Annotated in this window: 51 protein-coding genes and 1 pseudogene (1 of these 52 cut by a window edge); 13 read left to right on the top strand and 39 right to left on the bottom strand. The window is 46.1% G+C overall.

Features of this window, described 5'->3' with window-relative positions; genetic code table 11:
* Both PSHG_RS00985 and PSHG_RS00980 read left to right on the top strand, forming a co-directional pair.
* Positions 1-1,500, top strand: partial view of an efflux RND transporter permease subunit gene (locus tag PSHG_RS00985; RefSeq protein WP_010268150.1) — the 3' portion only. 561 nt of this gene lie to the left of the window's left edge; the window shows 1,500 of its 2,061 coding nt (coding positions 562-2,061); its start codon lies beyond the left edge, outside the window; its stop codon occupies positions 1,498-1,500.
* 3 nt (positions 1,501-1,503) lie between these two features.
* The gene (locus PSHG_RS00980) at positions 1,504-3,348 is read left to right on the top strand and encodes a coiled-coil domain-containing protein (protein ID WP_010268148.1); all 1,845 of its coding nucleotides are present in this window, start codon (positions 1,504-1,506) and stop codon (positions 3,346-3,348) included.
* A 137-nt stretch (positions 3,349-3,485) separates the two neighbouring features.
* On the opposite strand, the gene PSHG_RS26240 is transcribed toward PSHG_RS00980, so the two are convergent.
* The 3 genes and pseudogenes from PSHG_RS26240 to PSHG_RS00965 form a co-directional block, all read right to left on the bottom strand.
* A complete protein-coding gene (locus PSHG_RS26240) occupies positions 3,486-4,445 on the bottom strand; it encodes a DUF4179 domain-containing protein (protein WP_010268144.1) in 960 nt (319 codons plus the stop codon).
* Positions 4,442-4,980, bottom strand: a pseudogene (locus PSHG_RS31925) (sigma-70 family RNA polymerase sigma factor). Before PSHG_RS31925 ends, PSHG_RS26240 begins: the two are co-directional and overlap by 4 nt.
* A 384-nt stretch (positions 4,981-5,364) precedes the next feature.
* Entirely contained in the window at positions 5,365-6,357 is a 993-nt protein-coding gene (locus PSHG_RS00965) for a helveticin J family class III bacteriocin (RefSeq protein WP_010268140.1), read from the bottom strand.
* 286 nt (positions 6,358-6,643) lie between these two features.
* Here PSHG_RS00965 and PSHG_RS00960 point away from each other — a divergent pair, with 286 nt between their 5' ends.
* Positions 6,644-7,558: a phosphotransferase enzyme family protein gene (locus PSHG_RS00960; protein WP_010268135.1), complete on the top strand. Its 915-nt coding sequence runs from the start codon at positions 6,644-6,646 to the stop codon at positions 7,556-7,558.
* 193 nt (positions 7,559-7,751) lie between these two features.
* On the opposite strand, the gene PSHG_RS00955 is transcribed toward PSHG_RS00960, so the two are convergent.
* Entirely contained in the window at positions 7,752-9,077 is a 1,326-nt protein-coding gene (locus tag PSHG_RS00955) for a sensor histidine kinase (protein WP_010268131.1), read from the bottom strand.
* A gap of 1 nt (position 9,078) precedes the next feature.
* On the bottom strand, positions 9,079-9,765 hold the full coding sequence (locus PSHG_RS00950) for a response regulator transcription factor (RefSeq protein WP_010268127.1): 687 nt from the start codon (positions 9,763-9,765) through the stop codon (positions 9,079-9,081).
* A gap of 512 nt (positions 9,766-10,277) precedes the next feature.
* Between PSHG_RS00950 and PSHG_RS00945 the strand changes: the two genes are divergently transcribed.
* The 3 genes from PSHG_RS00945 to PSHG_RS00935 all read left to right on the top strand — a co-directional run bounded on the left by PSHG_RS00945 (position 10,278) and on the right by PSHG_RS00935 (position 12,331).
* Entirely contained in the window at positions 10,278-10,499 is a 222-nt protein-coding gene (locus tag PSHG_RS00945; protein ID WP_010268126.1) for an SHOCT domain-containing protein, read from the top strand.
* 17 nt (positions 10,500-10,516) lie between these two features.
* The gene (locus PSHG_RS00940) at positions 10,517-11,575 is read left to right on the top strand and encodes a DJ-1/PfpI family protein (protein ID WP_010268122.1); all 1,059 of its coding nucleotides are present in this window, start codon (positions 10,517-10,519) and stop codon (positions 11,573-11,575) included.
* A gap of 102 nt (positions 11,576-11,677) precedes the next feature.
* On the top strand, positions 11,678-12,331 hold the full coding sequence (locus tag PSHG_RS00935) for a DUF2306 domain-containing protein (RefSeq protein ID WP_010268119.1): 654 nt from the start codon (positions 11,678-11,680) through the stop codon (positions 12,329-12,331).
* Positions 12,332-12,402: 71 nt separating this feature from the next.
* Here PSHG_RS00935 and PSHG_RS00930 read toward each other — a convergent pair whose 3' ends face one another.
* The 11 genes from PSHG_RS00930 to PSHG_RS00875 all read right to left on the bottom strand — a co-directional run bounded on the left by PSHG_RS00930 (position 12,403) and on the right by PSHG_RS00875 (position 29,286).
* The gene (locus PSHG_RS00930) at positions 12,403-14,016 is read right to left on the bottom strand and encodes a Na/Pi cotransporter family protein (protein ID WP_010268115.1); all 1,614 of its coding nucleotides are present in this window, start codon (positions 14,014-14,016) and stop codon (positions 12,403-12,405) included.
* A gap of 684 nt (positions 14,017-14,700) precedes the next feature.
* Positions 14,701-16,983: an LPXTG cell wall anchor domain-containing protein gene (locus tag PSHG_RS00925; protein WP_026021113.1), complete on the bottom strand. Its 2,283-nt coding sequence runs from the start codon at positions 16,981-16,983 to the stop codon at positions 14,701-14,703.
* A complete protein-coding gene (locus PSHG_RS00920) occupies positions 16,961-18,412 on the bottom strand; it encodes a collagen binding domain-containing protein (protein ID WP_026021112.1) in 1,452 nt (483 codons plus the stop codon). Before PSHG_RS00920 ends, PSHG_RS00925 begins: the two co-directional genes overlap by 23 nt.
* A 240-nt stretch (positions 18,413-18,652) precedes the next feature.
* A complete protein-coding gene (locus PSHG_RS00915) occupies positions 18,653-19,306 on the bottom strand; it encodes a class D sortase (RefSeq protein WP_010268112.1) in 654 nt (217 codons plus the stop codon).
* A gap of 768 nt (positions 19,307-20,074) precedes the next feature.
* Positions 20,075-22,363, bottom strand: a complete 2,289-nt coding sequence (locus tag PSHG_RS00905; RefSeq protein WP_010268107.1) for an FIMAH domain-containing protein — start codon at positions 22,361-22,363, stop codon at positions 20,075-20,077.
* 206 nt (positions 22,364-22,569) lie between these two features.
* Positions 22,570-24,567: a ligand-binding sensor domain-containing protein gene (locus PSHG_RS00900; protein WP_010268103.1), complete on the bottom strand. Its 1,998-nt coding sequence runs from the start codon at positions 24,565-24,567 to the stop codon at positions 22,570-22,572.
* A 115-nt stretch (positions 24,568-24,682) separates the two neighbouring features.
* The gene (locus tag PSHG_RS00895) at positions 24,683-25,588 is read right to left on the bottom strand and encodes a carbohydrate ABC transporter permease (RefSeq protein ID WP_010268101.1); all 906 of its coding nucleotides are present in this window, start codon (positions 25,586-25,588) and stop codon (positions 24,683-24,685) included.
* A complete protein-coding gene (locus PSHG_RS00890) occupies positions 25,588-26,544 on the bottom strand; it encodes an ABC transporter permease (protein ID WP_010268099.1) in 957 nt (318 codons plus the stop codon). The genes PSHG_RS00895 and PSHG_RS00890 overlap by 1 nt, the downstream gene beginning before the upstream one ends.
* 35 nt (positions 26,545-26,579) lie before the next feature.
* The gene (locus PSHG_RS00885; protein ID WP_010268097.1) at positions 26,580-28,025 is read right to left on the bottom strand and encodes an extracellular solute-binding protein; all 1,446 of its coding nucleotides are present in this window, start codon (positions 28,023-28,025) and stop codon (positions 26,580-26,582) included.
* Positions 28,022-28,177 (bottom strand): hypothetical protein, encoded by a 156-nt coding sequence (locus PSHG_RS30350; protein ID WP_157213418.1) that lies wholly within the window; start codon positions 28,175-28,177, stop codon positions 28,022-28,024. The genes PSHG_RS00885 and PSHG_RS30350 overlap by 4 nt, the downstream gene beginning before the upstream one ends.
* Positions 28,178-28,281: 104 nt before the next feature.
* Positions 28,282-29,286, bottom strand: coding sequence for a zinc-dependent alcohol dehydrogenase (locus PSHG_RS00875; RefSeq protein WP_010268094.1), 1,005 nt, complete (start codon positions 29,284-29,286; stop codon positions 28,282-28,284).
* 531 nt (positions 29,287-29,817) lie between these two features.
* Between PSHG_RS00875 and PSHG_RS00870 the strand changes: the two genes are divergently transcribed.
* Entirely contained in the window at positions 29,818-31,230 is a 1,413-nt protein-coding gene (locus tag PSHG_RS00870; RefSeq protein ID WP_010268091.1) for an extracellular solute-binding protein, read from the top strand.
* Positions 31,231-31,313: 83 nt separating this feature from the next.
* Here PSHG_RS00870 and PSHG_RS00865 read toward each other — a convergent pair whose 3' ends face one another.
* From PSHG_RS00865 to PSHG_RS00815, 12 genes are all read right to left on the bottom strand, one after another.
* Entirely contained in the window at positions 31,314-32,201 is an 888-nt protein-coding gene (locus PSHG_RS00865; protein ID WP_148497590.1) for a hypothetical protein, read from the bottom strand.
* Between the two features lie 123 nt (positions 32,202-32,324).
* Positions 32,325-33,257 carry a helix-turn-helix transcriptional regulator gene (locus PSHG_RS00860; protein WP_010268087.1) on the bottom strand — a complete coding sequence of 311 codons (933 nt, stop codon included), beginning with the start codon at positions 33,255-33,257 and terminating at the stop codon, positions 32,325-32,327.
* A gap of 142 nt (positions 33,258-33,399) precedes the next feature.
* Positions 33,400-34,086 (bottom strand): class I SAM-dependent methyltransferase, encoded by a 687-nt coding sequence (locus PSHG_RS00855; RefSeq protein ID WP_010268083.1) that lies wholly within the window; start codon positions 34,084-34,086, stop codon positions 33,400-33,402.
* A 69-nt stretch (positions 34,087-34,155) separates the two neighbouring features.
* Positions 34,156-35,220, bottom strand: a complete 1,065-nt coding sequence (locus PSHG_RS00850) for a MerR family transcriptional regulator (RefSeq protein WP_010268080.1) — start codon at positions 35,218-35,220, stop codon at positions 34,156-34,158.
* 242 nt (positions 35,221-35,462) lie between these two features.
* Positions 35,463-36,569 carry a GerAB/ArcD/ProY family transporter gene (locus tag PSHG_RS00845; RefSeq protein ID WP_010268078.1) on the bottom strand — a complete coding sequence of 369 codons (1,107 nt, stop codon included), beginning with the start codon at positions 36,567-36,569 and terminating at the stop codon, positions 35,463-35,465.
* 17 nt (positions 36,570-36,586) lie between these two features.
* Positions 36,587-36,808 carry a hypothetical protein gene (locus tag PSHG_RS00840; RefSeq protein ID WP_010268076.1) on the bottom strand — a complete coding sequence of 74 codons (222 nt, stop codon included), beginning with the start codon at positions 36,806-36,808 and terminating at the stop codon, positions 36,587-36,589.
* A complete protein-coding gene (locus PSHG_RS31350) occupies positions 36,808-37,305 on the bottom strand; it encodes a Ger(x)C family spore germination C-terminal domain-containing protein (protein WP_235782001.1) in 498 nt (165 codons plus the stop codon). The genes PSHG_RS00840 and PSHG_RS31350 overlap by 1 nt, the downstream gene beginning before the upstream one ends.
* Positions 37,302-38,015, bottom strand: a complete 714-nt coding sequence (locus PSHG_RS31345) for a Ger(x)C family spore germination protein (RefSeq protein ID WP_235782000.1) — start codon at positions 38,013-38,015, stop codon at positions 37,302-37,304. The genes PSHG_RS31350 and PSHG_RS31345 overlap by 4 nt, the downstream gene beginning before the upstream one ends.
* A 47-nt stretch (positions 38,016-38,062) precedes the next feature.
* Positions 38,063-39,529, bottom strand: a complete 1,467-nt coding sequence (locus tag PSHG_RS00830) for a spore germination protein (RefSeq protein ID WP_010268074.1) — start codon at positions 39,527-39,529, stop codon at positions 38,063-38,065.
* 129 nt (positions 39,530-39,658) lie between these two features.
* Positions 39,659-40,162 (bottom strand): pyridoxamine 5'-phosphate oxidase family protein, encoded by a 504-nt coding sequence (locus tag PSHG_RS00825; RefSeq protein ID WP_010268069.1) that lies wholly within the window; start codon positions 40,160-40,162, stop codon positions 39,659-39,661.
* A gap of 174 nt (positions 40,163-40,336) precedes the next feature.
* Complete coding sequence (locus tag PSHG_RS00820) at positions 40,337-41,356, bottom strand: Gfo/Idh/MocA family protein (RefSeq protein WP_010268064.1); 1,020 nt, start codon at positions 41,354-41,356, stop codon at positions 40,337-40,339.
* A 34-nt stretch (positions 41,357-41,390) separates the two neighbouring features.
* Entirely contained in the window at positions 41,391-42,164 is a 774-nt protein-coding gene (locus PSHG_RS00815) for a sugar phosphate isomerase/epimerase family protein (RefSeq protein WP_010268059.1), read from the bottom strand.
* Between the two features lie 135 nt (positions 42,165-42,299).
* Between PSHG_RS00815 and PSHG_RS00810 the strand changes: the two genes are divergently transcribed.
* Complete coding sequence (locus tag PSHG_RS00810) at positions 42,300-43,103, top strand: AraC family transcriptional regulator (protein WP_010268055.1); 804 nt, start codon at positions 42,300-42,302, stop codon at positions 43,101-43,103.
* Between the two features lie 119 nt (positions 43,104-43,222).
* Here the strand turns inward: PSHG_RS00810 and PSHG_RS00805 are convergent, their stop codons facing one another.
* The 8 genes from PSHG_RS00805 to PSHG_RS26225 all read right to left on the bottom strand — a co-directional run bounded on the left by PSHG_RS00805 (position 43,223) and on the right by PSHG_RS26225 (position 47,734).
* Positions 43,223-43,519: a hypothetical protein gene (locus tag PSHG_RS00805; protein WP_010268052.1), complete on the bottom strand. Its 297-nt coding sequence runs from the start codon at positions 43,517-43,519 to the stop codon at positions 43,223-43,225.
* 335 nt (positions 43,520-43,854) lie between these two features.
* A complete protein-coding gene (locus PSHG_RS00800; protein WP_026021108.1) occupies positions 43,855-44,775 on the bottom strand; it encodes an MBL fold metallo-hydrolase in 921 nt (306 codons plus the stop codon).
* Between the two features lie 42 nt (positions 44,776-44,817).
* Positions 44,818-45,366 carry a hypothetical protein gene (locus PSHG_RS00795; protein WP_010268050.1) on the bottom strand — a complete coding sequence of 183 codons (549 nt, stop codon included), beginning with the start codon at positions 45,364-45,366 and terminating at the stop codon, positions 44,818-44,820.
* A 23-nt stretch (positions 45,367-45,389) separates the two neighbouring features.
* Positions 45,390-45,755, bottom strand: coding sequence for a hypothetical protein (locus tag PSHG_RS00790; protein WP_235781999.1), 366 nt, complete (start codon positions 45,753-45,755; stop codon positions 45,390-45,392).
* 59 nt (positions 45,756-45,814) lie between these two features.
* Positions 45,815-46,147, bottom strand: coding sequence for a hypothetical protein (locus PSHG_RS00785; protein WP_010268048.1), 333 nt, complete (start codon positions 46,145-46,147; stop codon positions 45,815-45,817).
* Between the two features lie 22 nt (positions 46,148-46,169).
* Positions 46,170-46,460, bottom strand: a complete 291-nt coding sequence (locus PSHG_RS00780) for a hypothetical protein (RefSeq protein ID WP_010268047.1) — start codon at positions 46,458-46,460, stop codon at positions 46,170-46,172.
* 172 nt (positions 46,461-46,632) lie between these two features.
* A complete protein-coding gene (locus tag PSHG_RS29785; RefSeq protein WP_010268046.1) occupies positions 46,633-46,878 on the bottom strand; it encodes a tetratricopeptide repeat protein in 246 nt (81 codons plus the stop codon).
* A 31-nt stretch (positions 46,879-46,909) separates the two neighbouring features.
* Positions 46,910-47,734: a glycosyltransferase family 2 protein gene (locus PSHG_RS26225; protein WP_010268045.1), complete on the bottom strand. Its 825-nt coding sequence runs from the start codon at positions 47,732-47,734 to the stop codon at positions 46,910-46,912.
* 175 nt (positions 47,735-47,909) lie between these two features.
* Between PSHG_RS26225 and PSHG_RS00770 the strand changes: the two genes are divergently transcribed.
* The 4 genes from PSHG_RS00770 (at position 47,910) to PSHG_RS00755 (ending at position 51,259) form a co-directional block, all read left to right on the top strand.
* The gene (locus tag PSHG_RS00770) at positions 47,910-48,215 is read left to right on the top strand and encodes a hypothetical protein (RefSeq protein WP_010268044.1); all 306 of its coding nucleotides are present in this window, start codon (positions 47,910-47,912) and stop codon (positions 48,213-48,215) included.
* A gap of 110 nt (positions 48,216-48,325) precedes the next feature.
* Complete coding sequence (locus PSHG_RS00765) at positions 48,326-49,420, top strand: polysaccharide pyruvyl transferase family protein (protein ID WP_010268042.1); 1,095 nt, start codon at positions 48,326-48,328, stop codon at positions 49,418-49,420.
* A 17-nt stretch (positions 49,421-49,437) separates the two neighbouring features.
* Entirely contained in the window at positions 49,438-50,388 is a 951-nt protein-coding gene (locus PSHG_RS00760; protein ID WP_010268039.1) for a glycosyltransferase, read from the top strand.
* Entirely contained in the window at positions 50,381-51,259 is an 879-nt protein-coding gene (locus PSHG_RS00755) for a CgeB family protein (protein WP_010268037.1), read from the top strand. Before PSHG_RS00760 ends, PSHG_RS00755 begins: the two co-directional genes overlap by 8 nt.
* 288 nt (positions 51,260-51,547) lie before the next feature.
* Here the strand turns inward: PSHG_RS00755 and PSHG_RS00750 are convergent, their stop codons facing one another.
* Entirely contained in the window at positions 51,548-53,122 is a 1,575-nt protein-coding gene (locus PSHG_RS00750) for a glycosyltransferase family 2 protein (RefSeq protein WP_010268035.1), read from the bottom strand.
* Positions 53,123-53,752: 630 nt separating this feature from the next.
* Here PSHG_RS00750 and PSHG_RS26220 point away from each other — a divergent pair.
* Entirely contained in the window at positions 53,753-55,072 is a 1,320-nt protein-coding gene (locus PSHG_RS26220) for a pyocin knob domain-containing protein (protein WP_010268032.1), read from the top strand.
* 713 nt (positions 55,073-55,785) lie between these two features.
* Here the strand turns inward: PSHG_RS26220 and PSHG_RS00740 are convergent.
* Positions 55,786-55,974 carry a hypothetical protein gene (locus PSHG_RS00740; RefSeq protein ID WP_010268029.1) on the bottom strand — a complete coding sequence of 63 codons (189 nt, stop codon included), beginning with the start codon at positions 55,972-55,974 and terminating at the stop codon, positions 55,786-55,788.
* Between the two features lie 289 nt (positions 55,975-56,263).
* Positions 56,264-57,379: a glycosyltransferase gene (locus PSHG_RS00735; RefSeq protein WP_026021107.1), complete on the bottom strand. Its 1,116-nt coding sequence runs from the start codon at positions 57,377-57,379 to the stop codon at positions 56,264-56,266.
* Positions 57,380-57,671: the final 292 nt, after the last annotated feature.

The following is a 57,671-nucleotide window of genomic DNA, read 5'->3' as shown; positions in this document are numbered from 1 at the left end:
ATTTTCTCAACGACCTCATGGATGGAGCCCGTTTTCTTCTTAACAGCGATTGGGATTTCCATACTTATCAATATGGGAACGAACATTTTCCTCGGTGAAGTCTCATTTATTACACAATCGGTTGCCCCGATATTGCAATTGGCGGTCTCGCTTGATTACGCGATTTTCCTCCTGCATAGCTTCTCGGACCATCGCAAGAAAATAGCAGACCCTCATACTGCCATGCAGCATGCGATTAAGGATTCGTTTCCTACTATTGCAGCCAGTGCGTCTACCACCTTTTTTGGATTTATGGCCTTATCGTTTATGCAATTTGAAATCGGATCGGACCTAGGGATTAATCTCGTCAAAGGAATTTTATTCAGCTTCGTTAGTGTTATGGTTTTTTTGCCTGCCCTAACGCTTCTGTTCTACAAATGGATCGATAAGACACAGCATAAGCCTTTGCTGCCAAGCTTTAAAGGAATAGGCCTAGGCGTTGTGAAGTTGAAAACACCCGTTCTGATCGCTGTCCTTCTTCTAATAATTCCTGCCTTTCTCGCGCAAAGTCAGACGAATTTTATTTACGGCATTGGAGAACAGCCGGAGACGACAAGAGCAGGCGGCGATATCGTGAAAATTAAAGAGCATTTTGGGGAAAGCACCCCGATCGTGTTGATGGTACCCAAAGGAGATATCGCCAAGGAGACAGAGCTGGTGCGAGATATAGAACAGATTAACCACGTTTCGAGCGTGCTTGCTTATGTCAATACCGTCAGTCCCGCCATACCTCCGGAGTACCTGGACCCTTCCATTACAGAACAATTTTATTCTGATAATTACAGCCGGGTTATTCTGCAAACCACTACTTCCAAAGAAGGAGAACAGGCATTTCAATTAATTGAACAGGTACAGCAAACTGCAGGGCATTATTATGGCGAAGAGATCTACCTCGTTGGGGAAAGCGTAACCTTGTACGATATTAAAAATACGGTTGAGAAGGATAACAAATGGGTCAATCTGTTGACGATCGCCACTATTGCGCTCGTTATTGCCCTCGCGTTTAAGTCTCTTCTGCTTCCTATTATTCTGCTTCTTGCCATCCAAGCTGCCGTTTGGATTAATCTGTCTATCCCCTATTTCACCGAGTCTTCGATGGTGTATGTTGGATACTTGTTAATCAGCATCATACAGCTTGCAGCGACCATTGATTACGCTATCCTTTTGACTGACACCTATAAAGACTACCGCAAGGAAATGTCGGCACTTGAAGCCATCAAGCGAACCTTGGACGAGAAGATTTTCGCGATTTTGATCTCGGCTTCGATTTTATCCAGTGTCGGATTTATTTTATGGATTACCTCATCCAACCCTATTGTATCTTCAGTCGGCTTGCTCCTTGGTCGCGGCGCACTGCTGGCATTAATTATGGTTGTTGTTTTCCTGCCCGCCCTTCTTATAGTATTGGATAAATGGATTCGAAAAACTACCTGGAAAGCCAATTTTTTTAAGGAGAATTAATATATGAGGATGATGAGAACCGTTTCACTTGTCTTGTTGACCTTGTTTTTGCTTCTGCCTTCATGGCTAGTTGTAGCCGAGCCAAATAGCAGCAGCGGAACCGGAACGTCTGAAGCCATCCCTGCAGACAGCGGGGAAATCTCGTCGAAAGACGAAGTGGTCTATGCCAGGTTAAGTGCAGCAGGCGAGAAGAAAGAAATGTATGTAGTGAACATCCTGGATATAGTCAAAGCTGGAACCATCACCGATCACGGCCTCTATTCTAATCTGAAGAACTTGACTGACCTATCCTCTATAGTGCAGCAAAGTGATAACACTGTAGTATTCACAGCTTCGGAGGGGAAATTTTATTATCAGGGAACTTTGGAGGAGCAATCCCTGCCTTGGGATATCTCCATTTCCTACTGGCTGAATGACAAAGAAGTCACCTCCGAAGAGCTGGCCGGTAAGAGCGGCCAGGTGCAGATTCGAATAGCGACTTCCGCTAATGAGACTGTGGATCCGGTCTTCTTCGAGAACTACCTGCTGCAAATTTCTCTTTCTCTAGATCAGGACAAATTTACAAATATTCAGGTATCTGACGGAATGATTGCCAATGCGGGAAAAAATCAACAAATTACGTTTACCGTACTGCCGGAACAGGAGAAGGAACTCATTGTTGAAGCGGAAGCTGCCGAGTTTGAGCTGGAAGGTATTGATATTGCCGGGATCCCTTCAACAATGCCGATCGATGCACCGGATATCGATGATATGGTTGAAGATATGGATACCCTTACGAATGCAATCGCAGAGATCCATGGCGGTCTCGGGGATTTATTGGATGGAATCAATCAGTTGAACAGCGGAGCCAGGGAGCTTCGCAATGGTTCAAAACAGTATGAAGACGGAATCGCCGCCCTTCATACGTCCTCTGCTGAACTGCTTAGCGGTTCCGCCAGTATTAGAGATGCGCTTACCAGGCTGAATCAATCTCTAAGCGGGGGATTAGACGAGGTCAATCCCGGTGATTTGCAGCAGCTTGAAGATGGCCTCAGACAAATAGCATACGGTTTACAAGAGATTCCTAAGGGAATAGGGACACTGGATGGACAGTATGGTTCAGCATACACTACGTTAAATAACGCCATTCATAACATTCCAGAGCATAATATCTCGGAAGCCCAAATTCAACAGTTGTACAGCAGCGGTGCAGATCGCTCCACTATCGATCAATTGCTTGAAACGTACTCGGCTGCCCGCGAAGCAAAAAGCACATACACAGCTGTAAAACCAGGGTTGGAGGCTGTTTCAGGAACGTTAGCGCAAATAAGTGCATCTCTTACGGATATGGCAGATCAACTAATCTTCATGGCTGATGGAATTTCGTCTTCACAGGCAGACATGGATGCTGCCGGGTCTTTGGCAGAATTGCAGCAAGGCATCTCTGCTATATCCCTTCACTATCAGCAGTTTCAAGCCGGATTGGAGCAATATACTGCGGGAGTGGCTCAGCTGGATGATTCTTATCACCAATTGCATCAAGGAATTGAAGAGCTGACAACCGGAACGGGGCAATTGAGGGAAGGTGCCGCGCAGCTGCATGACGGAACTGGCGAGCTTTCCTCATCTACTCGTAATTTGCCTGATCAAATGCGAGCGGAAGCCAGCCAGATGATCGCGGATTACGATAAATCGGATTTTGAAGCCGTCTCCTTCGTTTCCCCGCACAACGCAAACATTAATTCGGTTCAATTTGTTCTCAGAACTGAAAGCATTAAACAAGAAGTGCCCGAAGCGGCGGATAGCCCGATAGAGCAGAAGGAAGGCTTCTGGGCCAGGTTTGTGAATTTGTTTCGGTTTAACGAATAAGTATCAAGGAAGGATGAAAAGCCATGCCGATTTTACGATATCGTCATGGCTTTTTTGAAGTTATTGAAAGAAGCAATTTGTTGCCTTAAAAAAGCGTGCTCTCGCTCCTTAATTTAAAAGGGCTCGCTTCATGATTTTTATTTGACCGGTATCTGCACCGTTTCACCCGTATTCTTTAGGATAAGCTGCAAAGATTGAAGATTTTCCGGGAGGGCATCGTATTCCATTGAAAAAGCTCCGGTGTCGGAGTTCCAAGAGTTTCCAAATATAGATACCGATTCTCCATTGGCGATCACATCTATTCCGTTCAGTACGGTTTGCTTCAGTTGATCATTCCCCACATCAAGAGTGCCTTTAATTAATGTTATCGTCGGCGTTGCGGTAATCGTGCCGATGTTTATCGTTTGACCATTAACGGTAACATTTATGGATTGTTTAAGCTTGGTAGGCAATGCTTCATCCGGTTGGTAAGGGAATGTAACTTGTCCCTCCAGTCGTTGATCGCTTTCCGGCAGCGTATATCTATATGATAGTGTTAATTCCTTGGCTTGCGGGCTGACAGGGTCGAATGCCACGTATCCTTTAGTCTCTGTAACCCCTCCGGTCGGCCCAGCTGTTGCTCCACGTAGTATATATTGGGAATCCGTTTGAAAACCACTAATCCCAGTTGGATCAAAACCATCGTAGCTCCGAAGCCCGTTCGGATTGCTCAAGGTATAGTACAAGATAAACTGATTTTCGTCTGACATTATGCCGTCGATGGTAAGTAGAGTGCCGTCCTCAAGTTGGAACCGCTCATTAAGAGCCTGTCCCATCCCCTTCTTGTCCAATTCGCTAAGGGTGTTGTATACGGCTTTGTCAAAGCCGAGCAGCATCTTGCTGTAATAGGCTAACACATGGTACTGGTTGCCTGCGATCAGCATAACCGCAAGGACAGCTGCCGCGATTGTCCAACTTCTTTTCATTTTCCACTTCGCTTTTCTTCTAGGGGCTGCGGTGTCTAACGCCTTTCTTAATCTTGCTTCCAACTCTTCAGGCGCCGAAGATTCACTTAACCGTACTTTCTCTTCCAACAATCGATCCTCAATATTGTTCAATTTGTATTCCTCCCGTATAACGCTCTCAGCTTCTGAAGCCCTTGATAAATTCTCGATTTGACCGTTCCCGTTGGAACTTTGGTCATTGCAGCAATCGAATCATAATCCAGATCATGGTAATATTTGAGTTGAATGGCTTCTCGTTGGTCAGCGTTCAGAAGGTTCAGTAACGCTTGCAGATCCATTTGCTCTTCCACTTGGCGGTAATCTGATATGCCGGTAGAACTGATATCCCCCTTATTCACATATGGCGGATCTCCTAATGGGATTATCTTGTTGTTTTTTTCAACGAGCGTTTGCATTGATTGACCAAAATGGTCTTGCTCCAGGTGTAAAAGGATTCTTCCTTTTTCAAATGGCCGATCCGCTCATAAAGCCTCACGATCATCTCCTCCAGGACATCCATGGCATCCGCTTCATTCCTCATGTAGGAATAAGCAAGCCGATAATATGCTTCTTTTTGTGCTAATATCAATTGAAGTAAAGCTTCTTTGTCCCCCTTTTTGGCTTTCTTCACTGCATTAACTACATTCATGTCTTCACCTCTATTACTAAGAGCCTCTAGAAGCTCAAAAAGTTCATTCTATTGCAAAATAAAAAAACCGCGATGCTCGCGGTTTCACTCAAGGTTGGGGGTTCATAAAAAATGACTCCGAACATATTGCATGATTTTTTTCCGCAATATTATCCTATGCCTCGCCTTCGCACGACACTAGTGTCCGTATTCTCGTGCTGAGTTGGCAGATTCCCTATTCCTTCATAGTTTATCAGCAGTGCGTCTAGGATTCCACAAGTAAGTCTTGGTCTTGTTTCTGTGGTATAAGCTACAAACAAACTCCCCTCCCGCAACCAGACTATTCTTAATCTGTCTACGCAGAGGGGAGCCTATCATGTTTTCAGAAGTTTTTATTTTAGCAGGTCAATTAAAAATACTATCCGGGACGTAATAAATCTTTTGGGTATCCCTTTTATTTACCGGATCAGGCACAATGGTAAAATAAACATTGCTATTCTTCGTTTGCACGCCCTCAATCTCGTAATTTCCTACATTCGTTATCCTGACAAGCGATTTATAGGCCCCTGTGTTAGATATCATAGCTATCTGAGGGATATCGCCATGCGCCCCGCCAGACGTAAAAATTCTTGTACTGCCAAGCATATCTACTCCCTGGAAAGAACCATTAGGTCTGATGATCCCGCTACCCGTTTGCGTAAAGCTGCTGATGTTCGCGTTCTTCGCTCCTGCGCTGTCCAGTCTCACCTGCACATTATTGTCCAGCAACTGATTTAATTTGACGGTATCATAAATCGACCAGGTTACGCTTCCTTCTTTAGTTTGCACCCGAAAAACAGTATAGTTGCTATTTCCCCCGCCATCCACACGATAGGTCGTGCCTAAGCGGGAACCGGATTTGTTGGCGTAATTCATATAGGTGAACCGGCGGAGATCCGTGTAATTGACCGTCGTATTAGGCGAGTATTGAAGTCTAGCTACCTGAAGAGACCAGTAGTATGTGGTTGAGGGATCCGATTTCGAGCTGACATAAAAGTAGTTAACCCCGTTATAAGTATACATATCCAGGGTTTGGCAGTGACCTGAATTAGTGATCGTCATATGATCAACATAATTAGCATTATTGCCGCTGATCCGTAATCTTGAAAGATGACAGTTTCCACCTTGTCTCTGAGTTACATAGATATACGTGCTGGCAATATAGGCTTTCTGTACAACCACATTGAACGGAAGCCCTTTGAGGTTATAAGCAAGCGTTGCCGATGCGTTAACCGTTTTTTCGGGAGTTGCTGCAAAAACTGGCAGGACGGTCATTCCAGAGAGAATTATCGCAAGAACAAAAGCGGTGAGCAATCTTTTTCGTCTTTCTATAAAACCCGACACTTGAACTCGAATCATGCACTTACCTCCACCAATAGGATAATAACGTGAATCTGCATGGGTTTAAGAAAAATTTGCTGCGCTGTGTTATTTGAACACTATTGTTGACCTGCCTTTTCCCCCCTTTTTGTCATTTTGGAATCACTCGGAAAATTACGTTATAAACAATATCTACCCCTCACCGAACGATTAACAATGTATAATATTAATGAGATGAATAAAGTAGAACGATTTCAATTGTTGATTTGTAATAATATTTCATGCCGAAGTGGCAGCTATAGGCGTTTTTGAGAGGAGAATAGGGATGAATGCCTGCGAAGAGGTATTATCGAATTGGCTGGACACAATGAAATGGACGATTCATGACGTGGATACGCCATCCGCAAACGTTAAACAGGTAACAATTGAGGATGGGACAAGGTATTTCTTAAAGAGTAAAAAGTCATTGGAAGAAGTAAAACGGGAATTATATCTGGAGCCGGTGCTTAAGCAGTACAATGTTCCTGTAGCTGCACCTATCATCAGCAAAAAACAGTTATTCTATGCTATTCATGGAGATACTATCTACTGCCTGTATGAAGCACTGTCCGGCAATACGGCATCAGAAACTTTTCGTACTTTAGAGCAGCCTTACGCCTTTGGCGAAGCGATTTCCCGATTACATACCGGCTTGGCCAATGCGGATCCCCTCCAAGCCTTTGTCAAGGATATGGAATTATTCAAGCAGTTGAAAGAGTGGGCCATTCCGGAAAGCTTACAGCTCGATGAACGGGTCATGCCTATCGATAACTATATGCGCAATCATTTTTTTCCGATTCTTAACGAGCTTCCTCGGCAAATCATTCATCGGGACGCTCATCCCGCCAATTTCTTATTTGATGGTGATCGTTTATCCGGTTTTTTGGATTTTGATCTTGCCACCTTAGGGCCTCGCATTTTTGACCCGCTATATTGTTCAACGGCTATCTTGATGAATCATTTTCATCATTGGAAAGAGAGCATGGTCTGGTTCGACTTATTGCGCGAGATTGTTAAGGGATATGAGGACAATATTAGGTTAACGCTCTTAGAGAAGAAAGCCCTCTTCCCTATGCTGCTGGCCATCCAGCTTATTTTTGCGGCTTATTTCAAGAAAAATGATGCCGGCATTTCCAGATTAAATCTGGAGGGGGCGCTCTGGCTGTGGGACCATCAGGAAACGATAATGAGCATCATTTAACCCGTTTTTTTAAGCTTACAGAATTATAATTTTCCGGGGTCCGCAACTGATTAAACTTCGAGCACAAATGGAATTGTTTCTATCATATAAAAGCCAGGCTGAACGCTAGCAGCGGTCACCTGGCTCTTCTATTTATGTCCAGAAAGTCGGTGAAAACTGGCTTCTGGCGCCCCGTTTTATTGCTGCGCAGCTGTCAGATTGTTCTTGGAATCCAGCCCTCCAGCAGCGCTCCTCCCTCTGGATGGCTGGTTGCGGTCAACTCCCCTCCGTGCCGTCTTACAATTCTTTGTGAAATAGTTAATCCTAAACCGCTCCCCCCCGTTGAACGATTTCTGGAGCTTTCCCCTCGATATAGCGGCTCAAAGACCCGTTGTAATTCTTCCGCTGAAAAACCCGGTCCGGTATCGCGAATGTTAAACTTTACCTTATGGTTATCCGCACAGCATTCTACGACAATGTCGCCATCATTAGGGGTATACCTTACGGCATTATCCAAAAGATTGTTCATCGCTCTCTCCAGAAGAAGCGAGTTACCGGCAAGGATGCAATCGTTTGTAAAATGGTGCGAAATTGAGATGTTTTTTTGCTTAGCCAACGGACGCAAGCTGTCTATAGACTGCTTAAGGATGCGGTTCAGATCAACCTTCGTCAAGGCTAGTTCCGCTTCCAAATACTCTACCTTGGTAAATGTGAACAGCTCCTCGACAAGCCGGTCTAACTGGGTAGATTTTTCCTTACATACCGCTATATACTTGGCCATTTTCTCCGGGGATTGAGCGATTCCCTGCTCCAGGCCTTCCAAATATCCTCGTAAGGCAAACAATGGTGTGCGTAAATCATGAGCTAAAGCAGCTATCACGAAGCGGCGTTCTTCTTCCAAGGCTGCTTGTTTCTGATGGGATTGCTGCAGCCCTTGTACCATCACCTCAAAACCGTCCCGTACATCGGCAACTTCAGAAATTCTGGACACAGGTAAGCGCACCTCCCAATTTCCGGAAGCAAGTTGTCTTGCTGCATCACCCATCTTTTCGAGAGGTTTAAGAAGATAGCTTCTCATCACCACCCCTACAACAAATAAAGCAAATAGAAATCCGGCAAACGCGGAAACCATCTGAACGGTATGAGTTCTAGGCAAATAAAGAACGACCCTGCCCAGCACTTCACCATCCTCAAGGATAGAAAACCGTTCAATGGATGACGAAGAGCCGCGGCGCTCCGGATTGGAGCGATAAATGTGCTCGTCTGTTCCAGATAGAATAGCTGCATCCATATTCGCTTCCTGTAATCGGGTATACAGCTGCTTTTGCCATTCTGGCTCCGTCCAATGGGTTGTATTAGTTTCGATCAGATGAATGATCTCGGCCTTGTTTGTTTGCAAAACCTCATTTTGCTGCCGATGATTAATGATGTTAAAGGTTTTCGTTTCCATATAGTGGGTGGTGACAAAAAAAATCCACGGCATAGACAGAATGAAAATAAAACAAACGAGAGTAAAAGTACGAATGCGAAACGTTCTCATGTTATCCTCCCTCGAAACGGTACCCTACTCCCCATACGTTGATCAGATGCTGTGGATGGTTCGGATCAGCTTCGATTTTCTCGCGAAGCCGGCTGAGATGAACTCTAATCGTATGCTTATCCCCTATTCCATCCCAAAATTTAGCAAGTAATTGATCATAGGTAAAAACCTGCTTGGGGTGTTCGAGAAATAATTGCAGCAGCTCATATTCCCTTGGAGTAAGCATTACATGTTCCCCTTCCACCAGGACTTCTCTCGAAGAAAGAATCAACCGGATCCGTCCATATTCCAATATTTTATCGGTCTTTTGCTGCTGGGAAGCGGTTCGCCGCAGGACTGCTTTCACTCTGGCTACAATCTCCCCTGGTGATGCGGTTTTGACGATATAATCATCCCCGCCAAGAGTCAGTCCGCGGATCTTGTCCACATCATCACTGCGGGCGCTTAAGAACAGAATAGGGACATCGCTCTTTGTGCGAATTCGCCGGCATAGCTCAAAGCCATTTTGCCCCGGCATCATAATATCGAGAACTATGCAATGAATGGAATTGTGCTGGAATGCTGTCCATGCCTGGTCGGCATCAGAAGCAGTAATCACCCGGAAATGGTCATTTTCCAAAAAGTCTCTCAAGAGTTCTACGATGCTTAAGTCATCATCGACGACGAGTATCGTATGTAAGGCGTGCATCGCAATCCCCCCATGTTTTACAACGCAGATTAGAGTTGGGCTCTTATCGAGCAATTTATACAGCTAGTACCGAGCACTGGGAAGTGAGCATCGAATATCTGGAGCTTCTGCTCCCAGTGGTCGTTTGCGCTGTTCCGATTTCTAACGCTCGCAGCGGTCCTTATTTGAGCAAAATTAGGACTTAAAAATTGTAATGCTTGTTATCGTCCTTATTTTGCTTCAGATCGCGGTTTTCGGCCCTTTTGTCACACATAAGAGCGAGGGCGAGCGTTAGCGCTCGAAACTCCGTTCGCTACCTCCCAGGATGCCTTGCAAGTCATCAATTCTTTTTCTATAGTTTATCATTTTTGCGGTAAGAACAAACAAACTCTATCGTTTTATGATGGAATGTTTATAGTTTTGTGACTCTTTTTCAGCTTTATTTGAGATATTCCTTCGCTATAATTTGTTGGTGAGAAGGGGTGGCAAAGGCAAATACTACAGTTGCTGCCATTAATTTAAGGAGGAGTTTTATGGACTTGGAAACCAGCAACTTTTCGTTTTTTCCATTTGGTGCTTTGTTTTGTCTTACACTTTTTTGCCTGGTGGCCGTACGCATTTATACAATCCGTCATCGAGAGCGGACTAGCGCACACAATGACAGCGGGTTTACTTCAATTCTGAAGAGCCGGGTGGCCAAAGGAGAAATTGACGAGAGAGAGTATCACCGGCTGAAGGAATTTCTAAGCAAATAAGAAAGGTGGCTTTGACTATGCGTACGGTTCAAATCGTGTTATTTGATGGTTTTGATCTTCTGGATGCCATTGCTCCATACGAGGTTTTTTGCGCCGCTGCTTTGTATACAGACAATATGCTAACCGTAGAATTCGTCACGGCCGAAGGCCCAAGATCCGTAACTAGCGGGATCAACGGGGTGAAGCTGGAGGCAACTGGCAGACTGAACCCGGGAGCGTCGGCTATCATCCTCGTGCCTGGCGCCTCCGGTAACGTACATGGAGATGGGCCCGATTCAGTCCCTTCTATTCTGAGCCAGGCTATGAAGACGGAATTAACAGGGCTGATTAAACAAGCGCTGGGGCAAAAAAGCACCGTTATCGCTACGGTATGCGGCGGCTCTCTCGTACTCGCTCTTGGAGGATTGCTGGAAGGCAGACCAGCGGTAACGAATCGCTTGGGAATGAGCTTGCTGGAGTCGACTGGGGCAATTCCCGTGCAAGCGCGTATCGTGGATGATGGTAACCTCGTAACCAGCGGAGGTGTAACGTCAGGACTTGACATAGCTCTGTATCTCGTAGAACGCGAGCTTGGGCCTCGTATCGCTCATGCGGTAGAACTATTATTTGAATTTGAACGAAGAGGAACCGTTTGGCGGGACATAGGTTTGCCCCCCGATGTTTTTCCGGCAGTAAAAGAGAATGATAAACCGAGGAACGAAACAGACTCAACGGCGGAGTATGAGGAAACAGAGAAAAGCCAGACCACTCAGGCGTCTGTGTTCGATGGGGTTTGGGATACAACCATCGCTACACCTGTTGGAAAACTGGAAGTAAAGCTTTCGATAACAGCTAGCAACGGTGTCGTTCAAGGTACGGCAGCACAAGGAAATGAAATATCCGAGTTCATAAATCCGGTGTTAATGGACAATAAATTGACTTGGTCACTCCGCATAACTAAACCTATGCGTATAAATTTGAAATTCGAAGTCGAAGTAGATGGAGAGCGGATGACTGGAAGCGCTAGAGCCGGTATTCTGCCGGCCTCCCAGTTAACAGGCATTCGGAGCCCTCACTCTCGGTCCGCCCATCCTTAAGCGCGATTATAGGGTCAGCTTTGAACAGGCCTGCTCTGTTTCCTGGCCAAAAATAGCGCCGTGAGCAATCAGTATAGAACACAACGAAGGGTTGGGTCCTGCGTGGTCAAACAAAAAACATTGTACAAGCTTTTAGCCAGCGTCAGCATTCTCTTCATTCTTTATGCCTTGATTAAAAATTATATAGTTGATCCCGAAGCGGCTGGTTTTTTAAATAATAAAACCGGACTGAAGCGCGAGCTCAATCTTCCGGTCTGGTTGAACGTAATGTACATTCATGTGGCATTCGCCTGTATATCCATGGCTGCAGGTCTGGCCAATTTTTCCACACGCCTCATGGAGAAGAGCCGTATCCTGCATCGCTGGAACGGTTATATTTATTTAATCTCCGTGCTCATCGTTGTGCTTACCTCAGGATATATGGCCCCTTACGCCACCGGCGGAAAAATAAGCAGTATGGGGTTCAATGCTCTTAATATGATCTGGCCTTTCATAACGATTGTGGCACTGGTTCAAATTAAAAAGAAGCGGATCAGCAAGCATCGAAACTGGATGATCCGAAGCTATGCGTTTTGCTTTACGAACCTGCTGATCCATCTTATCACCGCTCTATTTCATTATGGTTTTGGTTTCGTTTATGCTACAAGCTATACAATCGGCGTTTACGGCTCACTTGTTCTGCTGCTAATCATCCCTACCATCATTATTAGAGCGTTCCTTGATCAATCCGGAAAGAAAGCCGCGGTAAGCTCATAAACGGCGGGCTCATGCTGAAACGATAAAAGTCGCCCAATTGGCGACTTTTATCGTTTCTTTACTTTTCAACTCTATTCAACACTCATTACGTACTGGGCTATGTTCTTACTGTGGTCTCCCACACGTTCCAGATTGCTTAACACATCCAGGAAAATGGCGCCGGAATCACCTGAGCACAGGTTTTTATTAAGCCGCTGGATATGCGCTTTTCTGTATTCCTGCTCCATCCTGTCCAGCTCCGCTTCGTAACGAAGCACTTCCTCGGATGCCTGCATATCTTGGTGCTCAAGGGCATATATCGCTCTTCCCACTGCCAGGTCAGCCATCTCGATCATCTTTTTCAGCTCCTGTTCCGCCTCATCAGAAAAATCAACCTTATGCTCCGTGCAGTACTGTGACAACTCGACAATGTTCTCAGCATGATCTCCGATCCGTTCTATGTCATTCACAGCATGCATTAATCCGGTAGCTTTCTCAGATTCGGCTTCCGGCATGCCCTTCTGATGAATTTTCACCATATATTCCGTAATTTTTCGCTCCAATTCGTTGATCAGCTGCTCCTTTTGTAACGCCGCCGCCGCCGATTTCTGATCTCTCTGGAAAAAATAACTGGCTGCATCAGCTAACGCTTCTTTCGCATAGCTGCCCATACGAACTATTTCATGCTGGGCCTGACCGAGTGCCATCGAAGGAGTGGCAAGCAGCCGAGCATCCAAAAACTTGGGTCTAAACTCAAGCTCATCCATTTTGCCGGGAACCATCTTCGTGACGATCCACGCCAAGAATGGAATTAGCGGGAAGAAAATAACCGTGTTTGTTACATTGAAAAATCCGTGTGCGTAGGCAATTTGCATCCGCACATTGACGTCCTGCCCCATCCACAATACAACTTGATAAACGAGCGGAAGCATCATCATAAAAATAATAATTCCCAGAACATTAAATACAACGTGCACTAATGCCGCTCTTCTGGCTGCAATTGATGAGCCGATAGCAGCCAGCAATGCTGTGATCGTTGTTCCTAAATTATCACCGAATAGAACCGGTAACGAATGCTGGAAGCTGATCGCGCCCTCATCGGCTAACGTTTGCAAAATACCGATAGCAGCAGATGAGCTTTGAATAATTAAAGTGAATACGGTTCCGGCCAGCAGTCCCAGGATTGGATACTGCGACATGTTGACAATAAATTCCGAAAAAGCCGGCAGCTGGCTTAGCGGCTTCAATCCGCTTCCCATCGTCGACAGCCCCAGAAAAAGCATACCGAAGCCAAACACAACTTGTCCGATGTATTGAGCTTTCTTCCGTCCGATAAAGAACAGCAGAATGGCTCCAAGACCTATAATTGGCAGCGCATAGGATTCAATTTTAATCCCGACGATAAAGGCGGTCATCGTTGTCCCGATGTTGGCCCCCATAATAACACCTATAGCTTGTCTTAACGTCATTAAGCCGGCATTGATCAAGCCAATCGCCATTACCGTCGTTCCGGTAGAGGATTGAATCAGAATGGTCACCACAATGCCGAAGAACACGCCTAATAAGGGATTGGATGTATATTTGGCCAACAAATCTCTCATCTTGTCGCCTGCTGTTTTTTGCAGTCCATCCGACATATATTTAATGCCGAATAAAAAGACGCCCAATCCACCTACAAATTTGAATATAAGATCCTGCCAGTCCACTACATTACCTCCTGCTGTCTACAATTGAATTGCCGCCTAAAAAATCAGAACTACACAGTAGAAAAAAAGGTCGCAGCCGTTTCAATTGCAAGGCACTGTTATGTTCTTCCAAAATGACAATCTCTATACATTTTTCAGCTACCTGTGGCTTCGCTAAAAAAATATCCAATAGTTTATAGGCATCCTCTCTTTTTTAGGGTGGTCGACATTTTCTATAATTTCCAGAACACTAAGGTCTGTTTTTGTTTTAAGCTCGTCGCACACTCATTATCTCCACCCGTCCAAAACTTTCTAGAATTTCTTATAAGGAGTATCTGGCTGCAACCGCCTAAATTAGTATAACAAATCAGCAACCATAGGAGGAAGCTTTTTTCTTAAGGGGTTTCATTTAGAAATAAAAGTTTAAAGGAAACAGTAGGGCACCACGAGTGAGGCTAATATAATGACAACCGCGCTGGGAAATCATCAAAGCTTAAATAGTTCAAGATTAAACTTAATATCGTTAATATTTATCGACACTAAATTTAAGTAATTATAGTTATGTAAACTTGTACTTTTATTTAAAATTATTTTTGCATAATTTATATTTACAGGAACATTTTCCATCTAGAATTGATGAAATTCCAAATACAAAAATGTAAGCCTACTTTTACAGCAGGCTTACAAGGTGAGACAATTACTTGCTTATTTGCTTTGAGAACGTCTAGTTCTCCAACCCAGTACTACACCTGACAGAATCAACAAAGTGCCAAAAAGTTGGACAAGGTAATTGGTTTGCTCCCCGGTTTTCGGGAGAGTTGGCTTCGGTTCAACCGGAACCGGTACTTCTTCTCCGCCTAACGGAGTTTCCTCATCCACAATGATGACTTCTTCTTCATCAATTCCGCCTTCATCTGTAACCGGCTCACAAATCCAGCTGCCGTCAGGACCTTCGACCAATTTGCCTTCATCAGACGAGCTGCATTCCGCTGGGTTGCCTCCCAATGGCGGTTCACCATCGTCTACTTGAACAGGTTGGTCGTTATCACCTGGTACGGTAGGAGTATCTGAATCAGGCTCGGGATCCGGATTGCTCGGCACGCTTGGTACACCTGGCTCACTTGGTTCGCTTGGCTCACTCGGTTCGCTTGGCTCACTTGGTTCGCCTGGCTCACTTGGTTCGCTTGGCTCACTTGGTTCGCTTGGCTCACTCGGTTCGCTTGGCTCACTCGGTTCGCTTGGCTCACCCGGTTCACCTGGCTCACCCGGTTCACCTGGCTCGTTTGGTTCACCCGGCTCATTTGGCTCGCCCGGCTCATTTGGCTCGTCTGGCTCTTCCGGTTCGTTAGGCTCACCTGGTTCACCTGGCTCTTCAGGCTCGTTTGGCTCACCCGGTTCGCCCGGAACTTCTTCTTTTCTGTTCTTAATTTCTTTGCTCAGATCTCCATCGGTCACTACAATAACAAATTCGTTCGGTTCGGGCTGCAGAATATAACCTGCAGGAGCCTCGGTTTCGATCAACCGGTATTCACCGGACAGAAGCTTCTCAAATACTGCTTTGCCATCCTCATCAGTTTCAGCCTCGGCCCGCAGCACCCAGTTGCCGTCCTTGTTTTTGCGCTCCAGCTGGAACTTCGCTCCCTCCAGCTTCCGGGATGTGTTGTCTGCATCAACCTTGATGACGGATAGACTCCGATTAACTCCGCTGCCATCTCCACCGCCGCTGGAGAATTCAACAATGATTTCTTTCTCTGTTTCCGTAACCATTTCTTCAACATTTTCGCCTAAAAAGTTAACTTTGTTCGTAACTGACTCGCCGTTATCGGCATCAATCAATGATTGATATTCCAAAATGTAGGCTTCTTCGATTGCAATTTTGCCATCAATCTTATTCAAAAAGCTGAGTTCAAATCGTTCAGAACCATCTTCTTCGAAAAATTCAATCTCATATTCGCCTTCATCAACCAGGTCACCTTTGCTCAGGCTTCCATCAGCTTTAACATTCGTTGTATAAAGCTTGAAAGAATCCTTTTGCAGCAGCTGGTTGGCGCTCGGATAGTCAACGATTTTAGCATTTTCTACATAAGATTGGCTGCGGTTGATAAAGATCGTCCAATCAACGTATGCGCCGTTTTGCTTTCCGCTCTTGTTAACCAGTTCCCCGCCATGTTTGATATCTACATGTGCCTTTAAATCTTTGGATACCGGGGTTCCTCCGTCAAATAACTTAGCTGTGTTATGAACTCTATTATCTTTGACTAGAGCACCAGAGTAATCAGTTTTAAAGGTAATATAATGAGGAGAATGGATTGTTCCCAGCTTCAAGACCAGCTTCTGATCGGTGTATTCCACCTCATAAGAATCGGGATCTAGTTTGTTTTCTGTGTCAATCTTCCAGGAACCATTCTGATTAATAATCAGCGGATAAACTTCTACAGAGCCTTCAACAAACTTCTGGTCACTCTGCAGTACATCTTCAATTATTGCGTCTGTGATAGACAAGCTGTTGAAGTTGACACCCATCTCCCAAGTAATTTGTTTTGATGTGGCATCATATTCACCTTTCTTGAAGCCGTTGTCCTTAACTGGCTGGATTGGGTTACAGTTAGCTGACGCAGTCCGGTAACCCTCATACTCACCATCCCAGCTAATGTCTGCCCTGTTTGTGAAGCGCTCAATACCGCCGCCGGCAGGAGCTGAGTATTCGGTTTGGAACGAGATAGTGTAAGTATCGTCAAGAGACTCTGTGAAGTTAATTTTAAAACCATTTGACGGCTCATGCTCGACCTCATAAACAGCCGACTGTACCGTCTCGCCTTTAGAGTTCTTAATGACCAATGTATCAGGCAAGAACTGTTGATTATTGTCAGGCGTATCCGTAACGGTTACACCTGCAGGAAGCTGATTAAGGTTTCCATGAACTTTGATTTCCCATCCGATCTTGTGCGACTGGTAGTCGAATCCTTTACAGCTTTTTTTCGATGACAAACGGACGATACTCTCCCACGCCAGGCTTGGTAATTCCTCCGGTTGAAGCTTCGTTTGTTACTGTACCCGGCTTGGTTATTAGTTGGTTAGCCCCTGTTGCGTACTCGATTTTATAGGCCCCGGTGACAGGTTTATGATCATTGATAAATTTCAGAGTAAAGCCGTTTTTCTCTTGCTCCGAAATGTTCTCGATCTGATAATCCTCGCCTGCTACTAGCGCAGTGCCCTTCTGATCTTTGCCATCGGCATCCCATTTAATGGGGTAAATCTTAAGTGAGCCGTCGACCAGCGAATGAATGTTGGTGAACAAATCGCGAATCTCAGGATCAGGTATGTTTCTTTCATCATAGTTGTATTTGATTTCCCAATACATGGTTTGCGTTGCGCGGTCATACCTCACGAACCGCTTCTCCAGATGGGTTCCTCGTGTGATAGTGACAGTGTCTAGATCGCTTACGGGAGTAATATTAGTCCCGGAAAGCTCCGCATTGTTGATAAAGGTTAAGCTGGTTTCCTCACTGGCGTCTGTAATGCGGGTCCAGTACTCGATCCGGTATGCCTCACTAATGTCACCCAAGCCAATGAGCAGATTGTTACCGTCGAGATTCACATTGTAGCTGCCCGGATCAACCTCATCACCGACAGTCTTCTCCCCATTGAGATTGACATTAAGATGATTCACTTTGACCGAGTCTGAGATCAGCTCGAGGCCGGACGGAATTACATCGGTGACGGTTGCTCCGTACACGGCAGACAGTACACTGTTTACATCAACAGTCCACTTGATCTTCTTGGCATTGAACGATTGCGGCTCGCCATCCTCGTTGGTCGCCTGGCCGCTTTTCTCAATGCTCTCTACCTTATCCGGCTGCAGTCTGACTTTCAGTTTGAAATAGTCATTCTCGTTGATTTTAAATACAATTTCCTGCGTTGTCTCTTCAATAAACTTTTCCTTGTTAAACATCGTTTCGAACCAAAGGGTTCCCTTGACATCTTCATGCGACTCGATGAATTCGTTAAAGGTCATAACCGCCCGGTTCGTTAAATGATTGACATGGAACGTTCCTACCGACACCTCGCCGGAGTTCAAACTGAAATTGAGATCATTCACAAGCTTGAATGTGTCCGGAAGCTCAAAGCTGAATGTGTCTCCTGCAGTATAATCATGATCGTTAGGAAGCTCCCAATTATATTCCAGCTTGACTGTAGCGTTCTGCTCCCAACTCAGGTTGAGGTCTACGCCTTGCGGGTTATCGTATACAGATACGGTAACGCTGTTTTTGCTGTCCGTAATGGTTACCTTCAGATCAGTAAGAATATTCTCTGTTATGTCTTTTCCTGCTGAATAGACTGATGGCAACCCTACTGCTAAAAATGTATGCAGCATTAAAACAAAAGATAAAAACACCATACTAACCTTTTTCTTCATCCACTCGACAATCCCTTCGTTACTAAAAGTTTCTTACAGTCTGGCAAATGGCTGTTAATCTGTTATGCTAATATCTCCTTTAAGCTGCATCCCTCCTATCCTTAGTGACGCTATCCATGACAATCATAGCTACTTTACCTAATCGTTCTGAACAATTTCTAAACTAGCAAGGTCAGCCGTCCTCTATAGATCCGGGATACTCGGTTAGGCCGGTTCCATAACAATTAAGGAAGAAACAGCTTAGTCTGTCATTTTTCCTTTGATGATCAGCCTGTGTGTACCCGTGTCAATCGGATGGCAGGTGACCAGCGTTATTTCTCTGTCCACCCCATTGCTCTCCAGAACCCACACCTCTTCCGGAAGAACATACAGCTTCTCGAACACTGTATATTCGAACTGCTCTTCTCCGTTATCCACAATGATGCGGTCTCCCTCTTCCAATTCGTCTAGACGATTGAAATTTCGTCCATAGGCATGATTTCGATGTCCGGCTACAGCATAGTTGCCAACCTGGCCCATCTCTCCGGTATTTTCAATACTGGCGGCCGTTGTTTTCAAATTCTCCTCGGTTGCTCCACTCAAAATGGGCAGGTTCAAATCGATCTTATCTATGACCAGCATCCCCTCCATATTTTCCGGCCTTGCCAGCGTCTGTTCCTCCGCAGGTTCATTGCCAGCAGCTGGAACAAATGCAGTGCTTACATAACTAGCGGAACTATTACCGGCATCTGCCAAAAGGGAATCTTCCCCGCTGCGTATGTTCTGAAAGCTGTGCTGCCATTGCCGGATGAGCTTTTCCTGCTGGGCATCATAATAGATTTGTGATAGCTTCGGGTAACCAAGAATTATTATTCCTATGCATATGAGCATCAGAGATGCCAGTTTTCTTTTCATTTGCCCTCCCTCGTCCAATTACATTCGCTTGAATGCTGCATTAAAAAGTTGAACCTTTCCTCTATAGGTATGGCTCCGGCTAGGAGATCTGCTTGTTGAGATACGTCGCAATAGGACCTGGATGAAATGTCAACGTTCCAGGCCAGCCAAATAGATCGAGTCGATGAAAAAAACAGTGGCATTACGATCGAAGTTACAGTGAGGAGTTCTGCTGGAGATTGGATTGGGACCGATGGTAATACCTCTGCATCTTGAACTTTCTTCAATCATATTTCCCTTTCCTGGAAAAGCTCTGCCTGTAAATAGGTTGATCATGGCTGATTCCATTGTTTCGTTTCGGCATCTCCTCTTTCTAATTCGTACAATTGCAGCTGCTTTCCGACCACACCTTAGAGCAGTATAACGCGCACTCCTTAACAAAAACTGAACAACTGCAGTGACATCAGGCGAAATTAGGTGAGAATAAGCGGAGTCAAGCAAAATTAATCAATCAACAAGTAAGGTTGGCTGGAAAGACTACTCAAGGTCTGTCTAGCCGAATCGATTAATTTTATTTAACATTTGCGGAAAATATTCTTAAACGGTTAATTTGCACGAGACCGGGTTGCCAAAGACAAATTTTATTTATTCCTTAAATAAAAAAGAGACGGCTTGTCAGCAGCAGATTACCGCTGCTGGCAAGACCGTCTATCTGGCTCTAACTGAAACCCTCTATGTTACTCTGGCTATAAACCCTCTATGCCAGGCAGTCGGCATATTGTCTGCTAATCATTGTCTGCTAATCAATGAGATCACCTCATCAAGCTTGGCGGCAAGCTCAGCTTTGATTGCTTCCGAATCTGCCCAGTCCTCTCGCGCTTTATCCAGTTTCTCTTTGGCTTTATTGAGAAAATGAACCGCCTGCTCATTTCTGCCATTAGACAAATGATGACTGGTCTGCCTCAGCAGATTGATCAGTTCGGATACAATCGGCTCCGGCAGTTGTCCGTTCTGAGCATAGTTTTGAACAGTCGTTTGTAATCCGGCAAGCTCCAAGTCGGTATTGGTGTACCGCCATAGCTCATGACGGGCCCCTTCCACTCCTGATCTCAGGTACAATGCACCTGCAGAATCCTGCGTGACATTGCCGAACTGGCGGGTATTATCCAATATGGTTACGCTTTTGGTTTGCCCGTCTATCCGAAAGAAGATCCCGCGTGCTGTTCCATACACATTGCCATCTGCGGCCGAAACCAGGAAAGCATCTGACCAGATTGTGCCGCCGTAGCTGATGTCCATTACCGGATGCTGTTCAATGACGGCTTGGGTGTCCGGATCAAAAATAAACAGCACACCTTCGGCAAACCCCCACAGATATCCATCCGGTCCGACAATGACGGAGGTTACGGCTTTCTTGCCTGCTACCGGGGTCATTTCCAACTCTTTCTCTCCGGTCTCTACATCCCAAACGAACAGCTTCCCTTCTGTTGCAGAGGGTGCCGGGGCTCCGTATGCTCCCCAAATCGAGGTGCCGCCGTATACTTTTCCATTATGATAAACCAGGGTCACGATGCTTTGATCCTCTACCAGATTACGCATGACATCCAGTGACCTGCTTACAGGATCATAGATGGCAAATGCGCCTCCAAGCTGACCGTACTGGGGTACAGTCCCGATAAACACCTTGTTCCACTCTTCTGAAGCGGCCATCCCGAAGGGCCGATCTTGCAGTGCATCTGCCGGGAACCGGGCGACCTCCTGCGGATTGCCCGACTGCCATGGGCTTGCTGTATCGAAGACGGACAGCCGCGCTTGCGGGTATATCCCGAAATACATCACATCGCCGATTGCAGTAATGCCTTCCGCCTGGCTCATGCCAGAGGTGCGCGATTCCATGATCCCGCTAACCGGATCATAGATGGCTGTACCGCCCTGAATACCCGACACGTACACCCGGCCATCCGGCCCGCCAGCTATGGAACGGATCTCGATCGGTTGGCCCGGTACATCGACCGTACGACTTCGCAGCTCCCCGGTCGTTAAGTTATAGGACAAGGCTGCGCTGTATCCACCCCAGGCGGACAGAATACTTTCCGGTGCTGCTTCGGTTCCGGTTTGCGAGATGCGCACCGACTTCCAGCCGTTGTAGCCGCCAAGGCGCACCACCGGATTAATTTCTCCAGTAGCAAAATCATATTCATGCAAATGAGCGTCCGAAGGCATAAATATATACGCTTTCCCCCCGTCCGGAGAACCGATGACGCTGGACGAGACGCCGGTAATTTGATGTTCAATTTGCTTTGAATACTTATCCATAATTATCATCATGGATGATCGATTTAATTGGATAAATAATTTGCTGCCGATCACATTGATGCTGTTCGGATATTCTTCAACGGACAGAGACTCCGGCATCCAGTTACCCGATACCTCACCAGTGGCCGGATCAAACTCTACCAGCTTGTTGCTAGTTCCAGTGCCGACATAAAACAGTTCTCTTTCCTCATCATAAGCGAGCTGGCGCACATACTGCTCTCCAGGAATAATGTTTCCCAAATCCGTAAACTGGTCACTAGCGGGATCGAACTCGAACATTCGGCCGCCGGGATACGTTCCCCCGTACACTTTGCCACCAGGACCGTTAACGAGACCATAAATATAGGTTTGGCCGGCAACAGGCTGGCCAAGCGGCTCCAGAGCGTCCTCCCCTGGCGTATAGCGGAACATTTCCCCTGTGCCATTCGTTCCGATATAAATTTTGCCGTCGGAGCCTTTAACTGCCGTGATCGAGCTGGACGCATTCGGGATCGGCAGTATATATTCAACCTCCAAGGTAAGGGCGTGAATCACGACAAATTGTGCGGGAGCGCCATTGACCGCAGCGCTTATATAAGGGGTGCCGTCAGGCCCTTCGAAAGGCGTTCCGCCAATGCCAACCACTCTTTTCAAAGCGGTTCCCAAGTTTTCATAGCTTTCCGAAAAAGGATTCTGCTGCGAGGAGGCCCCCGCCGGGAAACAGCCAATTATGAGCAGCAAGGCGAACAGTCCTGCGAACAACGGTCTTCCGGATCGAATCATAGACAAATCCTCCTTAACCTTTTTTTCATGCTTGAGCTCTCACCATCGGACAAACCTATCGTTGGAACGCTGCTATTGTTCTATCTCCGTTTCCTTTCTTTATCTCTGTCTCTTGGTATGACTTGATTCATTCTGCTTAATGCTGGCTGGCGCCGTTACCGCTTCACTTTCAGCTACCGTGAAATCTCCTTTCTCCCACCTCCTTCCTATCTGTATAGCGTGTATCTTCGAAGGCGCGTTTTGCCATCGGAAAAATAGAGTGTGCCTTCTCGGTCTTCAGCTAAAAAACGCGCTCCATCCTCTGCAAGCAGCTCCAATTCACTACGAACCGGCGAGTAGCGGAACAGCATCGTCCCTTGAACGGTGCCGTATAAAGAACCATCACGACCGAATAACAGCGAAGCATCGCGCCATACCGATTGGCTGCCGTAGCGGTGATCTGGAAACAAATGGGCCGTATGAACAAACCGCTCCTCTTGGCGATCAAACGCAAACAGATAGCCTTCGCCCATGCCCCAGAGCAAGCCGTCCGGCCCTGCAGCCAGCGCAGTCAGCGCCTGAATGTCCGGTACGGGAAGCGGAATGCCTTTGGCACGTCCGCTGGCAGGATCGAAGACCAGCAGCTCTGCTGCCGTTCGCGTCGGGGCTATTCCCAGTCCGCCCCATATCGTCGTGCCGCCATAGAGCAGCCCTCCCGCTGTGAGGAGCGCGACGATGCTCAAATCCGGCAGCGGATTCCGATACACCTGGCGAGTTCCATCCGCAGGCCGGTAAGCAACGATAGAGCCGCCGAGTTTGCCGTAGCCGCATATCGTGCCGATGTAAAGCACATCGCCGATAACGGCTAGCCCGTAAGGGCGATCCTGCTCCTCAGCTGCCAGGTTAAACAGCAGGCGCGGGTTATCACCGCCCTTATCGAGTGTCCAGGGACGGCTGGGGTCGTATTCGAACAGCTTAGCTAACGGATAAACACTGAAATACATCCGGCCGCCTAATTCTGCTATCGCTTCTGTTTGTCCGACTCCTTTATATTCCTTGAACTGGCCGCTGAGCGGATTAAATACCGAATTGCCGCCTACAAGAAAAGCGCCGGTATAAATACCTCCGTTTGAAGCGGCAAACACACACTGGATGTTCGTCGGAACTCCTTCGATATCCAGGTCGGCGAGATGAAGCCGGCCGGATTGCAAATTGTATTTAAACAGTCTTGTCTTTCCCATGCGGCTGCCGGCTCCGACCAGCGTTTTGCCCGGATACAGCTCCTGGTCCTCCAGCTCGACAAGTCCGAGATTATATGGAGAGATCGTCGTATCCACATCGAGCGGAGCGGTTGTTTTTGAATCCAATTCATAGCGGTACAGCTTTCCTACCCGTGTATAGTAGACAGCGCCTTCATGCACGGGAGAGACGCCCAGACTAGACACTGCAGGCAATTCGCATTCAAGCTGCTCCTCGATTACGCCATGTTCATCAATAGATAATGCGTACACCAGCATCCGGGCGGAAGGATGCAGGCGAACGAACAGCTTTCCTTCCTGGAGGTTCAAGTCATAGACGAACTCGTCATCTTCCCGGTACTTCTCGGGGAGCAGCTCCGTCTGCTCGCCCGTGGCATGAACATACCTTCTCAAGTACGGATGAGAGCCGATTCCGACATACGTCACTCCGGCTTCTTTCCAATGGGCGAGACTTCGCACATAATGCTCCCCGGATACGAACGGCTGCGGACCGAACGCTCGGAAGCCAGAGGCTGGATCGTATTCGTAAAAGACGGCGCCAGGATAAGTTCCGCCATAAATTCTACCTTCTCCTGCCGGAATTAAGGAGTAGCCGAACGTCGTTTCTGGAGTCGGTCTTCCTATATGGTCCAGTTGATCAGTCTTTGGATGATAGCGATAGACGTTCCCTTGATTGTATGAAGCAACATATATGCTGCCATCTTCTGCTGTCGTCATCGTAAAGCCCCCCATTGCTCCTGGCAAACGGACCAGCTTTACAACACTTTCTTTATCCAGGTCAATGATGCCCAGCCTGGCATCTTCACCATGAGCCCCATCCAAAGTTACATATATCAAATCGCCGTTTATCGAGAATGACGCGGCATGGGATGTGGAATTGTGAATGGCAGGACCCAACTCTTCCAATGTACCTGCCGTTCTCCCCGAGATTCTCTTTACCTGAACAGCGCTTCCGAATTCATTCATACTCCTGTTCCTTTCCATTAGAGTTCTATACTTCAGAAATTTCCAACAACTAACTTTCATTTTGGTATTGGACTCAAAACTATCAGTGTCTATTAAAAGAAACCATCCTCATACGCTATCCCTTAATGGAGCCGATCATAACCCCTTTGGCAAAATGCTTCTGTAAAAATGGATAAACGATCAAAATCGGCAGGGTTGCCACCAAAATAGCCGCCATTTGAATCGTTTCCGGCGGTGGAGGATTCTCCATGATCATTTCCACCGCACCGAGCGAATTCATTGGATCATTTAAGACAACAATCTGCCTGAGCACCACTTGAATCGGCCATTTGGTCTGATCGTTTAAGTACAAAATACCGGCAAAATAATTGTTCCAATGACCAACAGCATAAAACAGGCAAAACGTGGCCAGTGCCGGCTTTGAGAGAGGGAGAATGACTCGGGCAAACGTCTGCAGCTCATTGGCACCATCGATGAAGGCGGCCTCATTCAACTCCTCAGGAATGCTTAGAAAGAATTGGCGCATCACGATCAGATTGAACGGGGCGATCGCTGAAGGAATGATAAGTGCCCAAAGGCTATCCAGAAGCCCGGTCGCCCGGATCGTTAAATAGGTAGGGATCATCCCTGCCGAGAACAGTATGGTAAAAAGCACCATGAACAGCATGAACGACTGTCCTGGCAAGCGCCGCGTCAGCCCATATGCCATCGCTGAAGTAAATAACAGATTAACCAGGGTGCCCATCACCGTCACAAATGTGGTTACTCCAAGGGAGCGGACGAAAGAATCGGAGGCAAAAATGTAGCGGTAGGCATCGAGTACCCATTCCTTCGGCCACAGCAGCAAATCGCTAGCCATGTATTCATGCAGGCTGGAGAACGATACCGCGAAAATATATACAAAAGGAAGCAGCATCACGGCCCCGATTCCTCCGAGCAGAAGCAGGTTAATCAGATCAAAGGCTATGCTGGAAACCGGCCTGCGGATAGCTGTACTGCTTCGTTTAAATTTTTCGAGCATCAGTAAATGCCCTCCTCCCCGAATTTCTTGGCCAAACGGTTAGCAGCCACCACCAGGATCAGGCCAATCAGCCCTTTGAACAAACCGACAGCCGTTGCAAAGCTGTAATCGGATTGATGAATTCCTTTGAAATACACGTATGTGTCCAGTACATTCCCAATCTCCATATTGAATGAATTCAGCATAAGGAAAATCTGTTCGAAGCCGCTGTCCAGTACATTGCCCAATCGTAAAATAAGCAGAATGACAATCGTACTGCGGATCCCGGGCAGCGTAATATGCCACAGCTGGCGCCAGCGTCCGGCCCCATCCATGACAGCCGCTTCATACAGACTGGGACTGATGCCAGAGAGAGCCGCCAAAAAAATGATCGTTCCCCAGCCTGCCTCCTTCCATATCACCTGCAGCACGATCAGCGGCCGGAAGAAAGAGGGGTTAGTCAAGAAATCAATCGGGCCGATGCCAAATTCCAGCTGCAAGAACGTATTTACAAGCCCGCTCCCTCTTAAGAAGATGGTAAAGACTCCCACCACAATGACCCATGACAGAAAATGAGGCAGGTAAACAACCGATTGAATCAGTCTTTTGTACAGCCCGCTCCGTACTTCGTTCAGCATTAAAGCCAGGATGATCGGTGCCGGAAAGGCGAATACGATCTGCAAAAACGATAGGGCCAGCGTGTTCCACAGCACACGCACCACCTCGTCATCTTCAAAAATGGTAGCGAAGTGCTGCAATCCGACCCACGGGCTTCCCGCAAAACCGAGAAACGGGCTGTAATCCTGAAAGGCGATAACCGAACCCAGCATCGGCACATATCTGTAAACGATAAAATAAATAAGTCCGGGCAGAACCAGTATATACGCGTAACGCTTGCGCCAGATGAAAGGCAAGGCCCGTTTCTTTCCTGCTGCTATCGTACCCGCCGTCTCGGCGGGAGAAGGACGTTGTTCCATCCAAGCTCCTCCTCGTCCGTTATCTTTGCTGTCACCTACTCCCAAGCATCCTCAGGATTTTCTAGCGTGGTCCCTTCATTTACTTCTTTGATCCAATCAGCACCACCCTTTGCCATCCATTCCTCGACCATCGCCTCCCATTCGCTAATCGGCCGCTGGCCTGTAATCATCTTGGACTGCTCACCAAGCAGGAACTGGTTCAATTCCGCTCCTTTGGTCTGTTGGGTTGGTGAAGGTACGGCGTAGTGCGGCGAACCATAAAACTTGCTTTGTCCGTGAAGCTGCAGCATTTCCTGTACAACATCATTCAGTATCGGATTAGCGTAGCTATAAACTTTATCCGCCTCATTCTCTGGCCAAGGGACATCATCAAGCAAATAAGTTGTAGGCCGGACCCCAGCCTTTAGCGCTTCCTGGTTTACAACGATTTCTCCGTCCGTTACGTCATATCCGATACCGATGCCGCCCATGATCCAGTCATAATCGGGATTGTCAGGATTCATCTCGTCTACAGGAATGAAGCCGCGCCCGACTTCGGTTATATCCAGAATCCGACGTACTTTATCGGGATCCTTGCCTGCTTCGGCAGATATTGTCATGAAACCGACAAAACCGCTGCTGGATGCGAGTCCTTGAGATCCGTCCGGAGCAACAGCCGGAGCCATAAACGTAAATTTGGCATTCGGATCGAGTGCAAGCAGACTGTCGGAATTAGCCTGGATCATTCCCCGCGGTGTTCCGATAAAGATACCGGCTGTTCCTGAATAAAACTCCTTATTGGTTGCGTTCCAATCCAAGGTAGCGAAATCTCTCGTGATTGCGTTTGCCTGGTACAGCTCAGCCAGCAGCTCGATGAATTCCTTCCTTGCCTCCGAAATGATACCCGGGATAAAATTACCGTCTTCATTTTTGTGATACCATGCCCCCGGATCCCAATATGCGCCTAAGTTATAATTGGGGTTAATGTCTTTACCAAGAGCAATGCCATAGGTATCATCCTTTCCGTTACCGTCCGGGTCATCCCGTGTAAAAGCCAAGGCCACTTCCTTCAGCTCTTCATAATTCGTGGGCACGTCAAGACCTAAATTATCAAGCCAATCCTGACGGATCATCGGAAGGAAGCCGAAGCGCGGGTAGTATTTGGGAATCGCATAGATTTTTCCGTCTACCCGAAATTGATCCCATACAAAATCAGGGACGACTTTCAGTGATGGATAATCTTCAATGTAATCGTCCAGCGCCAGAAACGCGTTTTGCTGGGCAAATTTGACATAGCGATTGTTAAGATCCGATGCTTCAAAAGCGATCATGTCTGGGATCGAGCCCGAAGCAAATACCGCGCTTAATTTTTCCCCGTAACTGGCGACAGGCACCTGTGTGATCTGGTAATCGACATTGAACCGCTCATTAATGGCTTGAACCCCCGGACCATCATTAGGCGGCAGCTCACCGTAGCCAAACTTCATGGCCGTAATCGTCATTTTTTTTCATCAGGGTTAGCCGATTCAACTGCCGAGCCTCCCTCGGTTTTTGCTTCTCCTTCTGTCCCCCCTCCTTCTGTTCCCGTTCCAGAGGAACAAGCCGTAAGTGCCAGAGCGAGACTCATGCCAACAGCCCATTTGCGATAATTCATTGCAGCAGCCTCCTTGATTTTCGTTTTTGTTATATGCCTCTCATTTGCTTCATGAGCGAAGTGCACACAATGTGAGTAGTTATGAGATGCCAAAAGCAAAAGATTTAATCATAGCGGATGACCATGCCCAGTGTACGGTCCGGTGCATTCTTATACCTGTCGTACGCTTCCTTTACATTATTAAAAGCGACTTCTCCCGTAATCAGCGGAGAAATTTGAATGGCCCTGCGTTCCAACAGCCTCATAAACTCTCCCATATTCCTTCCTTCTGTCCAACGGGCGAAGGCATAGGGATAATCCTGGCCTTGCCGTTCGTATAGCTCGTCACCACGGCCTGGACCTCCTGCTCTGGAGACGACGACACCAGCTTCCTTTCGAAACATCAGGCTGCGGCTGAAATCAAGCTTCATATCACCAACAACGACAACCTGCCCGCGCTCGCGAACCAAATTAAGCGCAAGATCGATTAAATGTCCGTCGGAAGCGTTTGCACACAAAAGAACTGCATCAACCCCCCTTCCTTGTGATAATTCGGAGCAAGACTCTGACAACTCTTGTGAAGTAACAGCCGTCCGGCATGCCGGCAGCATATTCTGAAGCACTCTCCTTCTTTCTTCCAGTAGATCGTACACAGCTAATTGGTAGCTGGCAGCATTGGCAATTTGGGCAACCAATTGGCCGATAATGCCCAGCCCTATAACCGCTGCCGACTCGCCAAACTGCAGCGAGCTTTTTCTCAGGGCATGTATAGCAATGGCTCCAAGACCAACGAAGGAAGCTTCCTCGAACGATACGCCGTCTGGTATAGGCACCACCAAATTACGGGGAACAGCCAGCCACTCGGCATGACGGACATACGGACCTCCATAGCAGGCTACTCGCTGACCGGGATGCAGAGGACCGCAATCGCCATTCATTTCCTCAATATATCCGGCTGCGCTATAGCCTAGAGCGGCTGCCTGCTCATTGGGACGACGGGCAATCATAAGCTCTGTTCCCGGACTTATAGCAGAACATACAGTCCGGATAAGAACCTGATGTTTACCTGCTGCAGGTTTTTCTTCCAAGCTATACTCAATCTGACCCTTTTTCGCATGAATGACATACAATTTCTCTGCCTCCCATCCAAATTCCATATCACATTTAGACCAAAAACATAAAATCATTCATTGGTATGTATCTGGTTGGATTATAACCGTGTCGAGAAAGCGCTGTCAATACACATCACTGCATTTTTATTTTTAGACTTTTAATACTCCCCCGCATATCAAGCAGCATGCTTCACTTTTCCTCTTATAGCTTGGTTAAAGTTAAGTAAGCTTTCTGTATCTATAGACAAGCCATTACTTTTAATAAATAAACAAAGCAACCATAGCAATAATGCAACCATTGAATATGCAACCTGATTCGATCCAATAATTTTCTTTCTTGCAGGTGCACGTGACTTTTCTTGTGTGTTGAATTATACTGGTTTGTAAAGACTGCTCTAGTCCTAGCCTGATTTACTTTGTTTATTTAGGTTACTTCCACACTTATTTGGGTTACTTTCACACTTCAACCAGATACAGTTCAGCTCTTCCCTTATAGAGCAAATAGATGAATATTTTTTTTATTTCACCTTCAGCATTAGGAGGATTCAAGTGAGTCGTAAAACTAGACAATCCGTTCTTCGAAGTAAAGTAGACAGTTTGATCTCAGCTATCCAAAACGAGATTGACAGGGGGGAATTGAAGGAAGGGGATTTTTTGCCGTCCGAGCTGGAGTTAGCCGAACAGTACAGCCTTAGCAAGCATTCTGTTCGCAAAGCTTTGGATTTATTAGTGAATCAGGGTTATGTACAGAAAATTCCACGAATAGGAAACAAGGTAAGCTGCCCAGGAGCCAACCCGGAAATTACCTTGCGGTTAGGTTATTATCCTGCCATGTTAAAGCAGACGGACTTGTCAGCCATGGTGGAAATGTTCCGCAGTCGGCATCCTCATATTCAGATTAAATTAATTCCGATTCCGTTTAAATTTGATGATCTGCATCTGATGAAGCATTACCTTCAGGCTGATCTTATTGATATAGCGATGTTTAATCATCAAAGCTTTGTGGAAAGCCATGAAGCGGACAGCATGGAACGGCTGCTTGAGCCTATAGAATCCAGTCCGGATATCTATCCTTTTTTGCTTTCAGCCTTTCAGAAAGGAGCAAAGCAGTACGCTGTGCCCTTTACATTTTCACCGGTTATTCTGGCTTACAATAAGGATCATTTTGAGGAGCTGGATTTGCCTGAGCCGGACAGCAGCTGGACCTGGGATCATCTGCTTCAAGTAGCCGAGGAAATTACTAAACTTGGCAAACACATCGGTTTTTATTATCATGCCTTATCGGATAACCGTTGGCCTATTTTTTTGCTGCAAAAGAACAGGCTTGCCCCGGACAGCAGCCTGTCCGATCCCGCTGTGGGAGATGAACGCTTGCGGGATGCCGTGCGCATGAGCCGGGAAGTACTTTCCCGGCAAGGGGTCACCTCCTTCCTGTCCCAGAGCGATTTGGAAGCGGAGCAGCTGTTTGGAACCGGTAAAATTACGATGATCATGACCACCTATTTTGGCTTGAACTTTTTCCAGGATGCTCCCTTTCAATTTGATATCGCCCCATTGCCAGCGCTTAACTCTTCCCTTACCTTGAATCTGGTCGTGGGCCTAGCCGTATCCAGGCAGTGTGCCCGTAAGGAAGAAGCCAAGCTGCTCGTCAATGAGTTCACGTCATTTGACTACCAGGCGTTAATCCGCCGTAACACCTTAAGCATACCCGCAATGAGGAAAGCAGCGGAACGTGGAACGGATGCCAGCCACCCTCCTTTACCCTCGGAACCGTCACGGTTTACCTTATACAGGGAAATTATTCAAAGTTTTCGCCTTCATAGTGAATTGGGACTGAATGGCGAGCAAATGAATAAAATGCGGAATGAATTAATGCTGTATTGGGCTGGTATATCAGATCTGGAGCAATGCTGCAGCAATCTTGAGTTAACGCTTCTCCTGGAGAAAACGGGTATGGTCTGAAGTAAAGACTTGCGTCTTTTATGGAGGCTTTTAGGGGGTCCCTTAGTTTTCCAAGCAGCCTTTTCCGAACGGTTTAAGGCCAGCTAGATTATCCCGTAAGATCGCAAAGTCTTTAATCTCTCGACTGTAAGATAGCCTCTCCACTCGGCTTCCGCACCGGGTCCAACAGCCTGCCAGCTTATTGGCCATCCCCCGTCCTCAGCCTGTTGACGGATTAGGGCTTGCAGATGGACGTTTACATCGGTGTCAGAGATAAACTTTCCGGGGTAATCGCCTTTTTGCGGTACCCAATCCAGCACTTTGTGCACATACCCTTCAGCTTCGGGATCCAGTTCTATTGTTTCTGGAAGCTGAAGCCATTCGTCCACCTTTTTCAAATATTTTTCCGCTCTTGCGGTTTCGGGTGTGTGCTGTAAAAAAGTGATCCAATGAATACCATCATGATAACCTTTAGGTTTTTCTGTCTCCATATAGTGCCATAAAAAATGGACAGATTTCTTAAACCAGTCTTCTCTAAAAAAGTCCGTCCTCGTTTTTTGCTTATACAACAGGCCGATGATAGTCCCGGTAGGGTTCATTGATGGCAGATCGTCCCGCTCGACTTTCCACCATGGTGTGGAAGGATACTCCCCCGCATTCCGGAAGATTAAAGGCAGGCCGCCTTCAGATAGTGTTGTTTGTTTAACGTAGTTAATGATTCCTTCCAGCAGATCTGGCGGAAAATAATCGAGCTCGTCCATAATGTGAAGTGCCACTTCCGTCGGTATAGGCTGACTGTAGGGACAACGGATATCCGGCTCCAGTGCGTTTCCAAAGCCACCATCCGGGTTTTGATAACTCCGCAGCGCTTCAATTACCGCTTCTTTACTGCCCCCTTCAAAAAAATACTCAAATCGTCTGCGGTCCAGCAGGCGTCCATTTCGATAAAGAAACAGCTTGGCCCGCTCCAACACTTCATTTATATTCATCATGTCCTCCTTCAGTTTTCCCGCTGTTGGGCATTCTGGATTACGCTTGTTCCAACCGAATTCCCGGCTTGCCCTCTATTGATTTTAGTGTGATTTTCTGTTACTAACGGGAGAGGATGAGCCTCCTCAACCATATCTGTCCCGAAGTTGATTAGCTAACGAGCAAATCTCTTCTCGCAGCAGTTCTGGCTCCAATACCTCCGCATCCATACCAAGAGTAAAGAAAAAACGCACAGCCCAATTCCATTCCGTGGACGGACATATAAAATCCAGCTCCCACTCTTCATCCGAAATTTGCTGAACATGCTCACCGATATGCTCATCCTGCTCCGCTAATAACGAGCCCCGATAAGTTAATCTGGCGACAATACGGATAGCTGAATCAGTTATACCCGTTTGTGAATTTAAGGCTTCAGCTTCAATCATTTCTTCTGCTGAGTCTGGCTTATCGGCTTCCCGGATAACTTCAAAACGATCAACGCGAAAGGTCCTTCGTTCCCCGTGTGTAACCGAATAAGCATCACAATACCAAAATCCATGCGCAATATAGAGCCTGCGGGGAAACAGCTGCAGCCAGCGTTGATGATTGGCAGATCGGTACAAGGCATGAATCCAGCGCTTTTCAGTCAAATAAGACCAAAGCTCGGCTAAATGAGGGGCCTTCACTTTACGACGGGGCATCTCTATTTCCACCTGCTCTAGCATCGGTTCTACTTGCGTTAACACCGGTTTAGGTAATATAGCTCGGATTTTGTCCGTCACCGTCCACCTTGAGGCAGCCGCAAACGGTGTATCGTTCATTTTCGCCAGACTGCGGAGGGCGAACAACACAGTCAGTGCTTCGTTCGAATCGAGTTCCAGCGGCGCCAGCTGAAATCCCTCCATCAAACTATACCCCCCCGCAGAGCCAGGCATTGAACATACAGGGATGCCCATTTCTGAAAGTGATTGCATATCTCTCAAAATAGTCCTTCGGCTTACCTCAAATTTATCTGCTAACTCTTGAGCTTTTGCCGGCTGCTGCTGAAGCGAGATCAGAATCGCCAGGAGCCTGTCCATTCGATTCACAACCAATTCCCCATTTCAAAGCCATTATAGCATCCCTATGGTGACAGGTAGGTTGTCACCATTAGTTTTGTTTTTTGTTACTGTTTATCTCCTAAAGAATGACGCGGCCACCGCCGTAAAGAGGGGACCTCCCCTAAACCTGCAGCGACCAAACTCCTGCGCATTCAGGAAAGCGAGCCTTCTGTTCTTGGACCACCTGATCTCCTAATTGGTCACCGAAGAAAAACCGGATGAGCCTCTCTGCCTCTTCCACATCAGCAAACACATAATCCGTGCGAATCCATTGACGGGTAAAGCCGTATTCCTGCTCCAGCAGCTTAAAATAAGGCTGTAAAAACTTTGGCGGATCGGGTTCTTCAGAACCTGTTCCGTAATTTTCAAACAGGATGACCGTTCCCCCCGGACGTAGCACCCGCTTGATTTCCGACATCACTTGACGCAGATTCAACCGCCAATCTTTCACGTCCGTATTGCACAAATAAGCGATGCTCCAGCCTGAAACGATTAGATCGACACTGCTGTCCTTGACTGGCAGCGAGCGATGATCGGCCACCTGCACGTTCACATGTCCCCATCCTTGTTCGTCCAGAAATTTGCTGAGCAGCTTTAACATCGCTTCTGACGAGTCTGTAGCTATGATCGATTTTGCTTGTGGCGCTAGCACTCGGGTCAAACGGCCTGAACCGGCCCCCAGATCAAGAATCTCAAGATCTTTAATCGGTCTTATGGATTCAATCACCTCCAAAAGACTCTGCTGCTTAGAAATAAGTTCTTCATAGGTATGTGATTCTTGTTGGTAAATTTGTTCATGGCTTGGCATTACAGCTCCTCCTCCTTAATCGTCTTCATGCTTATCGTATCGATTAACGTAAGGAGAAGGTCAATACCATTATCTGATAGGCACAGCCAAAACAGTAAAAAGCCGTTCGTTAATCGCCTTATATTTCGTAATATATCCTTGTTCGTCAAACCATTGGAGAAGGGTGGAGAGATAAGCATAATGCTCATTGCGAGAGCGTTCCGCCGCTTCCCTTCCCTCCTGATTGGTCAGCTCTTCGAGATAAGCTTCTTTTTGCTGCGGGGTTTCAAACATAACATCCGTCATGCAAATTCTTCCGTGAGGCTTTAGAACACGCCGCATCTCCTCCAGCGCTATCACCTTTTGTTCCTCCGATATATGGTGGAAAGCAAAGCTCGTTACAATAAAATCAAACTGCCCGTCCACATAAGGAATCGCCAAAACATTACCGAGTTTTGTCTCCATTTGAGGATGCTTTCTCTGACACTGCTTCAGCATCTCAATGGATTGATCTATGCCGGCCATTCGTACTCCCAAGCCGAGCAATTTCCCGGCCAAATTTCCAGTTCCCGTGCCTACATCCAATCCTCTCTCCCCGCTTTTTGCCGCCACCCATTCCACAGTCGTTTCAAGGGCTTGCCCATAATCGCGGTATTCACCATTACCGATTACGACCCGTTCATCGTGTGTTCCTGCTTGCTGGTCGAAATCCCATTGATCTGTCCAATTTTTACGGGCTTCTCTTGCTGTTTTTGAAGTGTTGGCTAGGGCAAAAATATCGTTTAATGGAACAGTTTCATTCTGCTTTAAAAGATCTATGATCGAGTCCGTCGTGTTGATTAATTGCTTGATTTCCAACCAGTTGGAGAACAAAACCGCTCTCTGCAGTTCCAGATACGATTGCAACTGTTCCCGGTCTTCCTGCTCAACGACAGGAAGGGCTTTTCGGATATCTTCTATACTCATCCCTGCTTCTCTTAAAGAGAGAATCGTTTGCAGGCGCCAAATATCTTTTTCTGTAAAAATCCTGTAGTCATTATTTTCCTGCTTCTGAGGAGAGATCAGACCTTTGGCTTCATAGAACCGTATCGATCTCGTGGAAATCGACAGCCTGTCGGCAACCTCTTTAATTTTCATAATATAACTATTGTTCATGTACGGAGATCATCCTCACAATAAGCCGGTCTCTAAACTTTATCCCTGGGGAAAGGATTAGAAGCCTATTATCACTAAACCTAGTATAATCTCTATACAACCTATAAAGCTATAAGCCAAGGAGCAGAAACTATTCTTTTGGAAAATAGGGTACCGGATCTCTCCCCGCCCACAGTCTTATATGCGCATAAACGGCCTTTCTCCAGGTGAATAAGGATATGCCGCTCCGAGAGATCCGCGGCTCAAGATGCGGACGCTTTAGAAGACAGCCACTTTGTTTTGAAATAACCGATGCAGACTATTAGCAGAGGGATGGCTAACAGATGAAGCATTGCGTAGCCTACCCATGAATTTTGGATGATATCAGCCACATAGATCGTATTGATATACGTGTTCCAAGACACGATAATAAACATCACAGCTAACGGATAAATAAATGGAGTTTGAAGCTGAAGACCAAACACTGTTTGCAGCCCTTGAAGCATAGCTAAAAACAACAGGGAGATTTTTACAAAAAAAGTCATAACCCACATCGTAATCAGAATGCCCTCTACCCGTTGAAAGAAATTTCCCACGTTTATCGTTTTGGCTAAAGCAAAGGCCGGAAATGTACTGTTTTCTGTTTGCTCAATACCCAAAATTAATATGCTTAATATCACGATTACAGTAAGAACAGCTCCTCCTGCAACACTTCCCTTTATTAAAGCTTTTTTCCCCTCGCCTTGTCCATTCACAAGAGAAAAAAACACCACCATAACAATCAGTTCCTGAAACATGGATGCATGGAAGCCCGCTTTAAGGATCGGCATTAAGCCTTCTTCCATAACCGGAAGAATGTATGTCCATTCTATTTGCGGGGACAAAGCCAATACCAAAACCAGAAACAAAATCAAGATGAAAGGAAACATCAGTTCACCGACTCTGGCCAGTATAATTACCCCGAGACGGGCACAAATAACGGCTGAGAGCAGAAACAACCCTTGTACGGCTTCTATCGGGGTTTCCGGCATAATTTCACTGCTTATGAAAAAACCAAGATTCCCGAGCAAGGTACCGGTTAAGATTAAAAAATAAAACAAATAGAGAAGGTTAAGCACCTTACCCGCAATCTTACCGAGCACCGCTTCGTGAATCTCAAACAAAGTCTTGCCCGGATACAATCGTATCATCAGCAAATAAATTACTGCCATTATGATATTGATGACAAGACTTACCAATGACCCGAGCCAGGCATCCTCTCTTGCCGCTTGAGCCATACCCGCAGGCGTAACCAGTATAGACGTACCGACCGTCAAAGAGAATGTCAAAATAAATAATTGACGCGGCGATAACTCCTTCTGATTTGTCACGGGATTACCACCCCCTTCTAAGGCATCAGCTTATTAATAGGCTGGGTAACAGCAGCAATCCAATCAAGCGGCTTAAACCCCGGCAGCTCCAGCATATGCGCTGTCAAACACACTACCGCCAAACCCCATACCGCTATAAAGACAATCAAATCTCTTTTAAATTTCTGCTGGATAATTCTTCGCACTTCCACGATCAAGCAAATCACCAGTACCACTAACAGCACTACATTCCAAATCATTATTCTGACACCTCTTCATTCAATGGCTGGACAATCGATCCAATTCTGCGGATATCGATTTTTGTGTTCACTTCGATGGATACATTTTTGAACTTATCATGCCAATTTTCGCGATACTTTTTCCATACTTTAGGATAGCGGCGATGGAGAGCTTCACCGAATGCGAACACATCCGATCCGTATTTTTTCTGAACGGTCTTTATGTGCTTTTCAAGATTTTTGTTATACTTCTCCCCGATTTCTTGTTGAAGCTCGTCAACAATTGAGGGTTGAGTCAAATCCATTGAACATTGGACCGCATTGAGATTTGCTTCAATTCTCAGGTTAACAGTGAACTGCGGTTCTTCGTCGGGACCAAGTGCTACTTCGATGGAGCTCTTCGAATCTGTAACTTTAAATCCAACGATGCCATGATCTTCCGGACATTCTATAAAGCCTTCTGTTGAATCCACTTTGTTTAATATGTAATTAACAGCTTTACTAGGGGGCTCAGTCAACCAACCAACCAGCCGGTCTTTTTTAAATACAGCCAGCCCCGCATGCTGCAGCAGGGTGTCCGGATTAATTTTTTTACATTATCTACACTTCCTGCACTCTCTTTTTTTCCTGCCAATTCCACACCGGAGAGCACAGGGTCAGAGCCATGACGCTTTAATTCTGTAATAAAATGCTGTAGAGTGACTTTACCGGTTACCGCCCATTTTCTATTAGAAGCGAGGATAGAGGTGTATAAAGAATTGGCCGGTATGTACTCGAACGGTGTGACTACTTCGAGAATATCAGTAGCTTTTGAATTTTTAGCCACCAGCAAGAAGAAATCCGTCCGCAGCTCATGATTCCTTGAAATAAAATCCATAGCATCCCCTACCCCTTTTCTGGCGAGCTCTTCTCCGAAAACCAATACTCTTAGGTGAGACAAATAAAGCGTTCTGGGAGCCATGCTTAGCATCCTCTGCAGAGCGTCCGGTATTGTCTTGCCAAAAGACTTGTAAGTGACCACAGGCAGGCTGCCAATAGAATTAATATGCGTCGAGCCGGCTTCGCTGGAATTGAGCACTTGAGCAGATACGGAGTAGCCTCCTTCTGCAACATCAATACCTAAAGCCATAACTACTGCAATTTCGTTTAATTCCTTTCTGCTCCAGCACCCAGGGGCAATAACCAAACTGCTTAATAAAAGAGCTATTAGCAAAAGCTTTTTATACATGATTATCCCTCCTGTTAAGCCTTGTGCCCATGCTACTGGATGATGATTTACGTTTTGGACTTATTTATCCATTTCTTTTTCGTTTTCTGAGAAAATCTCAATAAGGCATCCGCTTGACTTTTCCAACGCATCGGGGCAAATGAGGTCATATATGGCACCCCAACCGACTCTAAACTGCACAAATGCAAAGCCAATATAATTAATGCGATGATCATCCCATATAAGCCAAACGAAGCGGCAATGCCCATAATCGCAAATTTAAGAATCCGCACCGTAATCCCTAAGTTAAAGGCAGGCAAAGCAAAGTTGGCTATAGCCGTAATGGATACGACAATAACCATGGCTGCTGAAACAAGTCCCGCCTCAACAGCGGCTTGACCGATAACTAGAGTGCCTACAATGGAGATGGATTGGCCTATAGATTTAGGTAGCCGGATCCCCGCCTCACGCAGGATCTCAAAGGTTATTTCCATCAATAAAGCTTCGACAAAGGCGGGGAAGGGAATTCCTTCACGCTGACCGATCAGACTGGTCAACAGATTCGTGGGGAGCATCTCTTGATGAAACGTAGTAATAGCAATATAAAAAGAAGGGGTTAGTAGTGCGATACCAAAGCATAAATATCTAAGCAGACGCACTAGACTGGAAAAATCCTCACGCTGATAATAATCTTCACTCGATTGAAAAAACTGTACGAATAAGGCCGGAACTACGAGCACAAATGGAGTACCCTCAACCAATATAGCAATCCGCCCCTCAACCAATGCCGAGGCAATTACGTCCGGACGTTCTGAGTTGTACACCGTAGGAAATGGACTATAGCGTTGATCCTGAATCATCTCTTCGATATAGTTACTCTCCAGAACACTCTCCACACTGATTTGGCTCATGCGCCTGCGCAGCTCTTGTAAAATCTCAGGATCACTTATTCCTTCCATATACATAATTGCGACTTGTGTATTCGTCATTTCCCCTATTTTCAATTGTTCCAGACGCAGGTCGGGGCTTTGTATTCTTCTTCTAATCAGTGCTGTGTTTTCCCGAAGCGACTCTGTGAATCCTTCTCTAGGGCCTCTCACCACAGATTGCGAGGCTGGCTCTTCAACATTGCGCTGTTTAAGTGATTGAGTACCGATATATAAGGCCGTTGATAATCCTTCCATAAAGAGAATGGTATTCCCGGATAACAGCTTCTCTTCTACTGCACCCAGCGTATCTGCTTGACCAATCTTGCCCAGCGTGATGGAGCGCAGCTGCAAAATGTTTATGTAATGTTCGGGCGATGGCTCTTTTTCATCATAGAACATTGCCATATCTTGATGAATGGCTTGCAGCAGGGGTTGGGGATCCCCCATACCCTCAATGTATAAAATAACCGCCGGAATCGGGCCTATTCGCATATCGCGAATTACGATATCCGGGCTCGTTCCTAAGCGGTTTCTCATCAGTTCCTTAATTTCTATAATCGAGTCCGGTAAGGGCTCTTGATTTTTTGCCGAATTTGTTGTGTCCATTTAAAGTGACTCCTTGAGTAAGATGTCATGCTGGTGACTTCTGTCTTTAACAGCTTTTTCATATCTTTACTGTTCCCAGCATTGACTAATCTATACTTTGAATCAAAGTAATGGACGTTCTTCACTGCACTATGAGTTCATGTTAACCGTTTGATTTAGTTCCTTTTTGTCCTTTTCAGAATTGCCTGTCATTTTTCTCAGGAACGCCTTTACGGTTTTCAGCTTATCCCCCGTGTCCCAATATTCCGCAGTTTGCGTATTTATTTTAATCAAAATAATATTAGGATCCTCATAGGTCGTATCGAGGAACGATGCGTACACTTTTTTCCACAGCTCTTTTTTACGCTGCACATCGTCTACCACTTCAGCGACTCCGCGAATGGAAACATAGGATTTACCGACATAGGCAACATTCACATTTGGGTTATCCATAATTTCCTGGTACTTGCTTGTATCCTTTTTCGTGAGAAACCATAGGTCGCCATCAAATTCAATATCCTGCGTTTGCATTGGTCTTGAATTGATCCCGCCATCCGCAAACGTAGATAGCATGGCCGTTTCCACATTTTTAATGATGTCCTTAACGGTTTCTACAGCTTCTTGATTGATTTGGGTATCGTTCGATTTTGACATCGATATCACCTCGCATTTGAATTTAGTCTCTATTACACTTCCCCCAAGGTCATTAAACGATTAAACATTTTTGCATGGAGACACGAGAAAAACTTCTATAGTGAAAAAAAGAGACTCCACCAGCCCTAAGACATGATGGAATCTCTTATTGTCATTAAGTTATTTTAAATAAAATTAAAGCTTGATGCTTCTTCCGGTAGCTTGTGATTCAAAGGCAGCCAAAATGACATTCAGCGAACGCATACCTTCTTCTCCGGAAATCGAAGGAGGTGTGCTTGTTTTAATACTTTCCACAAAGGCATCAATTACACCGCTGGGTACTTGCTTTTCATTAGTAGCCATGGCTCCAACCTTATAGGTTTCTTGAGTGCCGTTTGTCAGTTCAACGACAACCTCATCTCCGGAGGTTGCTCCAATCTTGATCACACCATTCTCACACCAGAGCACGGTGCTGTTATCGCCACCCTTATACTGTGTCCAGCTCGCAACCAATGTACCGATTGCGCCACTTTTCATGCGAAGAATACAGGTTGCATTATCATCTACATCTGTATCTTCCTTATGGGTGGTTCCAATAAAACCGGACACCTCTACTACTTCGTCTGCAAGCAGATAGCGAATGAAGTCCGCCTTATGAACACCGAGATCGCCCATCGCACCCATTACCGCTTCTTCTTTACGGAAAAACCAGCTTTCGCGGCCATCCACACTCCATCCCTCTGGCCCTGCATGACCAAAGGAAGTACGGAATGTAAGCACTTTGCCGAGCTTGCCAGAATCGAGCAGCTCTTTCGCTTTAACATGAGGGGGCATTAGCCGCTGGTTGTGACCTACCATCAAGTAAACATTGTTTTTGCGGGCTGCTTCGATCATTTTCTCTGCGTCTTCCTTACTGGTTGCCATCGGTTTCTCTACCAATACATGAGCGCCTGCATTGGCTGCTGCAATAGAGTGCTGCGCATGCAAATAATTGGGCGTACAAACACTTACGGCATCTACCTTCTCTGCCTCCAGCAGCTGTTCAATGCTGGCATAGCTTTTGCCTCCATATTGTTCAGCCATCTGTTCGGCGCGCTCGATGATCGGATCGGCAAAAGCAACCAATTCAACATTGTCATTCGCCGCATACTCAGGAATGTGTCTGCGCTGGGCAATAGCGCCGCAGCCGATTACCGCTACTTTAATTTTACTCATTATATATTTTCCCCTCTCATTAAAGGTAAAGCATTTAAAATTGTGTTAAATAATTTTCTTTGACCCATTGTATACTGTTAGCCACGCTTTCGAGCGGAGGCAGCTGGCAGTGATCCTGTTCCACGATCAGCCATTCTACTCCGGCATCTGATGAAGCCTGAATGACGGCGGGCAAATCGACATCTCCCAGACCAAGCTGTAAAGTATCCATTGAACCGTCCGGTTTGCGGCTGAAATCCTTAAGATGCAGAAGCGGAAGACGTCCGGCATACTTAGCAATATAAGCGAGCGGGTCTTGTCCGGCAAACTGAACCCAGCATACATCCAGTTCTACTTGAACCTCTTCCGGTTTTGTAGCTTCATATAAAGCGTCAAAAATTGTAAGCTCCCCGACATGGCCGGTAAATTCGAAATCATGGTTGTGATAGCCAAATACTAGACCATGCTTACGGGCTTCCGCACCAACCTTAGCCAGCAGCTCGAACCTTTCTTTCCATTCCGCTTCGCCACCGCGCTCTTCCGGACTGACATAAGGACAAATCATATATGAAGCTCCGATAGTCTTGAGATAATCTATTTCCTGCTCCAAATTGTCCTTCAACAAATGAAGTCCGACATGAGCCCCAATTGCCTTTAGTCCGAGTTCATCCAATAACGCTTTCATTTCCCCGGCCGGAATGCCTCCATAGCCTGCAAACTCTACACCTTCATAACCCAGCTCTGCTACCTTGCGCAGTGTTCCCTTAAAATCTTTAGCTGTTTCTTCACGGAGAGTATACAATTGCAAACCGATTCCCATTCTTCTCATACTATCACCTCTTCGATTACCTAATAAAATCCACAATATGATGATATCATAGCCGAAATGCTGTAAAATGAACATGTCTGATCTACCTAAGACATGAACTATTTGGCTATCTTTTATTGGAAGGAATGATGAACCGTGAAGGATACGGTCCTTCTGCACTGCGGATTTTCCTGCCATTCGGAGCCTTATCACAGCAGCTACCGCAACGGTGTGGACAGCTACCTGTTCCGACTGCAAACGGAAGGCAGCAGTACTGCTTATTATTATGACGAAAAACAGCATCTTCAAGCAGGCGATTTGTTACTGCTGAAGCCGGGGGATATTTATACTCTCGAAGTAACAGCTGCAGAGGGCAATCCTCGCTTGTCCAGCAGCGATTACTATTTATTTTGCGAAGGTGAATGGATAGACAGCTGGTGGCGAAGAAGCAAACGGCCGGCGGTTAGCCGCATAGACTTTGATGACAAGCTGCTTGGATTATGGCGGAGTCTTATTTTGGAAAAGCGGCGGGGGCCGGATGAACAAAACGTGGAGCTGGCTGCTTATATGCTGCGGAGTCTATGTCTGTATTTGGACAGATCCGTCACAGAAACCCAGCTAATGGACCGGACAGCCTTTATCGCCCTCCGGCTCAAACGATATATCGAAGAGCACGCAACGGCCTCCGCCCCGCTGCGGATTGAGGAAGCAGCACGCCACGCAGGTCTGAGTGTATCTAGAGCCGTTCATTTGTTCAAGCAGTGCTATAATCAAACAATGGTGCAATATGCAAACGAAGTCAGGCTTAACACTGCTTTGGAGAGAATGAAATACAGCAATATGAAGCTGGAACAAGTCGCGGAAACGAGCGGATTCGCAAGCTACTCTTATTTTCACCGCGTATTCCGTTCCCGCTTTGGGGTTTCACCCGCCAAATACCGCTCTTCCGAACGCCTTTAGGCATTTGAAATAAAGCACAACGCAAAAAGAGGATCCAACGGCTCTTAGCCGTGATACCTCTTTATAAAGTGGGTTTCGGCCCCCTCTCTATCAAAAAATCAGGATGAAAATAAGAAGGTTTAGGTACTGCTGTCCTTGTAAGCGCGGACAGAATCCAAAATAGCAACGACCACTTGTTCGGTTGTTATTTCGTTTTCCAATCCCGGCAATATAACCTCTTCCATCAACTGCACTTTAATTTCATCCTGAATACCGCAGCCTTCAATAAATAGATCCATTAACTTATTCCATTGAAAAAAAAGGCCCCACTCTAAATACTCCACACGTTCCATTTCGGAAATTCTAGCGGATACCGTTTTTAAGATTTCAAACATCGCCGCAGCCATACAAGTGAGCTCTTCGTCTTGCCTTTCCAAACAAATGCCCTCTCCTTTCACACTGAACCAAACCTCTGCTGCAAATGTAAGCTATCATCGCAAAAGGGGAGATACCCTCTGAGTAAGAAATACTTTTACAAATCACTCTCGACATTACGATTGCAATATTCTTAAACATTTGTTTAAATATAGTACTAGAAAAACAATGGAAATTCAACATTGATTGTTAAATCCCCTCGTGATAGGTATTTGTATGAAGTTAAATAAGATTATCAACTTTATTCTATCCCTACTGCCAAATGAGCATTTTGTATAGTACGATTTATCTCGTTTATTTGAAACTCCGCAGGACTTTATGCAAAATGCTGAAATAGTCAAAATCCATTATTCGGTTCCCGATATTCAAAGAATAAGGTCCCCTCTCTTACCCTGGCTCTGATCCGATCAAGGTCCAGCAACTCTGCAACATAGGCCCGCACAATATGAGAGGTCAACGAATAGGGTTCCAAACCGTCTTCGAGAGAAAAATGTGCCATTATTTGTTTGACCAGCATTTCCAAGGTAACAGGCTTCTGTTTAATTCGGCTTTCTACAAGCATTAACAATTGGCTCATCCTGCCTAGATGCTTATCTATCAGTTTGGACACTTCGTAATAGATTCCTCCGTGATATACTACATAAGCCTTGGGTTCAGCCTCTGCCAACTTGCGAAACGTGCGCTTGGCTTCGCTAATGTCTGTATATAGAAGCAAACTTTGCTTCTTTAATATTTTGTCGCCGAAGACGGCGTCTCCACAGTAAAGCACATTATCCGGACTTACGAACCCAACGGTCCCAGGAACATGTCCAGGCAGTGTCATAACCTTAAATTTAATTCCTTCAATAGGCAAGGGCCCATCCCGTTCCTCCAGCAAATCTGTGACGGGTGGCATCTCCCTGTTTTTATAAAACGAAGGAATTTCACCGCAACAGATGGCCTCCAAGTCGGGGTGAGTCATCCAAGACAGAGCCGCTGCTGTAGAATAAATCCTCACCTCAGGGTAGCGTTCAATGAAATAGCGGTCTCCCCCATAATTGTTGCGATGACCATGCGTATGAAGGATAGCAGAGATCCGGTAGCCTTGATCGGCAATTTGTTGGTCAATCGCCCTCGCGCTATGCTCGTCAGGACCAGAATCAACCAAAATAGCGGATTTGCTCGATTTATCCAAATAAACTCCTACCGCGTATTTTCCAGAACAGAAATAGCTGGAGCCGTATATATGTATTAGCTGTATATCGTACAAGCGTTTCACCTCCGCTAAGCTCCCTACTTCAGCAAGCTCCGCCGGGTTCCTTTATGGAATCTCTTTACTAAACGATTGATGGCCGATCTTGACCCTGATTATTTCTCTTGGAATTAGGAGGACAGGAGCCGCGTTTGCAGCTGATCCCGAGACAGGCTTTCTTGTTTCAGGCTCAATTTTTTTCTTCAGGGGGATTGTTAATGGCTGCGAAGCGTATCTTGCAGTAGAATCCTCCGCATAGAATCGATGTAAAGCTTCGAGGCATTCCGTCAGCTGCATATTGAATTCCGATTCATCCGCTTCCGCAACCCGCTCGGTTTGTTCCGTAATTAACGTTATTATGTATGTCAATTCCGTATACGGTATATGAGTTTCACTCCCATTGTACGGCCGCGGTTTATGAACCAGCCGCTTCAGCACGCTCAAGATCCGGGCTGACAACGAATGAAACTGAATTGTTGTTTGCAGCAGGGTGACGATTTGATATTCCAGTAACGCTCTCTCATTCTTCTTCAAGTCTGCCTGCATCAACCCCTGGATAAGATGCAAAAGAGCTCTTGTCAAGTGAAGAAGTGAAGGGTCAAAGTTTATTGTCTTCATAGGGGTATCCTCTGCTACGGCATTTAATAATCGATCCTCAAATCTTCCATATCATCCAGTGCTTGATAATCTTCGTCAAGCTGCACTCCATGAGCTTCAGTTCGATGGTGCAGCACCATATCCAGCTTTTTCATCAGCAGCCACTTGGACATCAGAACGGAATCTAGAAGATGGATCAAAGTCTGGTTGTATTGGATAATTTCAGAATTCGACGGATGGGTAGGGAAATCCAGTTTTTTACCTGTGAAAGCCATGGCTTTATCCGATTCGGTCCGTATTAGCTTGGAGATCGATTCTTCTTCCTTGGCAATGGATTGAAGCAGGTTAACCATTGCCTGGTCGTAAGTGCAAGACAGACTAGATTTATTGTCGTCCACTGAAGACATCATAGTCCCCCCTTGGCTTGAACCTCTCCTGGTTTTTAGGTGAGGCATCCAACAAATTCTCGTTACTCCTCATATTCCTCAACCTCCAATTCTTCCAGTAGTTCGCCAGTCAATTTCGCGTCGAGTTTAAGGACATCTTCCAGCTTAAACTGCAGCAGCATCTGGTTTCGGATGACGTTTCTCAGAATGCGTTCCACACTGTCATTGATCTTTAATACATCGCAAAAAGATAGGCTCCGGTCATTGACCACCCTCTGAATTTTTTCTCCCTCGGCTTCTATAATATGGGAAAGGCCAATCTCTTCCATCGCAATGGAAGTTAGCAGCAGATTGATCGCATCCTCCCGCCTTATCGTGATATTCGGATCAATATCCGGAACATTAGGCAATGACATGTTTGGTTTGCTCCTTTCCCTTTTACCTTGCTGCTGATTTCTCAACAATTTTATCGATAATCTCCATAATTCCTTCAATGTAAATTTCCTTGCTGATGACGGCTTTCATGATGACGTCCAAATGATCGTTAAGCTGAAGCAGGTCCTCCACTTTCTCGGAATAGGGTGCCCCGGATACAACTGCGTCCGTCTTGCTGTACAGCTTCTCCGTTTCCGCATGGACAGCCTCGACAATCGAAAGCCTCTCCAGAGCGATCGAGGCGATTAAAGAGGAAATAGTCGGTTGAGACGTCAAATCAGGAGGATATTCCATATTCATAACCCCCTCACCGGTCATATTTATTTAAGACTCCATGTAAACGTATGAAATTATGGGATTATTGTATTATACGGGGAAATCTTTGAATTTAGACCTTAAATTCAAATTCATGTCAAAACTAGTTATGCCTTGATGCGAAATTAGAAGCGCCAGCAAATTTGCGGGACTAGTGATCACCCCTCAGATTATGCAAATCAGCGGCTGCTTCGGCAAATGTCGGGGCCAGCTCCAAGGATTGAATATAGCATTTCTCCGCTTTCTTCCAATTTCCAAGCTCCGCCCAGCACTTCCCCATATAATGCCATGCTCTAAAACTGCCTGCCCCGTTCATCGTCAGATGGCGCAGGTTTGATTCACCCATGGTTAAACAGTGCTCGAATGTATTCACTGCTTCCTTGTATCGCTGTACCAAATATAGAAGAATCCCCTTGGAATAATACAAATCAACATAGTCGGGATACATTCTGGATCGCAAAATCAATCGTTGCCAGTGCCTGATGAGCCTTGTCGGGCGATAGCAGCATCTCATACTTCAACTTATACAGCAGTGATGGAGGCAGCGTACCCGCCTGAAGAAACATCAGGATCGCTTGATTAACATACCGAAGAGCGGTTTCGTATTTTCCAATCCGGTAGTACTCGCTTGCTGCATGGTATTCGATCCATGGACTATGTTCCGGTTTGGCCATCTCCTTCTCCAAAATGCGCAAATTACGCATATGCTTTCGTTTTAATTCGGCTGCTTGCTCAAGATAACCGTAGTGGTGAATAGTGATAGGAAGACTAGCAGCGGTAAGCCGCTGACGCGTCTCTTCCACATTTAGCATTTCATGAATGTCCTGTTTGAACTGAAGTCCAAGTCCTTTGCGGAAAATCCGGTACTGCTCGATAAAATATGCATCATTAAGATCAGGCGTTTTGCCGCTGTAATTCAGTATGCGAACCGCCAGCAAATCGGCCTCCTGGCTAATAATTGCATCTTTGAGCTTGGGGCGGTCCCCAGTCTCTAATTCCTCATCAGCATCCAAATAAATAATCCACTCGCCCGCTGCCCGCTCAAGACCATAATTACGCGCATCTGCAAAACTGTCGTTCCAGGGGAATACATGTACCTCTGCACCAAAGCTCTGACAAATTTCCACAGTGCGATCGGTGGAACCGGTGTCAACCACCACTATTTCGTCCGCTACATTCCCCATACTTTCCAGGCAGCGTCGAATATGCCGCTCTTCATTCCTGACAATCATGCATAGCGATAGCCGCTTCATGCTTCTCCTCTCCCTTTGTCCAGCTATGGATGCATCTAAACGCCCTAACCATGTTTATGTGGTTACCGAAAGGGTCATTCCTTCCTTAGCAGAAAATAAACGTACGAATTTTTAACATTGGCGGAATATACGGCATAAGCTACAATGTGAGCTATTCATGCTAGGAGGAGTCGTTTTGTCCAACCCAAATTTGCCCAATATTACGCCAAATATTTCCCTCTCCCGGGATCAGGCCATCAATTTATTGCTTGCGTCGATAGCTATGGAGGAACTGGGTCTGGCCCATATTATCAATGCGGAAGGCGAGAAAATCCAGTACGCTCTGGGGACATTGCCCTGTGTGACGAATCCAGGGTTTGGCATCAAGGAGATTTTGGCGGTTAATGATAGCGCTAGAGAGATGTTGGAGACGGTGTTTAAGGAAGAGCTTATCCTGGAATCCAAACTTAAACATGTGTTATCACTATTGAGTAATAACTGATAAACAAGTAACGTTATTCTATTACGATGACACGCAAGCTTTAAAGCAGTTTTTGTCAGACTGGTCATGGCAATCATCAGATTAGCTAGCTTTATTAGGAGGATGAACAATTGAAGAAGGTTCTTTACATCGGATGGATTGGATACCGCAATCTGGGCGATGAATTAATGTTTGATCTGTTTAAGCAAAAGGCTTCCGAATTGGGAAATACGTATGCAATCGATGTCGTAAACAATGAACAGCATTATTTGGCTAACGCTCCGCTAGCTTCTTATGACCTGATTGTTCTTGGCGGGGGATCGGTTCTTAGCGGGCCGCAGCGCTTAATTGACGAATATGTGATTGATGCGTTGCTCAGTTCAGTTAGTCTTGGTAAAAAAACGATGATATGGGGTTCCGGAATCGATTGGGTTCCTCGCTCCTATATCCCCGCACTTGCGAATAATGATGAGCTCTTTCTGCCCGTCTCCGCAGGATGGAAGGATAAGGTGAGGGAAGTTTTTAAAGCTTGCGCTTGGGCAGGTGTCAGGGGACCGTACACTTTATCGCTGTTAGAACGATTAGGTGTGAAGCATGAGCACGTAGAACTAAGCGGTGACCCTGCCTTCCTACTGATGCCGGATATGAGTAAGGTTGAGAAACGCGGGAGCTTGTCCGGGAATCAACCAATCATTGGCGTGAATTGGGGGACAACATTCAACCGCCTATATGGTGCCGACGAATTGAAAGTGGAGGATGAGCTGGCGCAGGCGCTGCAGGAATTGCTCCGCCAAGGGTACGCCGTCTATTTCTACTTATTGTGGAACGCTGATCGGGAGGCGACCGAAAGACTATATGCCCGAATCCGCGGCAGCGGAACGGTCGTATACGACCCTACTCTGTATAATCAGAATGAACTCATGTCTCTGCTTCAAGATTTCTCGTTCACCATTAATTTCAAACTTCATTCCAATTATCTTTCTTTAGCAGCGGCAGTGCCATTTATTGCCCTTGGCTATCGGTTTAAAGTATTTGACTTTGCCAAATCCGTAGAATTAGAGGATTATGTGGTTCCCACCGATTCTGAGCAAATCAAGGAGCACATCCTAACATTGGAGGAACAACTTGCGAGCGAACGAACGCAAATTGTGGAAAAAATGGCATCTCATCGAAATCAGTACGCAAAGAGAATCAGCGAGCCTTTCGAGCTAGGCTTGTTTGTTTAACAAAGAGGAGGATCGTGGTGGACAAATTAAAAATACTCTTTATGACGAGGGACGATCGTAAATACACAGTCCCGGCTTCCTATTACTTTGTAAATGAGCTAGCCCGAATCTCCGATCTGCAGGTGTCCCACTCCTCGGGGAGGATAATGGATATTATCGAGTCGATTAATGTAACACCGGATTTTGTTTACTTCAACGATTACCTCGAGAACGGTTCGCCAGTCGTCACCGGACTGAAGGACCTACCCGTGCCCTTCGCTGTCGGTCTGCATGATTTGCATTATAATTATCCGGGAAGAAAGCAAGTTCTGCATGATGAAGAGGTCCGGTACGTGTTTACTCATTATCGCGACCGATTCCTTAAATGGTATCCCGAATTCTCCAAGCAAATGCGATGGCTTCCCCACCATGCCAATACAGACATTTTCACTGATTATGACCTTCACAAAGAGACGGACCTTTTAATGACGGGCGCCCTGATTGAGCCCTACTACCCACTCAGAACCACTATCGTCAAACGGTTGGCTGAACGACCTGAATTTATGCACCTGCCGCATCCCGGCTATCGTCAAATCGATGATCAGGATGTGACGGCAAAGGTTGGAAAGAAATACGCTATGGAGCTAAATAAAGCAAAAATCTGTTTTACCTGCAATTCCATCTATCATTATCCGGTCATGAAATATTTCGAGATCGCAGCCTGCAACAGCTTATTAATGGCCCCCTACTCGCCGGAAATAGGTGATCTGGGTTTCATTCCCGGGGTGAATTTTGTTGCAATTGATGAACATAATTTCGAGGAGAAGGCTTACTACTATTTGCGCCATGAAGAGGAAAGAAGCCTAATAGCTCTAAACGGAATGAACATGATCCGGCAGAAGCACTCTACCAGAAAAAGAGCAGCTGAGTTTCTTGAGTCGATCAAGCAAATCATTAGAGACTCCAAGGAGGCCGGGCAACATGAGTAAGAACAGGATCCTTATGTGCTATGGCAAAACAAAATTTTCACCGGGAAGTTACTTAGAGGACGGGCTGAATGAGATTGGCTGGCATGTAGATCAGCTTTCTGGCGAAATCGATTTCAGGCAGTTGAATATGTCGAAATACACAGCTGTATTATTTGTAGAAAGCTCGTCCAGGCCCCCGGTCAAGGTAAAGAACATTGAACAGGTCAAGGTACCGAAGCTGTTCTGGGTTACCCATGGAGAGAATCGTCTGCAAACTAATCTTATGTTGAACCGTTCTTACAAAACGGATATAGTGCTGATGGCTCATTCTCTGCATTTAGCAGATAAGTTTCCCGTACCGGTTCGTTTTTTCCCATTCGCGATGACTGTAGATATTTTCAATTATACGGATCCTTTGGTGCAGCGCACCACGGATATTTCGTTTATTGGAAACCTGGATACAACTAACTATCTAGATCGCATTATGGCGATAAAAGCGATAAAAACCCGCTTCCACGACAAGTGCTCGCTATCCTTCCGTTCCAACGTTTATCTCCATGAATTAGCTAAAGTATACGGCCGTTCCAAAATTGTCATTAATGTAACAGCAGACTGGAGCAGCAGCATTAATATGCGGCTTTTCGAAGGAATGGGCTGCGGCGCACTGGTCCTGTCAGATTATGTCCCCGGTATGGAACAGCTATTCGAAGATAAGAAGCATCTGGTCCTGTTTCAAAACCGCGATGAACTGCTGGATCACATTGATTATTACTTGAACAATTTGGACCAGGCTCAGAAAATCGCTAACGCCGGCTACCAGCATCTGCTGGCCAATCATACGTATCGCCATAGAGCCCGCGAACTTGTCAATATAATTGATGCGTTACAGTAGCCAAACTGCAAGCTCAATTACTGCTTTTACTTTAACCTTGAAAATCTTCGTTTTCTTGCTTTTTGTTATTTCTTGTTTATTGATTCCTCCCAACCTACTCTAGTGTTTTTATGACACACGCTGCGGCTCTTTCGCCCGCAGCTTTTTTTTGTGCAGGAAGAAAGGCAACGCAAACCGCATGTCCACTGTTTTACAACTAATGGAGAGGACATTCATCCATATAGGAAAATATCCTCTCGATGCTTCTATCTTGAAGGAGCGTCAACTATATGCCGGCAATCATTGCAGCTATTCTATCCATTGGATTAAGCGTGGCTCTTTGTCAAGAATCGATTCATACTGGGCGGTCGAACCGTATTGGCCGTTTGGATCAAGAGCGAGATAGCGATTATATTTGTTTATGCGGTCCTTCTCATTCGCCCAGCCAAAATGTTTAAGTCTCAAGGAAGAGACCGCTCCCTGAAGTTCGGATAGATTGGCAGGGAAACGGCCGCAATGCTGAGGCGTCTCCTTCCACGTATAAGCAAAGTCCTTCCGGTATCGCATAAGAAAAGGGCGGTAGGTCAGGTGAGCACACCAGAGCTCATCTTCACGGTAATGATTCTCGTTCCAGAAGTCGTACAATCTGAAATAATAGACATCTACGCGCTCGGAGCGAAGGAGTGCCCGCACTTCGTCCTTAAATCGGGATTCGAACATTTCATCCGCATCCAAATTGAGGATCCATTCCGGCTCCGTTCGAATTGTTTCTTGCCATTGTTGTTTCCGCAGCTCGATTTCGTTGCTGAACCGCGGTGTATGGTTTTGCACGATATGCAGCGGTATACCGTCCAGCAGCTCCCGGCATAGCCGGACGCTGTGATCATCACTGCCGTCATCGATAATGACTGCCTCATCGATATACGCCCGATGTTCCACGAGCACTCGGCGCAAATAACGGTCCGCTTCATTTCTCATGATCATAGAAAGCGTTAATTTCGGCTTTCTCTGTGTCGTTCGGATAGATGATCTCGGATAAAGCGAGGTTTCCTTGTTTTTATCGACCTCAAGGCCATTAGCTTGCTTAAAGCTCTGAACGCCCTCAAGATCGGCATCTCTGTATAGGTGATAGGCAGGGTAATGCGTATCAACGAACAACGGGAAACCGAGCGCGGCAGCTCGTACGCAGAAATGCCGATCCTCCCCCCAAAAGGACAAGTTTGGGATGTCGTTAAAGTTAACACCCGCGGCGAGCGCCTTTTTGCTGATGAGTGTACAGGCTCCGAGTCCGCCTACTTCATAAAGTCCTGGCTTTCGCAGCTGATTCAAAAAGGTGTCTATGCGCCGTGCTTCTTCTGCAGCGGACAGCTTCTCCCCCCTTTTTTTGGAACACAGCGTGTACTGATCGGAGAGCCACACCTGAGGGAGCGGATCAGCCTCCGGCAACCAACGCGTCCAGAATATTTCGCTTACAATGTCCTTATTTGTTTCAATCAAATGCTCGATCGTACGCGGGTGGATCAATACATCCGAATCAATCAGAAGTAAATAATCGAAGTCCTCTCTGACGGCAAAATCTATGATCCTATTTTTCAACCCCGCAATCTTCTGGATTAACACATCGGTCCAATAGTGAGTTTCCTCACCCCGTACCGATAATGCCGCTGTGGACCGATCCGTATGAAGCAAGCGACAGGAAACCGAATGGGAAGCTGACTGTTCGGCGAATTCCTGGAGCATTTGACTTGATTCTTCGGATTCGTTGTCATCATAAAATAGGTATTCGATCTTAATGAACGTTTGTTCTACCTGGCGAAGCACTTCCAGAAAATGTTTCAAAATGTACGGCTTCTGGTTGATAGGACTTCCTATAAGTACGCGCACTGCAATGCCTCCTTCACATTATACAAAATTGATAGCGGCAGCCAGCAGTAAGATTTATAGTAAATTGGGGATTGGGAGAGTCTGCGTTATTGCCCGTAGACCTATTCCACTTTATTCATTCACATAATGAGGAGTTCCCGTTTCCAACGATAAAATTTCTTTTTAACGTACGATAGTGAACGGACGCGGTTTCACCGTAAGCAAGCGGAAGCCTATCGCAATTCCGGCGTGCAGCCGGCCTGTAAAGACTGAGCTGATATATCAGGTCTATTCAAACCTATTTCTCCATTGGCCTTCATTGGATCACCCCTGCAGCTCACTTCAAATCTAGTCCTGCACATACGACATCAGCTAAGGTTAGGCAATCATCTCCTGTGCTGGATCAATCCGTTTATCTAAACAAGCAGCTGGTCCCCTTTACTGGGGGCCAGCTGCTTGTTACCGTATTCCTCCCTTTATTATATAGTCTCCTCTATTGCTGCCAGCTGTTGTTTCGGTGTACAAGCATAAGTGCAGCCGTATTTTTCCACCTTATTTGCGTAACTTCCTTGCCTACTAGGCTCATATACCTTACCAGAATGACTATTCGGCATATATTAGATCAGTTCTATTAATAAGGAGGGTTTTGATTTGTCCAATCCGAATATTCCTAACATATCTCCGAACATAACACTGACGCGGGATGATGTAGTGAACCTGTTGATGTCCTCCATCGCAATGGAGGAGTTGGGGCTTGCTCACATCATCAATGCGGAAGGAGAGAAAATTCAATTTGCTTTAGGTACGCTTCAAGGAGCAAGCGGCCCCCCTGCCACCCTGCAAGAGGTACTCGAAGTCAACAAAAGCACCCAAGCTATGCTGGATACGATCTTCCGCCAGGAGATGATGCTCGATTCCAAGCTCAAGACAGCAACAAACATACCCACTCTGCGTGGCCCTACAGGACCGGCCGGCCCGACCGGGGCGCCGGGCGGCGTCATCAGCATTAACGGCCAGACTGGAGTGGTGACGCTGGATGCGTCAAATGGCGTTATGCCGTTTATGCGAGAGCAGTCCACGAGTAGCCTGGACGATTACAAAGACCCGGGCATATACAGCTCGGACAGCGACAGCAGCACCGGGCCGACGGACGGCAGCAGTCCTCCGGGCGTGGCGCATCCGCAGGTATGGACGCTGTACGTATCGCGTGTCGGGGATTTTGTGCAGCAGCTGTATATTTCGAATCCGGCACTGTTCTACCGGAGCAGCCAGAATGGAGGTGCTGCCTGGGGGAACTGGGTGCCGATCGGCCAACAGGGACCGACAGGACCGACAGGTTCAGGGGCTACCGGACCGACAGGGACAACTGGGGCTACGGGAGCCACAGGCGCCACGGGCGTTACTGGAGCAACAGGTGCGACTGGTGCCACAGGGGCTACTGGAGCCGCAGGCGCTACGGGCGCGACAGGTGCCACGGGCGCAACGGGGCCGACAGGCGCGACCGGGGTAACAGGGCCGACGGGGGCTACTGGAGCAGACGGATCAGTCTTTACTGGAAACAACCTCTTTATTGCCCGAAATACCGCCTCTAATATTGCAGCAAATACAGCTATCCCTTTTACAGGACCGGCAACTATTAATGGTACAGGTATAAGCTACTCAGGTGGACTCTTTAGTTTGGATGGAAATAAAATGTATCTTATTTCTTATTTCCTTGAGTATACCAACACTGCAACTACTGAAATCACTTCGAGTATAACAGATATGGGTATCAGCAGTACCATTAATGGAAGTGAGGCTCGAAGTCAGGCTCCTGATACAACAGGAATCCCACATGTTAGCGTAAGCAAATCTATTATTTATAATACGAGCAGCGGTCCAACCGATATATGTCTTACTCTAGATAATAGTGCAAATGTGACTGAGTTTACAACAATAAGCATATTAGAGCTAGGAAGCTTATCGCCCTAATGTTAATGTAAGAATCTAGGGTGTACAGGACTTATCAGTCCGAAAAGTCGCAGTTTAAAATTAACCCCAAGAGTGCCGTACTATCAACATTCTTGGGGTTTTAATTTGCGGTGCAATTTACTCGTGCGCTTGTTTTTTATATTAAACTTGGCGCAGCAGTCTTAACATACTTCGAATCCTGCAGTTTCGTTTGAAGAGCTTTGTTGTTTTCGGCTGGAGCTGTTTTACTGTATTCAGAAAAGATGCGCTAGAAATCTACTTATTTTCCCGCGCTGATTTATCCATTCATCCACAGACACTGCCTGCAGCTTCATGTCGCGATGATGTGCTCCGTATTCGGCGTTTCCAAAAATCGGTTATTACGAATGAACGAAACGCCAGGAAAGCAGTAACCGGTAATTATATTGTAGTTTCGGTAGAAATCCTGATTATGCAAGTGTTATTACTAAACTAGCGTAGTCTCCTGCTTCCAAATAACGGATATGTCGATATGGCAACTCGGGCTGCTCACATCGAAGAACCCCCTTTATAAAACAAAGGGGGTTTCTTTTTATATAATCATTTTGCATAACTGGTTTGCATCTACAAGCGGCGCCAAGATATAGATTATTAAACGTTCGAAATTCTATATCTTGCTGGATTGAAGCCTGGTATGAGAATCATGCAAAATGTTGGTAATGATCAAACGTTTCCTACAACCTATTTGAATGGATTCAGGTTAGCGGAAATTTTTCATGGAACAGCGCTTCGAACAACGGTCTATAAACCTGTACTTTCTCCCGGTACTTGGTCACAGTGGCGCTGCGGTTCAGCTTGACTAACCGTATCCATTCAGCCAGCTCAGCCGTCGAATTGCTCTCACCAGTCGATACGGCCAAATGCTTCAAGTCCAAGGAAGCCATCAAATCAAACACCTTGAAGCGACAGGGAACCGCAATGCAGGGAACGCCCGCGGCAAGCGAAATAACATTCGGATGTGTGCTTGAGATTAATAGTAAATTCGCAGGAAGATAAGACCGTTATCAGCTCTTGCTCAGTCTGCAGTTTGGCCTCCAGTTGTACTTGTTGTGGAGCGTTGATTTTCTTATACAGTCTTCTGCAAGAATTCTTATCATTCCGATACGACGGGTAAAGATAAATTTGATAGCTTTGTTCGACTAACCGCTTCGCTGTAAAACAGCTTCCTTGCCATTATGACTCCTTAAGCGGTTTATTAGCGCCAACGCTTTCGAAATAGGTCTTGAAGAACTCGTCATTATGCTTGACCTGAGACGAATTCGGCTGATACTGCCTTGCTTTGTTGTTATGCTCTACCGCAAGCTCCTTCTCCCCCAGCTGCCAATAGCAGAAGCATAGCTGCAGATGCGGATACCAGGTAGAAAAATGCTCCTGCACAAACCCTTGGGTATCTTCAACTTTTACCTCTAGCGCCAGTTTATACCAGACAATTGCTTGTGAATACTTATTCCTGGCCTTGTAATTATCTCCGATTTTGCACGAAACCTCCGGCCGCGGAACATCGTAGTTCAGGGACATAACCAATGATTCAAGCTCCTTGGACGTTTCCCCGAGTGTGTAGTAACAGCTGGCCATATTAATGCAGGCCCGTATTTCATCTTCAATCCAGCCCTTTTTCGTTGCCAAAAATTCCCGGTAATATATAATCGCTTTTAAATGCTGCTGATGGTCTCTCAATTCATTCGCATAATAAAATAAATCACGCGGGCTAAAGGCCTCCCCTTTCTTGAGCCGGTTCTCGTAAATCCTCAGATTGCGGTCACTTTGAATTGAAGTGGCAGGTTTCATAGATTTCTTATGGGTTACGGCTATATCTGAAAGTATAATAGAACCGCCGACTTCTAAATATTCATGAACGGGACCAATCCAGCGAAACCCTTTCGAGCGCTTGACGAGCCGGTTTCTCCTATAAGTGAATGTTGGCTTGCCCGCAGCATCAAATGCGATATGGTACAGCATCGAAACCACATCAACTGAAGAATCTAAAGTTTCTTTTAACAATTTCAGCTTTGTCCTGTCCTGGTCAAGCAGCATATCATCCGCATCCAACCATAATATATAATCCATCGTTGCCTGTTCGAAGGAGTACTGTCTGGCAGCCGAAAAATCATCGATCCATTCGAAGTCAAAAATGCGGTCAGTGAATTCCCCGGCAATTTCTTTTGTCCGGTCCGAGGAACCTGTATCAACAATGATGATTTCATCACAGACATCCTTGACACTGTTTAAGCATTGGTGCAGCACATGTTCCTCGTTTTTTACAATCATGCAGAGGCTGATCGTAGGCACCTGTTGTCACCCCATTTTTAAAAGTTGATTACCCTCTACTTTATGTCTTTATACCCCAAGATGTTCAATCGAATAAGCTATAAATACGATAAAACTTACAAAAGTTGATTATTTTCGTACGTTAATAAGCTATGACGACTCAGTCCCCGTGAAACCAGACATTACCGACAAATGCATCCTTGACTCCCATTGAAAGCATGCTAAAAAGACCGCCCCCGATAGGCTGGATAACCTCGGGTACGGCCTCTTAAGTTATGATAGTCCTTTAAGTCATTCCCCCGCCTATTTAAAT

Source organism: Paenibacillus senegalensis JC66 (assembly GCF_000285515.1).
Lineage (GTDB): Bacteria > Bacillota > Bacilli > Paenibacillales > NBRC-103111 > Paenibacillus_L > Paenibacillus_L senegalensis.
Note: the sequence above shows the minus strand (reverse complement) of the source record. Positions and strands in the feature narration are given on the sequence as shown.

Coding starts and splice junctions, on each gene's coding strand:
- PSHG_RS00795 (WP_010268050.1), bottom strand. CDS start 45,366: ATGAAGACAATAAACTTTGACCCTTCACTTCTTCACTTGACAAGAGCT.
- PSHG_RS00855 (WP_010268083.1), bottom strand. CDS start 34,086: ATGCCAAGCCATGAACAAATTTACCAACAAGAATCACATACCTATGAA.
- PSHG_RS00945 (WP_010268126.1), top strand. CDS start 10,278: ATGGACTTGGAAACCAGCAACTTTTCGTTTTTTCCATTTGGTGCTTTG.
- PSHG_RS00890 (WP_010268099.1), bottom strand. CDS start 26,544: ATGGAACAACGTCCTTCTCCCGCCGAGACGGCGGGTACGATAGCAGCA.
- PSHG_RS00850 (WP_010268080.1), bottom strand. CDS start 35,220: ATGAACAATAGTTATATTATGAAAATTAAAGAGGTTGCCGACAGGCTG.
- PSHG_RS00790 (WP_235781999.1), bottom strand. CDS start 45,755: ATGATGTCTTCAGTGGACGACAATAAATCTAGTCTGTCTTGCACTTAC.
- PSHG_RS00825 (WP_010268069.1), bottom strand. CDS start 40,162: ATGTCAAAATCGAACGATACCCAAATCAATCAAGAAGCTGTAGAAACC.
- PSHG_RS00955 (WP_010268131.1), bottom strand. CDS start 9,077: ATGAGAACGTTTCGCATTCGTACTTTTACTCTCGTTTGTTTTATTTTC.
- PSHG_RS00960 (WP_010268135.1), top strand. CDS start 6,644: ATGAATGCCTGCGAAGAGGTATTATCGAATTGGCTGGACACAATGAAA.
- PSHG_RS00840 (WP_010268076.1), bottom strand. CDS start 36,808: ATGATTTGGAATGTAGTGCTGTTAGTGGTACTGGTGATTTGCTTGATC.
- PSHG_RS00905 (WP_010268107.1), bottom strand. CDS start 22,363: ATGATTCGATCCGGAAGACCGTTGTTCGCAGGACTGTTCGCCTTGCTG.
- PSHG_RS00920 (WP_026021112.1), bottom strand. CDS start 18,412: ATGAAGAAAAAGGTTAGTATGGTGTTTTTATCTTTTGTTTTAATGCTG.
- PSHG_RS00865 (WP_148497590.1), bottom strand. CDS start 32,201: ATGATGAATATAAATGAAGTGTTGGAGCGGGCCAAGCTGTTTCTTTAT.
- PSHG_RS00830 (WP_010268074.1), bottom strand. CDS start 39,529: ATGGACACAACAAATTCGGCAAAAAATCAAGAGCCCTTACCGGACTCG.
- PSHG_RS00785 (WP_010268048.1), bottom strand. CDS start 46,147: ATGTCATTGCCTAATGTTCCGGATATTGATCCGAATATCACGATAAGG.
- PSHG_RS00815 (WP_010268059.1), bottom strand. CDS start 42,164: ATGAGAAGAATGGGAATCGGTTTGCAATTGTATACTCTCCGTGAAGAA.
- PSHG_RS00965 (WP_010268140.1), bottom strand. CDS start 6,357: ATGATTCGAGTTCAAGTGTCGGGTTTTATAGAAAGACGAAAAAGATTG.
- PSHG_RS00950 (WP_010268127.1), bottom strand. CDS start 9,765: ATGCACGCCTTACATACGATACTCGTCGTCGATGATGACTTAAGCATC.
- PSHG_RS00755 (WP_010268037.1), top strand. CDS start 50,381: ATGAGTAAGAACAGGATCCTTATGTGCTATGGCAAAACAAAATTTTCA.
- PSHG_RS00860 (WP_010268087.1), bottom strand. CDS start 33,257: ATGGACAGGCTCCTGGCGATTCTGATCTCGCTTCAGCAGCAGCCGGCA.
- PSHG_RS00885 (WP_010268097.1), bottom strand. CDS start 28,025: ATGACGATTACGGCCATGAAGTTTGGCTACGGTGAGCTGCCGCCTAAT.
- PSHG_RS00915 (WP_010268112.1), bottom strand. CDS start 19,306: ATGAAAAGAAAACTGGCATCTCTGATGCTCATATGCATAGGAATAATA.
- PSHG_RS00900 (WP_010268103.1), bottom strand. CDS start 24,567: ATGAATGAATTCGGAAGCGCTGTTCAGGTAAAGAGAATCTCGGGGAGA.
- PSHG_RS31345 (WP_235782000.1), bottom strand. CDS start 38,015: ATGTATAAAAAGCTTTTGCTAATAGCTCTTTTATTAAGCAGTTTGGTT.
- PSHG_RS30350 (WP_157213418.1), bottom strand. CDS start 28,177: ATGAATTATCGCAAATGGGCTGTTGGCATGAGTCTCGCTCTGGCACTT.
- PSHG_RS00820 (WP_010268064.1), bottom strand. CDS start 41,356: ATGAGTAAAATTAAAGTAGCGGTAATCGGCTGCGGCGCTATTGCCCAG.
- PSHG_RS00940 (WP_010268122.1), top strand. CDS start 10,517: ATGCGTACGGTTCAAATCGTGTTATTTGATGGTTTTGATCTTCTGGAT.
- PSHG_RS00980 (WP_010268148.1), top strand. CDS start 1,504: ATGAGGATGATGAGAACCGTTTCACTTGTCTTGTTGACCTTGTTTTTG.
- PSHG_RS26225 (WP_010268045.1), bottom strand. CDS start 47,734: ATGAAGCGGCTATCGCTATGCATGATTGTCAGGAATGAAGAGCGGCAT.
- PSHG_RS00780 (WP_010268047.1), bottom strand. CDS start 46,460: ATGGAATATCCTCCTGATTTGACGTCTCAACCGACTATTTCCTCTTTA.
- PSHG_RS00740 (WP_010268029.1), bottom strand. CDS start 55,974: ATGGCTTCCTTGGACTTGAAGCATTTGGCCGTATCGACTGGTGAGAGC.
- PSHG_RS00895 (WP_010268101.1), bottom strand. CDS start 25,588: ATGCTCGAAAAATTTAAACGAAGCAGTACAGCTATCCGCAGGCCGGTT.